At 71.6% G+C, this 56,963-nt stretch carries 50 protein-coding genes (1 of these 50 cut by a window edge); 14 read left to right on the top strand and 36 right to left on the bottom strand.

Annotated elements, in window-relative coordinates; all coding sequences use genetic code 11:
• The 5 genes in view from HAV40_RS21810 to HAV40_RS21790 are tightly spaced (at most 49 nt apart) and all read right to left on the bottom strand, a layout consistent with a single transcriptional unit that may run on beyond the window.
• A protein-coding gene (locus HAV40_RS21810) for a bifunctional RNase H/acid phosphatase (RefSeq protein ID WP_166384103.1) crosses the window boundary here: on the bottom strand, positions 1–112 show its 5' portion. It extends 1,157 nt beyond the left edge of the window; only the first 112 of its 1,269 coding nucleotides appear in the window; the start codon lies at positions 110–112; its stop codon lies off the left edge, out of view.
• Positions 109–849 carry a zinc ribbon domain-containing protein gene (locus HAV40_RS21805; protein WP_166384101.1) on the bottom strand — a complete coding sequence of 247 codons (741 nt, stop codon included), beginning with the start codon at positions 847–849 and terminating at the stop codon, positions 109–111. Before HAV40_RS21805 ends, HAV40_RS21810 begins: the two co-directional genes overlap by 4 nt.
• A gap of 46 nt (positions 850–895) precedes the next feature.
• Complete coding sequence (locus tag HAV40_RS21800) at positions 896–1,714, bottom strand: Nif3-like dinuclear metal center hexameric protein (protein WP_166384099.1); 819 nt, start codon at positions 1,712–1,714, stop codon at positions 896–898.
• Positions 1,715–1,763: 49 nt separating this feature from the next.
• Positions 1,764–2,354: a flavoprotein gene (locus tag HAV40_RS21795; protein ID WP_239086436.1), complete on the bottom strand. Its 591-nt coding sequence runs from the start codon at positions 2,352–2,354 to the stop codon at positions 1,764–1,766.
• Positions 2,351–3,577 (bottom strand): helix-turn-helix domain-containing protein, encoded by a 1,227-nt coding sequence (locus HAV40_RS21790; RefSeq protein WP_166384097.1) that lies wholly within the window; start codon positions 3,575–3,577, stop codon positions 2,351–2,353. Before HAV40_RS21790 ends, HAV40_RS21795 begins: the two co-directional genes overlap by 4 nt.
• Before the next feature lie 228 nt (positions 3,578–3,805).
• Between HAV40_RS21790 and HAV40_RS21785 the strand changes: the two genes are divergently transcribed.
• The gene (locus HAV40_RS21785) at positions 3,806–4,528 is read left to right on the top strand and encodes a bifunctional DNA primase/polymerase (RefSeq protein WP_166384095.1); all 723 of its coding nucleotides are present in this window, start codon (positions 3,806–3,808) and stop codon (positions 4,526–4,528) included.
• A 327-nt stretch (positions 4,529–4,855) separates the two neighbouring features.
• Here HAV40_RS21785 and HAV40_RS21780 read toward each other — a convergent pair whose 3' ends face one another.
• From HAV40_RS21780 to HAV40_RS21740, 9 genes are all read right to left on the bottom strand, one after another.
• Complete coding sequence (locus tag HAV40_RS21780; protein ID WP_166384093.1) at positions 4,856–5,806, bottom strand: type IV toxin-antitoxin system AbiEi family antitoxin domain-containing protein; 951 nt, start codon at positions 5,804–5,806, stop codon at positions 4,856–4,858.
• A gap of 383 nt (positions 5,807–6,189) precedes the next feature.
• Positions 6,190–7,284 (bottom strand): branched-chain amino acid aminotransferase, encoded by a 1,095-nt coding sequence (locus HAV40_RS21775; RefSeq protein ID WP_166384091.1) that lies wholly within the window; start codon positions 7,282–7,284, stop codon positions 6,190–6,192.
• A 132-nt stretch (positions 7,285–7,416) separates the two neighbouring features.
• Positions 7,417–8,439: a 3-isopropylmalate dehydrogenase gene (locus HAV40_RS21770; protein ID WP_166384089.1), complete on the bottom strand. Its 1,023-nt coding sequence runs from the start codon at positions 8,437–8,439 to the stop codon at positions 7,417–7,419.
• Between the two features lie 103 nt (positions 8,440–8,542).
• Positions 8,543–9,091 carry a GNAT family N-acetyltransferase gene (locus HAV40_RS21765; RefSeq protein ID WP_166384087.1) on the bottom strand — a complete coding sequence of 183 codons (549 nt, stop codon included), beginning with the start codon at positions 9,089–9,091 and terminating at the stop codon, positions 8,543–8,545.
• A 341-nt stretch (positions 9,092–9,432) separates the two neighbouring features.
• Positions 9,433–11,034, bottom strand: a complete 1,602-nt coding sequence (gene serA / locus HAV40_RS21760; protein ID WP_166384085.1) for a phosphoglycerate dehydrogenase — start codon at positions 11,032–11,034, stop codon at positions 9,433–9,435.
• Between the two features lie 320 nt (positions 11,035–11,354).
• Positions 11,355–12,365: a ketol-acid reductoisomerase gene (gene ilvC, locus HAV40_RS21755; protein ID WP_166384083.1), complete on the bottom strand. Its 1,011-nt coding sequence runs from the start codon at positions 12,363–12,365 to the stop codon at positions 11,355–11,357.
• A 217-nt stretch (positions 12,366–12,582) separates the two neighbouring features.
• On the bottom strand, positions 12,583–13,101 hold the full coding sequence (gene ilvN / locus HAV40_RS21750) for an acetolactate synthase small subunit (protein ID WP_120318427.1): 519 nt from the start codon (positions 13,099–13,101) through the stop codon (positions 12,583–12,585).
• Positions 13,101–14,921, bottom strand: a complete 1,821-nt coding sequence (locus tag HAV40_RS21745; RefSeq protein ID WP_166384081.1) for an acetolactate synthase large subunit — start codon at positions 14,919–14,921, stop codon at positions 13,101–13,103. The genes ilvN and HAV40_RS21745 overlap by 1 nt, the downstream gene beginning before the upstream one ends.
• A gap of 181 nt (positions 14,922–15,102) precedes the next feature.
• Positions 15,103–17,514 carry a putative bifunctional diguanylate cyclase/phosphodiesterase gene (locus tag HAV40_RS21740; RefSeq protein WP_166384079.1) on the bottom strand — a complete coding sequence of 804 codons (2,412 nt, stop codon included), beginning with the start codon at positions 17,512–17,514 and terminating at the stop codon, positions 15,103–15,105.
• 133 nt (positions 17,515–17,647) lie between these two features.
• Here HAV40_RS21740 and ilvD point away from each other — a divergent pair, with 133 nt between their 5' ends.
• The 4 genes from ilvD (at position 17,648) to HAV40_RS21720 (ending at position 22,596) form a co-directional block, all read left to right on the top strand.
• Complete coding sequence (gene ilvD, locus HAV40_RS21735; RefSeq protein ID WP_166384077.1) at positions 17,648–19,492, top strand: dihydroxy-acid dehydratase; 1,845 nt, start codon at positions 17,648–17,650, stop codon at positions 19,490–19,492.
• Between the two features lie 179 nt (positions 19,493–19,671).
• A complete protein-coding gene (locus tag HAV40_RS21730; protein WP_166384075.1) occupies positions 19,672–20,937 on the top strand; it encodes a serine hydroxymethyltransferase in 1,266 nt (421 codons plus the stop codon).
• An 83-nt stretch (positions 20,938–21,020) separates the two neighbouring features.
• Positions 21,021–22,037: a LacI family DNA-binding transcriptional regulator gene (locus HAV40_RS21725; RefSeq protein WP_166384073.1), complete on the top strand. Its 1,017-nt coding sequence runs from the start codon at positions 21,021–21,023 to the stop codon at positions 22,035–22,037.
• 16 nt (positions 22,038–22,053) lie between these two features.
• Positions 22,054–22,596 (top strand): hypothetical protein, encoded by a 543-nt coding sequence (locus tag HAV40_RS21720; RefSeq protein WP_166384071.1) that lies wholly within the window; start codon positions 22,054–22,056, stop codon positions 22,594–22,596.
• Positions 22,597–22,749: 153 nt separating this feature from the next.
• Here the strand turns inward: HAV40_RS21720 and HAV40_RS21715 are convergent, their stop codons facing one another.
• Both HAV40_RS21715 and HAV40_RS21710 read right to left on the bottom strand, forming a co-directional pair.
• Positions 22,750–23,430, bottom strand: a complete 681-nt coding sequence (locus tag HAV40_RS21715; RefSeq protein WP_239086442.1) for a MoaD/ThiS family protein — start codon at positions 23,428–23,430, stop codon at positions 22,750–22,752.
• Positions 23,430–24,515 (bottom strand): WD40/YVTN/BNR-like repeat-containing protein, encoded by a 1,086-nt coding sequence (locus tag HAV40_RS21710; protein WP_166384069.1) that lies wholly within the window; start codon positions 24,513–24,515, stop codon positions 23,430–23,432. The genes HAV40_RS21715 and HAV40_RS21710 overlap by 1 nt, the downstream gene beginning before the upstream one ends.
• Before the next feature lie 112 nt (positions 24,516–24,627).
• Here HAV40_RS21710 and HAV40_RS21705 point away from each other — a divergent pair, with 112 nt between their 5' ends.
• Positions 24,628–24,984 (top strand): PH domain-containing protein, encoded by a 357-nt coding sequence (locus tag HAV40_RS21705; RefSeq protein WP_166384067.1) that lies wholly within the window; start codon positions 24,628–24,630, stop codon positions 24,982–24,984.
• Positions 24,985–24,990: 6 nt separating this feature from the next.
• On the opposite strand, the gene HAV40_RS21700 is transcribed toward HAV40_RS21705, so the two are convergent.
• From HAV40_RS21700 to HAV40_RS21690, 3 genes are all read right to left on the bottom strand, one after another.
• Positions 24,991–25,917, bottom strand: a complete 927-nt coding sequence (locus tag HAV40_RS21700; protein ID WP_166384065.1) for a 2-hydroxyacid dehydrogenase — start codon at positions 25,915–25,917, stop codon at positions 24,991–24,993.
• An 83-nt stretch (positions 25,918–26,000) separates the two neighbouring features.
• Positions 26,001–27,350, bottom strand: coding sequence for a hypothetical protein (locus HAV40_RS21695; protein ID WP_166384063.1), 1,350 nt, complete (start codon positions 27,348–27,350; stop codon positions 26,001–26,003).
• Positions 27,347–27,853 carry a SigE family RNA polymerase sigma factor gene (locus tag HAV40_RS21690; RefSeq protein ID WP_166384061.1) on the bottom strand — a complete coding sequence of 169 codons (507 nt, stop codon included), beginning with the start codon at positions 27,851–27,853 and terminating at the stop codon, positions 27,347–27,349. Before HAV40_RS21690 ends, HAV40_RS21695 begins: the two co-directional genes overlap by 4 nt.
• A 103-nt stretch (positions 27,854–27,956) precedes the next feature.
• Here HAV40_RS21690 and HAV40_RS21685 point away from each other — a divergent pair, with 103 nt between their 5' ends.
• Entirely contained in the window at positions 27,957–29,090 is a 1,134-nt protein-coding gene (locus HAV40_RS21685) for a PQQ-dependent sugar dehydrogenase (RefSeq protein WP_166384059.1), read from the top strand.
• A 21-nt stretch (positions 29,091–29,111) separates the two neighbouring features.
• On the top strand, positions 29,112–30,695 hold the full coding sequence (locus HAV40_RS21680) for a metallophosphoesterase family protein (protein ID WP_409364976.1): 1,584 nt from the start codon (positions 29,112–29,114) through the stop codon (positions 30,693–30,695).
• 152 nt (positions 30,696–30,847) lie between these two features.
• On the opposite strand, the gene gatB is transcribed toward HAV40_RS21680, so the two are convergent.
• From gatB to HAV40_RS21645, 7 genes are all read right to left on the bottom strand, one after another.
• Positions 30,848–32,344 (bottom strand): Asp-tRNA(Asn)/Glu-tRNA(Gln) amidotransferase subunit GatB, encoded by a 1,497-nt coding sequence (gatB, locus tag HAV40_RS21675; RefSeq protein ID WP_166384057.1) that lies wholly within the window; start codon positions 32,342–32,344, stop codon positions 30,848–30,850.
• Between the two features lie 188 nt (positions 32,345–32,532).
• Positions 32,533–34,008 (bottom strand): Asp-tRNA(Asn)/Glu-tRNA(Gln) amidotransferase subunit GatA, encoded by a 1,476-nt coding sequence (gene gatA, locus HAV40_RS21670; protein ID WP_166384055.1) that lies wholly within the window; start codon positions 34,006–34,008, stop codon positions 32,533–32,535.
• A 5-nt stretch (positions 34,009–34,013) separates the two neighbouring features.
• Positions 34,014–34,313: an Asp-tRNA(Asn)/Glu-tRNA(Gln) amidotransferase subunit GatC gene (gatC, locus tag HAV40_RS21665; RefSeq protein ID WP_166384053.1), complete on the bottom strand. Its 300-nt coding sequence runs from the start codon at positions 34,311–34,313 to the stop codon at positions 34,014–34,016.
• A gap of 118 nt (positions 34,314–34,431) precedes the next feature.
• Positions 34,432–36,303 (bottom strand): putative bifunctional diguanylate cyclase/phosphodiesterase, encoded by a 1,872-nt coding sequence (locus HAV40_RS21660; protein ID WP_166384173.1) that lies wholly within the window; start codon positions 36,301–36,303, stop codon positions 34,432–34,434.
• A gap of 369 nt (positions 36,304–36,672) precedes the next feature.
• Positions 36,673–38,772 (bottom strand): NAD-dependent DNA ligase LigA, encoded by a 2,100-nt coding sequence (gene ligA, locus HAV40_RS21655; protein ID WP_203671511.1) that lies wholly within the window; start codon positions 38,770–38,772, stop codon positions 36,673–36,675.
• Positions 38,773–38,897: 125 nt separating this feature from the next.
• Positions 38,898–39,902, bottom strand: a complete 1,005-nt coding sequence (locus HAV40_RS21650; protein ID WP_166384049.1) for an ADP-ribosylglycohydrolase family protein — start codon at positions 39,900–39,902, stop codon at positions 38,898–38,900.
• A 114-nt stretch (positions 39,903–40,016) separates the two neighbouring features.
• On the bottom strand, positions 40,017–40,742 hold the full coding sequence (locus tag HAV40_RS21645) for an SDR family oxidoreductase (protein ID WP_308441042.1): 726 nt from the start codon (positions 40,740–40,742) through the stop codon (positions 40,017–40,019).
• Positions 40,743–40,825: 83 nt separating this feature from the next.
• Here HAV40_RS21645 and HAV40_RS21640 point away from each other — a divergent pair, with 83 nt between their 5' ends.
• The gene (locus tag HAV40_RS21640; protein ID WP_166384047.1) at positions 40,826–41,497 is read left to right on the top strand and encodes a winged helix-turn-helix transcriptional regulator; all 672 of its coding nucleotides are present in this window, start codon (positions 40,826–40,828) and stop codon (positions 41,495–41,497) included.
• Positions 41,498–41,504: 7 nt separating this feature from the next.
• Here HAV40_RS21640 and HAV40_RS21635 read toward each other — a convergent pair whose 3' ends face one another.
• The 5 genes from HAV40_RS21635 to HAV40_RS21615 all read right to left on the bottom strand — a co-directional run bounded on the left by HAV40_RS21635 (position 41,505) and on the right by HAV40_RS21615 (position 46,845).
• Positions 41,505–42,545, bottom strand: coding sequence for a uroporphyrinogen decarboxylase/cobalamine-independent methonine synthase family protein (locus HAV40_RS21635; RefSeq protein ID WP_166384045.1), 1,041 nt, complete (start codon positions 42,543–42,545; stop codon positions 41,505–41,507).
• 32 nt (positions 42,546–42,577) lie between these two features.
• The gene (gene mnmA / locus HAV40_RS21630; protein WP_203671513.1) at positions 42,578–43,657 is read right to left on the bottom strand and encodes a tRNA 2-thiouridine(34) synthase MnmA; all 1,080 of its coding nucleotides are present in this window, start codon (positions 43,655–43,657) and stop codon (positions 42,578–42,580) included.
• 169 nt (positions 43,658–43,826) lie between these two features.
• A complete protein-coding gene (locus tag HAV40_RS21625) occupies positions 43,827–44,990 on the bottom strand; it encodes a cysteine desulfurase family protein (RefSeq protein ID WP_166384043.1) in 1,164 nt (387 codons plus the stop codon).
• Positions 44,991–45,094: 104 nt separating this feature from the next.
• Complete coding sequence (locus HAV40_RS21620) at positions 45,095–46,051, bottom strand: electron transfer flavoprotein subunit alpha/FixB family protein (protein WP_166384041.1); 957 nt, start codon at positions 46,049–46,051, stop codon at positions 45,095–45,097.
• A gap of 14 nt (positions 46,052–46,065) precedes the next feature.
• Entirely contained in the window at positions 46,066–46,845 is a 780-nt protein-coding gene (locus HAV40_RS21615; protein ID WP_166384039.1) for an electron transfer flavoprotein subunit beta/FixA family protein, read from the bottom strand.
• A 249-nt stretch (positions 46,846–47,094) separates the two neighbouring features.
• On the opposite strand from HAV40_RS21615, the gene HAV40_RS21610 reads away from it, so the two are divergent.
• A complete protein-coding gene (locus HAV40_RS21610) occupies positions 47,095–47,271 on the top strand; it encodes a hypothetical protein (RefSeq protein ID WP_166384037.1) in 177 nt (58 codons plus the stop codon).
• 125 nt (positions 47,272–47,396) lie between these two features.
• Here the strand turns inward: HAV40_RS21610 and HAV40_RS21605 are convergent, their stop codons facing one another.
• Entirely contained in the window at positions 47,397–48,203 is an 807-nt protein-coding gene (locus HAV40_RS21605; RefSeq protein WP_166384035.1) for a GNAT family N-acetyltransferase, read from the bottom strand.
• A gap of 18 nt (positions 48,204–48,221) precedes the next feature.
• Between HAV40_RS21605 and HAV40_RS21600 the strand changes: the two genes are divergently transcribed.
• The 3 genes from HAV40_RS21600 to HAV40_RS21590 are packed head-to-tail and all read left to right on the top strand — an operon-like array spanning position 48,222 to position 49,384.
• Positions 48,222–48,614: a YidH family protein gene (locus HAV40_RS21600; protein ID WP_166384033.1), complete on the top strand. Its 393-nt coding sequence runs from the start codon at positions 48,222–48,224 to the stop codon at positions 48,612–48,614.
• A 42-nt stretch (positions 48,615–48,656) separates the two neighbouring features.
• On the top strand, positions 48,657–48,965 hold the full coding sequence (locus HAV40_RS21595) for a DUF202 domain-containing protein (RefSeq protein ID WP_166384031.1): 309 nt from the start codon (positions 48,657–48,659) through the stop codon (positions 48,963–48,965).
• Between the two features lie 17 nt (positions 48,966–48,982).
• Positions 48,983–49,384 carry a PLD nuclease N-terminal domain-containing protein gene (locus tag HAV40_RS21590; protein WP_166384029.1) on the top strand — a complete coding sequence of 134 codons (402 nt, stop codon included), beginning with the start codon at positions 48,983–48,985 and terminating at the stop codon, positions 49,382–49,384.
• Here the strand turns inward: HAV40_RS21590 and HAV40_RS21585 are convergent.
• The 4 genes from HAV40_RS21585 to HAV40_RS21570 all read right to left on the bottom strand — a co-directional run bounded on the left by HAV40_RS21585 (position 49,381) and on the right by HAV40_RS21570 (position 54,600).
• Entirely contained in the window at positions 49,381–50,766 is a 1,386-nt protein-coding gene (locus HAV40_RS21585; protein ID WP_166384027.1) for a GH1 family beta-glucosidase, read from the bottom strand. The two genes, HAV40_RS21590 and HAV40_RS21585, sit on opposite strands and share 4 nt — an antisense overlap.
• Positions 50,766–52,073: a D-arabinono-1,4-lactone oxidase gene (locus HAV40_RS21580; protein ID WP_239086448.1), complete on the bottom strand. Its 1,308-nt coding sequence runs from the start codon at positions 52,071–52,073 to the stop codon at positions 50,766–50,768. Before HAV40_RS21580 ends, HAV40_RS21585 begins: the two co-directional genes overlap by 1 nt.
• The gene (locus HAV40_RS21575; RefSeq protein WP_239086506.1) at positions 52,070–53,236 is read right to left on the bottom strand and encodes an alanine racemase; all 1,167 of its coding nucleotides are present in this window, start codon (positions 53,234–53,236) and stop codon (positions 52,070–52,072) included. The genes HAV40_RS21580 and HAV40_RS21575 overlap by 4 nt, the downstream gene beginning before the upstream one ends.
• A gap of 74 nt (positions 53,237–53,310) precedes the next feature.
• Positions 53,311–54,600, bottom strand: a complete 1,290-nt coding sequence (locus HAV40_RS21570; RefSeq protein ID WP_166384023.1) for an MFS transporter — start codon at positions 54,598–54,600, stop codon at positions 53,311–53,313.
• Between the two features lie 259 nt (positions 54,601–54,859).
• Here HAV40_RS21570 and HAV40_RS21565 point away from each other — a divergent pair, with 259 nt between their 5' ends.
• Positions 54,860–56,917: a hypothetical protein gene (locus tag HAV40_RS21565; protein ID WP_166384021.1), complete on the top strand. Its 2,058-nt coding sequence runs from the start codon at positions 54,860–54,862 to the stop codon at positions 56,915–56,917.
• Positions 56,918–56,963: the final 46 nt, after the last annotated feature.

Genomic DNA, 56,963 nt, shown 5'->3' with positions numbered 1-56,963 from the left:
CGGCGAGCACCTCACCGCTGGCCGGGTCGCGTACGACCGCGCCGTACCCGGCCGGGCCGGGGTTGCCGCGCGCCCCGCCGTCGGCCTCGATGATCACCTTTCCGATGGTCACAGGCCGGACTCCCCGGTGCGCACCATGATGCGGCGGCACTCCTCGCAGCGCACGACCTCGTCCACCGGGGCGGACTTGACCCGGTTGCGGTCCGCGCCGAACAGCTCCAGGCGGCAGCCGCCGCAGCGGCCGTACTGCACCAGGGCCGCGCCGAGCCCGCCCGACGACTCACGGATCTTGTCGTACAGCTGCACCAGCTCGGCGGGCAGGTCGGCGGCGAGCGGGCGGCGGGCGTTCTGCTTCCACTCCGCCTCCTTGGTGATCTCCGAGACGCTGTTGTCGCGGCGGTTCTCGGCGGCGATGCGCTTCTCCCGGGCGACGGAGATCTTCTCGTCGACGGCGTCCAGGGCGGCCTGCGACGTCTCGCGCTTCTCCATCAGCTCCAGCTCGGCGTCCTCCAGCTCGGACTGCCGCCGGGCGAGCGAGGCGATCTCGTGCTCCAGCGCGGTCAGCTCGCGCGCGGGCAGCCGGCCGTCGACGAGGCGCTGCTGGTCCTTGGCACTGCGCTGGCGTACGGTGTCGACCTCGCGCTCCAGCCGGGCGATGTCGCGGTCCAGGTCGTCGACGTCGACCTCGGCGCGGGCCCGCTCGTCCTCCAGCCGGCCGATCGCCTTGCCGAGCACGTCCAGCTCGGCGATCTCCGGCAGGTTCTTACGCCGGTGGGCCAGCTGCTGCAGCGTGGTGTCGATCGCCTGCAGGTCGAGCAACCGCTGTTGATCCTTCGGGTCGGCCTTCACGTCGGCACTCCTTCTCTCGCGGTTGTCCAGTTGTCAAAGGCCACGTTCAGGCGACCGGGTCAAGTGTCGCGCAGGCGTGGAATCCGAACGGATCGGTGGTGGTCTCGGAGACGATGGTCTCAAGTCCGGTCGCCGTACGCAGCCACGCGGCCAGGGGCGTCAGCCACGGCCGTTCGGTGGCGTAGTGGCCCGCGTCGACCAGCGCGGGGCCGCCCGTGGCCAGCACGTCGGCGACCCGGTGGTGTTTGAGGTCCCCGGTCAGGTAGACGTCGGCGCCCGCGGCGACCGCGTCGCGGATGAACTCGTCGCCCGAGCCGCCGCAGACCGCGACGGTGGAGACCGGCCGGGCCGGGTCGCCCGCGACGCGTACGCCCCAGTGGGCGACCGGCAGCGCGGCGGCCGCGAGGTGCGCGAACTCGCCCAGGGTGCACGGCGCGGGCAGGCGGCCGATCCGGCCGAAGCCGCGGCCCTCCTCGGTGGCCCGCAGCGGCCGGGTGCCGGTCAGGCCGAGCAGGTCGGCGAGCGCGTCGCTGACGCCGGGGTTCGCGACGTCGGCGTTGGTGTGCGCGACGTACAGCGCCACCCCGTTGCCGATCAGGTCGTGGATTATCCGGCCCTGGTAGGTCGTGGCAGCCACCGACGACACCCCGCTGAGCAGCAGCGGATGGTGCGCGATGATCATGTCCGCCCCGGTGTCGAGCGCCTCGGCGACCGTGGACGGCAGCACGTCCACCACCGCCAGCACCCGCGTCACCGGCTGCTCGGGCCGCCCGGTCACCAGGCCGACGCGGTCCCACGGCTCGGCCCACCGCGCCGGGAACTCGTTCTCCAGCAGCTCGGCGAAGGTCGCGACAGTCCAGGTCACCCGGACAGACTACTGCGCAGGGGGCGGCGGGCCGCGTGGCGCGGGCGGCTCACGCGGCGGGCGGGCAGAGCTTCTCGGCCGCGTCGAGGGCCAGCGCCCAGCCGAACTCGTGGCGGTTGGCGTCACCCTCCCCCGGTGCGGGCAGTTTGAGCACGTCGTCGCCGTACAGCACGGTGATGCCCCAGCCGCGCAGCCGCACGATGTTCTCCTGGAACGCCGGGTGCCGCGCCATCGCCGCGTTGGTGAACGGCATCGCCACGATCGGCAGGCCCTTGCCCTGGCTCTCCACGATCAACCCCAGCGCGAGCGTATCGGCGATGCCCGCACCCCACTTGTTCACCGTGTTCACCGTCGCCGGGGCCACGATCAGCACATCCGGCGACGGGAGCACGTCGGGGTCACCGGGGTTCTTGTAGGTGCTGCGCACGGGATGGCCGGTCAGCGTCGCGAGCGCCGGGACGTCGACGAACTTGCGCCCGTCCGGCGTGACCACCACGCACACGTCGTAGCCGCGCTCCTGGGCGAGCCCGACCAGCAGCCCGACGTCGCGGGTCACCGGCGAGCCGCAGGCGATGACGTACAGCACCGTCCGGACACCCGGTCCGGCCGTGCCCGTCACGCTGCCCGCCAGGCCGCTCACACGCCCACCCCCATCTGCTCGGCCAGCTCGGCCAGGGACGCCGTGGGCGTGCCGCGGGTGCGCCGCAGCACGTCGCTGAGCACCTCGTGCGCGATCGGCCGGCAGCGGATCTCGGCGGGCGCCAGCAGATCGCCCTCCAGCAGCATCTCGCCCGCCCGCTCGACGTCGCCCACCTGGGCGAAGCCACGGGCCATGTCGAGGTAGTGGTGGGCGCGGCGCTCGGGCAGCATCGCGTTGAACGCGGTCGGGTCCAGCCCGTCGTGGATGGAGATGGCCAGGCCGCCCTCACCGAGTTCGACCGCCGCGGCGGCCCGGTGCACGAGCACGTTGGTAGGGCCGAAGCTGGTCCAGTAGTGGTTCTTGTCGCCGCCCAGCCCCGCCGCGGCCTCCTGGGCCGCGGACAGCAGATCGCGCATCGTCGCGCTGTCGCCGATGCAGGAGGCGGCCATCGCACCCTGCAGCAGCAGGAAGCCGTACACCGAGAGCTGGTCGTCGGTGGTCGCGCCCGGCGTCGGGCAGAGCCGGTTGGCGATGTTGACGTTGACCTCCAGCGCGGCCCGGTGGCGGCCCAGAGCGCGCAGCGCGTTCGCCACGCGGGTGGTGGCCACGCCGGCGAGCAGCTGGTCACCGGCCCGCTGCGACACCGCGATCGAGCGGTCCGCGGCCAGCCAGCTCAGGTCCAGTTCACCGAGCTTGCGCAACACCGACGAGGCCAGCTGGTACACCTGGCCGAGCAGGTGCGCCGCCTCGCGGGAGTCGTCGGAGTGGGCGTACGCCGTGTCGGCGGCCTGGGCGTCGCGCAGCAGCTTGGGCAGCGCGCGGGCCAGCACGCCGTAGCGGCCGTGCTCCCATGTCTGCCACGCGTGCAGGGCGGCCTTGCGCATCTCCGTGATCGGCGGCGGTTCCGGGGTCGCGTAGAAGAACGCGCTGATCTGGTCGTAGCGCTCCAGCGCGGACCGGATCTCGGCGACCTCGATCTGGTCGATGCAGTTCATGCTGTCGGGGCGGCGCTCCGGGTCCTTGCCCAGCAGCAGCTGGACGTCGAGCTGGAGCACGTCGGCGATCTCGTAGACGACCGAGAACTTGTCGAGTCGGCGTACGCCGCGCTCCACCTTGTCCACCCAGCTCTTGGATTTGCCCAGGCGGTCGGCGAAGACCTGCTGCGACATCTTGCGGCGGTTGCGCCAGTACGACACCCGGCGGCCTATCGGCAGCTCTTCCATCCTCCAGCCCTCCCCTCATCGGGTCGGTCTGACCGAGTCGCACAGTCTGTGCGCCCACTTCCGGTCCGACACTCGTATCTTTAAATGCAAGTTGCAGTTGGACAATGCATTCAGACGATTGCTCTGGACTGTTGTCGATGTAACGACGGCTCGGCGTGTCGGTGACGGCTTTTGCGGATGTCGATCTCTAGGATCGACGCCCCTAACCCGGAAGTGGGGGTCGGACTCATGCGGTGGCCACAGGCGCCGTTCGGCAAAGGCCTGTTGCGGCGGCGGTTGCGCCTGGCGGCGCAGCGGTTCGCCGACCACGGCTGGGCGGTGACACCGGGCGGATACTTCAACGGCCGGCGCATGGCATGTGACCGCCTGAACTGCTTCGCCACCAGCAGCCACCCGCTGTACGAGGACTGGGAGAACCGGTCCAGCACCCGCTCAGCGCAGCTCGACGAATGGTGGAGCGAACGCCCGCACGCGCTGCTGCTGCCCACCGGCCACGCCTTCGACGTGCTGGAGGTGCCCGCCCTGCTCGGCTCGCGCGCCGTGTACGGGCCGCCCACCGGACCGGGCCGCGCAACGTCGGCGGGCCGCGTACGCGGACCCGTCGCGGTCACCGCCGCAGGCAGCTGGATGTTCCTGATGCGTTCCGGCGGCGCGCTCGCGCCGGAACTGGACCACCGCGTCGACATCGTGCAGCACTCGCGGGGCTCGTGGATCCCCGCCCCGCCGACGGTGCTGCCCGACGGCCCGATCAGGTGGAAAGTCTCGCCGCAGAGCATCGGCTGGCAGCTGCCCGATCCGGAGGAGTTCCAGCAGGCACTCGTGCAGGCGCTGGTCGCGCTCGATGCCGCGTTCCTCGACCTGCCGCTCAGCGCCCGCCGCCGCCTGGCCCCGCCGGCCCTGTCCCGGCCGGCCGCCCTCAAACCCACCCCGACCCTGCGCCGAGCCTTCTGAGCAGCAGCCCCGCCACCCCTCGAACCCGCCTGATGACGCGCATCGGGCAGCGACCGCCCGGCAGGGCGGTCGTTAGGTGAGGTATCGAGGAGGTCCGACATGGCACCTGACAACGTAGAGCGACACCTGGCGCACGTCGAGTCCCAATTTGGGGTCATACGATCGTCCGTAGCGCGCTGGGCCGGCACCCGACCCGCCGGCACCCGTCCGCACGGTTCCCGCCCATCGGGATCACGCCCCACCAGCACTCACCGTCCCACCCGCTAGACCCCTCCCGAGCGAGGAAGGGCACCTTCCCGTCGCCATCCGTCGAGCAAGGGCGCCTTCCTAACTCCGCACCACGCGCACGCTGGTGCGGAAGCCCTTTCGCAGGGTCGCGGCTTCAGCCACGATGCGGCGTACCTCGTCCGGCTGACCCGCCACGAACGAGGGCGTGAAGTGCAGCACCTGCACGCCGTGCCGCCCGAGCGCGTTGTGCCGTTCCAGGGAGCGGGCCCAGTCCTCCCGGCTCGGATGGGACTCCCGCGCATCCACCTCGATCGCCAGCGCCGCGCCCGGCACGTAGCCGCCGGGCGTGGGCAGCGGTGTGCCGTCGGTCAACGCGAGCCGCGGATTCCACAGCACCGGACCCAGCTCCGGCAGCCCGGCCAGCAGAGCCCGCGCCTGCGCGGCCGGGGCCGGACCCGCCCCGCCCGCGAGCTCGGCCAGCACCTTGCGGGCCACCGCCGTACGGCTGCGCCCGGCGCGGCTGATCTCGTCGTCGAGCCGCCTCGGCGGGACCCGGAAACGCTGCACAGCCTCGGCCATCACCGTGCGCACGGCACGCAGTTCGCGCAGCTCCCGGCACGTGTCGACGACCGCGCGGGCCGGGCTGACCACCCGGTAGAGGTCGGTGTGCCGGGCGCGCCGGTCGAGGGTCAGCGCTCGCTTCACGACGGCGAAGCCGTGGGAACGGCAGCGGGTCGCGTGCGGGACGACCAGGTTCACCTCCTGCGCCGGTGGCAGTGCACGGAAGCCGTACCAGGCGAGCGCGCTCGGGCCGGTGATCTGCGCGTCGGGGCCCGCGTACAGGGCGGCGGCGACGCGGCGCTGCTCGTCGGTCAGGGTGTCGCCGTGTACGCAGTAGACCCCGGCGAGGGCGCGCTGCCAGCGGCCGGTCTGGATGCGGCGGTAGATCAGCATGTCGGTGTGCCCGGCGGCCAGCACCTGCGCTCGGGTCAGCAACTGCTGTTGCCGCTGCGCCAGTGCGTCCAGGACGGCGGTGGAATCGGAAGCCATGCAGGGCAGATTCGCCGTGAGACGTACGCCGGACAACCACGTGACCTGCGCTGCCTGTGGACGGACCACCGCTTGTGGACAACCACCGCCCACCGAGTTGATCTGCTATGCACCACCGCCACCGCCCCGTCTGGCCGCCCGCCACCTGGCTGCCGCGCCGCGCGGGTCGGCACCGCCCGTGAAGATCGCCGTTTGCGGTCAAAACCTATGGTCCCACCACAGGTTTTGACCGCAAACGGCGATCTTGGACCTCCTGGCGTTAAGAAGGGCACCTTCCTCAACGCGGAGCGTTAAGAAGGTGCCCTTCCTTCGACCGGAAGCCGGTGGCCGGAGCCCGGTGCCGTTGCCGATGGCCGGTGGCTGGTACCGGTGGCCGGGGTTGGTTACAGGGTGGATGTCCAGCCGTAGGGGTCGGCGGAGCGGCCGTACTGGATGTCGACCAGGGACTGGCGCAGGCCGGCGGTGACCGGGCCGGTGCCGCCGTCGCCGAGCTTGAACTCGCCGTCGACGCCGCGCACGGTGCCGATCGGGGTGAGCACGGCGGCGGTGCCGCAGGCGAAGGTCTCCACGATCTCGCCGCTGCGCGCGCCGTCGCGCCACTCGTCGATGGTGACGGGGCGTTCCTCGACGGCGCGTCCCTGCTCGCGGGCGAGCTGGATGATCGAGTCGCGGGTGATGCCGGGCAGGATCGACCCGTTGAGCTCGGGCGTGAACATCGAGCCGTCGGCGCGCACGAAGAAGACGTTCATGCCGCCGAGTTCGTCGACGTACTTGCGCTCCACGGCGTCGAGGTAGACGACCTGGTCGCAGCCGTTCTCGGCGGCCTGGGCCTGGGCCAGCAGCGAGGCGGCGTAGTTGCCGCCGCACTTGGCCGCGCCGGTGCCGCCGGGCGCGGCCCGGGTGTAGTCGTCGGACACCCAGATGGTGACCGGCTTGAGGCCGCCCGAGAAGTACGGCCCGACCGGCGACGCGATCACGCAGTACAGGTATTCGCGGGCCGGCCGCACGCCGAGGAAGACCTCGCTGGCGTACTGGAACGGGCGCAGGTAGAGGCTGCCCTCGGCGCTGGTCGGGATCCACTCCTGGTCGATGCCGACGAGCTGGCGGATCGAGTCCAGGAACAGCTCCTCCGGCAGCGGGGCCATCGCCATGCGCTGGGCCGACGCCGCGAACCGGCGCGCGTTGGCGTCGGGGCGGAAGAAGCCGACCCGGCCGTCGGCGCGCCGGTAGGCCTTCATGCCCTCGAAGATCTCCTGCGCGTAGTGCAGTACGGCGGTCGCCGGGTCCATCGGGATGGGCGCCCGCGCTTCGACGCGCGCGTCGTACCAGCCCTTGCCCTCGGCGTACCGGATGGTCACCATGTGATCGGTGAAGATCCGTCCGAAGCCGGGGTTGGCCAGCAGCGCTTCGCGCTCCGTGGCCGATACCCGCTGCGAACTCTCACGGATCTCGAAGTCGATCGTGCCACCGCCGCTCATGCGCGCTGCCCTCCATCGTTGCGGGATCTGGGGGAAAACTTACCTCTAACGGTCGTTCAACCCCAGCCCGGTCGATGACCTGGGCAGTTTATGCGTATCCGCCCCGGTCACCGACGGACCGAGGCCCGGCGGTCATGCTACGAGTACGGATACCCGGTCGCCGACCTCGGCGGTGCGGATCGGCTCCCCGGTGCGCCCGGAGAGCTCGGTGGCCACCGCTTCTTCGATCTTGCGGGCCTCGTCGGGGTGGCCCAGGTGCTCCAGGCACAGCGCCACCGACAGGATGGCCGCCACGGGGTCGGCCTTGCCCTGGCCCGCGATGTCCGGCGCGGAGCCGTGCACCGGCTCGAACATCGACGGGTAGGCCCGCGTCGGATTGATGCAGCCGCTCGCGGCCAGGCCGATGCCACCGGTGACGGCGGCCGCGATGTCGGTCAGGATGTCGCCGAACAGGTTGTCGGTGACGATCACGTCGTAACGCTGCGGGTTCGTCACCATGAACATGGCCGCCGCGTCGACGTGCTGGTACTCCGTCGCGATGTCCGGGAACTCGGTGGCCACCTCGGCGAAGGTGCGCGCCCACAGGCCGCCCGCGTGGGTCAGCACGTTGGTCTTGTGCACCATGGTGACCTTGCGGCGGGTCCGGCTGCCGGCGCGGGCGAAGGCGTCGCGGATGACGCGCTCCACGCCGTGGCGGGTGTTCAGGCTCTCCTCGGTGGCGATCTCCGCCGGGGTGCCCCGGTGCAGGCCGCCGCCGGCGCCCGCGTACAGGCCCTCGGTGCCCTCGCGCACCACCACGAAGTCGATCTCACCCGGCTTCACTCCGGCCAGCGGGCCGGTGGTGCCGGGCCACAGCCGCGAGGGGCGCAGGTTGACGTACTGGTCGAAGTCGAAGCGCAGCTTCAGCAGCAGGCCCCGCTCCAGCACGCCCGGCGGCACGGAGGGGTCGCCGACCGCGCCGAGCAGGATCGCGTCGTGCTGGGCGAGCTCGTCGCGCACGGAGTCCGGGAACACCTCACCGGTCCGGTGGTAGCGCGCCGCGCCGAGGTCATACGGCGTCGTCTCCACGCCCGGCAGCACCGCGTCGAGGACCTTGAGTCCCTCCGCCACCACCTCGGCGCCGATCCCGTCACCCGCCACGACCGCGATGCGCATGCCAGCCCGCTCCCTACCGCTTCCGCTCATTGCACATGTCTACCGAACGTTAAGCCCCGCTCCCACCCAACGGTACACTCGTTCCAGTATGTGGAATCTCGGCTCAGGGGTTGCGATGGTCGCCGAGCAGGCGGCCGCTGCGGATCAGGGGGCGCTTGGAGACGCCGCGCACGGCCCGGCCGGGCTCCTCGTCAGGCTGGCTGCTGCGGACGAACAGGGTGACGGTGACCGCCGGGGCGAAGCCGTTGCGCGCCATCAGCGTCGCCGACGCGCTGTTGGACGACTCGACGTCGGTGACCACGCGGCTCGCCCCGCCTGCGAACAGCGCCTCGCAGCACGAGTCGACCAGCCGACCGGCGATGCCCCGGCCCTGGTACGCCGGATCCACCGCGATCCACTCCAGGTAGCCCCAGTCGTCGCGCAGCTCGAAGGTCTGCGAGCCGAGCACGAACCCGACGACCGCGGTGCCGTCCAGCGCCACCCAGCAGGCGCTGTCCCCGCTGTCCAGGTGCTCGGCCACGGCGGTCAGCGACCATGAGGTGTACGGCTTCACGGTCGTGTCGAAGACCCGGTAGCCCAGATCCAGAACCTGGCGCAGGTGCTCGAAACCGACCGGCGCGATGACGATCTCCGTCTGGGACGACTCACTCATGCCGGAATGCTGCCACGGACGGCGGCCCGGCGGCCGGATTACCCCCGCGTCCGGCCGCTCGGCGTCGTACCCGGCGGTGCGGCTGAACACCCGGCGAGGTGCGGCGCCGCCGAACGGCCGCCGCGCCGACCTTGCCCGGCGCTCCCCGCAGGCGCCGGAACAGCAATCGGCCCGGTGAGCTGCGACAACAGCTCACCGGGCCGATCGGTGCTCATCTGGCCGTCCGCCACCCGCCTCGGCAGGGGTCACCCGAAGACCCGTCCCGGGACGTAGGGCGAGCGTGTCCGCAATGGACACCCGTGCAGGCTACCCAGTTGCCAACACGCTACGCAAGCACCTGCTCACTCTTCGGTGAGATCAACCGCGCTGACCGACACCGCGCCGATGTTCTCCGCGGCCCGCTGCAGCAGGTCCGCCGCCACCGGCGAGTCGACGGTCAGCGTCATCAGCGCCTCGCCACCGGCCTCGCGCCGGGCCACCTGCATCGCCGCGATGTTCACGCCGACCGCGCCGAGCACGGTGCCGACCGCGCCGACCACACCGGGCCGGTCCGCGTAGCGGAAGAAGATCAGGTTGCCGTCGGCGTCCAGCTCCAGGTCGAAACCGTCCAGCTCGGTCAGCTTGAGCTGGTCGCGCAGGCCGTGGGTGACGACCGCACCGGCGACCGAGACGGTACGCCCGTCCGGCAGCGCGCCGCGTACCGTCACCAGGTTCTTGTGCTCGTTGGCCTCGGGGTTCGTGGTCAGGTCGATCTCGACACCGCGGTCCGCCGCGATCAGCGGGGCGTTGACGTAGGTGACCTGCTCCTCGACGATCGCACTGAACAGGCCCTTGCTGGCGGCCAGCTTCAGCACCGACACGTCGTGCTGGTTGACGATCTCGCCGCGCACCTCGACGGTGACACCCGCGGCGACGCCGCCGGCGATGGCCGTGAAGACCTTGCCCAGCTTCTCGGCCAGCGGCAGCAGCGGCCGCACCTCCTCGGCGACCAGGCCGCCGGCCTGCACGTTGACCGCGTCCGGCACGAACTCGCCCTGCAGCGCCAGCTTGACGCTCTTGGCGACGGCCAGACCGGCCTTGTCCTGCGCCTCGTGCGTCGACGCGCCCAGGTGCGGGGTGGCCACCACGTTGTCGAACGCGAACAGCGGCGAACTGGTGCACGGCTCCTTGAGGAAGACGTCGACACCGACACCGGCGACGCGGCCCTCAGCGAGGGCCTCGGCCAGCGCGTCCTCGTCGATCAGACCGCCGCGCGCGGCGTTGATGATCCGCACGTCGGGCTTGACCAGCTGGAGTTCCTTGGCTCCGATGAGGCCGACGGTCTCCGGGGTCTTCGGCAGGTGGATCGAGATGAAGTCGCTCTCGCGCAGCAGCTCCTCCAGGCCGACCAGGCGCACGCCGAGCTGGGCCGCGCGGGCGGGCTGCACGTACGGGTCGTACGCGATCAGGCGGGTGCCGAACGCGGCGATGCGCTGCGCGAACAGCACGCCGATGCGGCCCAGGCCGACCACGCCGACGGTCTTGCCCTGCAGTTCGACACCGGTGTACTTCGAGCGCTTCCACTCGCCGTTCTTCAGCGCCGACGACGCCGAGGCGGTGTTGCGGGCGACGGCCAGCAGCAGCGCGATGGCCTGCTCGGCGGCCGAGACGATGTTGGACGTCGGCGCGTTGACCACCATCACGCCCTTGGCGGTGGCGGCGGGCACCTCGACGTTGTCCAGGCCGATGCCCGCGCGGGCGACGACCTTCAGGCGCGGCGCGGCCGCGATGGCCTCGGCGTTGATCTGGGTGGCACTGCGCACGATCACGGCATCGGCATCGGCCAGCGCGGCAAGCAGTGCCGCCCGGTCCGTGCCGTCGACGTGACGTACGTCGAAGTCGTGCGCCAGCACGTCGAGCGCGGCGGGAGCGAGTTCTTCGGCAATGAGAACGACGGGAGTCACAGCTTGCCTCACGGAGAGAGTTGGATGACTTCAGCCCGGTTCGCCGCACTGCGTGTCGGGCCCTACCCCCGCGATGCTACGGGCTCTCGGGTGCTTCGCAGGTCCAAGCCACCGCGTGACGGTACTCACGTTCGTGCTGCTCAGTCCGTTTCCGGCCGTCTCTGGAACCGGTCAAGAACGCGCTGCGCGCCCCGGAAAGCGCTGACCGGGCGAAACGGCATGATCAAGAAAAACCGGGCCGTGCCCAGGGATCGCCTGGGCACGGCCCGGTAAGCCCGGCCGCAAGGTTGCGCGGCCGGACACCTTGGGAGAGGAAAGCTCTAGGCGGTCTCGGTGATCGGCCGGTCGACCCAGCTCATCATGGCCCGCAGCTTGGCGCCGGTCTCCTCGATCGGGTGCACCGCGCCCTGCTCCTGCAGCTTGGTGAAGTTGGGGCGGCCGTTGTCGTCCTCGGCGACCCACTCGCGGGCGAACTCACCGTTCTGGATCTCGCCGAGGATGCGCTTCATCTCCTCCTTGACCCGGGCGTCGACGACGCGCGGGCCACGGGTGACGTCGCCGTACTCGGCGGTGTCGGAGACGCTGTAACGCATCCGGGCGATGCCGCCCTCGTACATCAGGTCCACGATCAGCTTCAGCTCGTGCAGGCACTCGAAGTACGCCACCTCGGGCGCGTAGCCCGCCTCGGTCAGCACCTCGAAGCCGGTCTGGACCAGCGCGGACGCGCCGCCGCAGAGGACCGCCTGCTCGCCGAAGAGATCCGTCTCGGTCTCCTCCTTGAACGTGGTCTTGATGACGCCCGCCCGGCTGCCGCCGATCGCCTTCGCGTACGACAGGGCCAGGGCCTGCGCGCCGCCGGTCGGGTCCTGCTCGATGGCGATCAGGCAGGGCACGCCCTTGCCGTCGACGTACTGCCGGCGCACCAGGTGGCCGGGGCCCTTCGGGGCGACCATGGCGACGTCCACGTCCGCGGGCGGCGTGATCAGGCCGTAGCGGATGTTGAAGCCGTGGCCGAAGAACAGCGCCTTGCCCGCGGTCAGGTTCGGCGCGATGGACTCGGCGTAGATGAAGCGCTGCGCGGTGTCCGGCGCGAGGATCATGATGACGTCGGCCTCGGCCGCCGCCTCAGCCGGCGTGACGACGCGCAGGCCCTGCTCCTCGGCCTTGGCCCGGCTCTTCGAGCCCTCCTTGAGGCCGACGCGCACGTCGACACCCGAGTCGCGCAGCGACAGCGCGTGGGCGTGACCCTGGCTGCCGTACCCGATCACCGCGACCTTGCGGCCCTGGATGACCGACAGGTCGGCGTCGTCGTCGTAGAAGATCTCAACCATTTTTGGTTCCCTCTCAAGGTCACTCGCCAGGCCAGGGCATCTTCGCCCCCGGCTCCGGCGTGCGGTGCACGCGGCCACGCCGCGTCCCACCAGTTGATCGTCTTGGCCGCCCGCCCCTTCCCTCCTGCCGCAACTCTTAAAGAGTCGCGGCCTCGAAGGGCAACGCACACCGCGACTCTTTAAGAGTTGCGGCAAGGGGCGAGCGGGTGGCGGTTGGTCAGGCGGCCAGGCGCAGGGCCGGGTTGGCGGTGATGCTGCGGGAGCCGCGGCCGATGGCGACCAGGCCCGACTGCACCATCTCCTTGATGCCGTACGGCTCCAGGTCGCGCAGCAGCGCGTCGAGCTTCTCGGCGGTGCCGGTCGCCTCGATGGTGAGCGCGTCCGGGGCGACGTCGACGACCTTGGCCCGGAACAGTTCGACGGTCTCCAGCACCTGCGAGCGCACCGGGCGGTCGGCCCGGACCTTCACCAGCAGGAGTTCGCGCTGCACCGCGGTGCTGGCTTCCAGCTCCACGATCTTCAGCACGTTGACCAGCTTGTTGAGCTGCTTGGTGACCTGCTCCAGCGGCTGCTCGTCGGCGTTGACGACGACCGTGATGCGGGAGACCTCGGGGTGCTCGGTCTCCCCCACCGCCAGCGAGTCGATGTTGAACCCGCGCCGCGAGAACAGCCCCGCCACGCGCGCCAGCACACCGGGCTTGTTCTCGACCAGCACAGACAAAGTGTGCTTACTCATCAGAGATCATCCTCGTCGAAGGTCGGGCGGACGCCGCGGGCGAACTGGATCTCGTCGTTGCTGGTGCCGGCGGCGACCATCGGCCACACCATGGCGTCCTTGCCGACCACGAAGTCGATGACCACGGGCGCGTCGTTGATCGCCATGGCGGCCTCGATGGTCTTGTCGACGTCCTCGGCCGACTCGCAGCGCATGCCGATGCAGCCCAGCGCCTCCGCGAGCTTCACGAAGTCGGGGATGCGGTGCTTGTGCGTGCCCAGGTCGGTGTTGGAGTAACGCGAGTCGTAGAACAGGGTCTGCCACTGCCGGACCATGCCCAGGTTGCCGTTGTTGATGACGGCCACCTTGATCGGGATGCCCTCGAGGGCGCAGGTGGCCAGTTCCTGATTGGTCATCTGGAAGCAGCCGTCGCCGTCGATCGCCCACACCACCGCGTCGGGCCGGGCCACCTTCGCGCCCATCGCGGCCGGGACCGCGTAGCCCATGGTGCCCAGACCGCCGGAGTTCAGCCAGGTGGCGGGCTTCTCGTACGAGATGAACTGGCTGGCCCACATCTGGTGCTGGCCGACGCCCGCCACGTAGACGGCGTCCGGTCCGGCGATCTCGCCCAGCCGCTTGATCACGTACTGCGGGGCGAGGGTGCCGTCCTCCGGCTCCTCCCAGCCCAGCGGGTAGCGGGTGCGCAGGTCGTTGAGCTGCGCCCACCACTCGTCGCGCGCCGGGTGGGTCTCGGCCCGCAGCGCTGTGATCAGCTCCTCCAGCACGTGCTTGACGTCGCCCACGATCGGCACGTCCGCGTGGCGGTTCTTGCCGATCTCGGCCGGGTCGATGTCGGCGTGGATGACCTGGGCGTCCGGGGCGAAGCTGTCCAGCTTGCCGGTCACCCGGTCGTCGAAGCGCGCGCCGAGGGTGATCAGCAGGTCGCTGCGCTGGAGGGCGTACACCGCCGACACCGAGCCGTGCATGCCGGGCATGCCGACGTGCTGGGCGTGCGAGTCGGGGAACGCGCCCCGCGCCATCAGCGTGGTGACCACCGGGATGCCGGTCAGCTCGGCCAGTTCGCGCAGCGCCTCGGTGGCCTGCGCCTTGAGCACGCCGCCGCCGACGTACAGCACCGGGCGCCTGGCCGCCATGATCAGGCGGGCCGCCTCGCGGATCTGCTTGCCGTGCGGGTGCAGGGTCGGCCGGTAGCCCGGCAGGTCCAGCACCGGCGGCCAGCTGAACGTGGTCTGCGCCTGCAGCACGTCCTTGGGGATGTCGACCAGGACCGGGCCGGGCCGGCCGGTGGCGGCCAGGTGGAACGCCTCGGCCAGCACCCGGGGCAGTTCGTCGGGCGACTGGACCAGGAAGTTGTGCTTGGTGATCGGCAGGGTGATGCCCTGGATGTCGGCCTCCTGGAAGGCGTCCGTGCCGATGGACGGGCGGGCCACCTGACCGGTGATCGCCACCAGCGGCACCGAGTCCATGTAGGCGTCGGCGATCGGGGTGACCAGGTTCGTCGCGCCGGGGCCCGAGGTCGCCATGCACACGCCGACCTTGCCGGTGGCCTGGGCGTACCCGGTGGCGGCGTGCCCGCCGCCCTGCTCGTGGCGGACCAGGATGTGGCGCAGTTTCGAGTCGAACAGGGGGTCGTACGCGGGGAGGATGGCGCCGCCGGGAATGCCGAAGACCACCTCTACCCCGAGCGCCTCCAGGGACTTGACGAGGCTCTGGGCGCCGGTCGCCGCCACGGGGGCGGACTGGGCGCCGGGGGCGGCGGGGGGCGCTGATCGTTGCGCCGCGGCCCGCTGGGCCAGGGACTCCGGGCTGGGTCTAGTCATTTTCCGATCACCTTTGGCATCTGGAAGGTCTCAGGGCGTCCGGCCAACAAAAAAGCCCTCGTGCAAAGTTCGCACGGGGGCCAGCGCACTCTCGCTCAGTGGAGAGTGCGCTCAGGTAAGTACTCGGGCGGACGGCCGAGAGGTCGACATGGGCCCAGCTTGACTCATCTCAGCCGCTGAGTCAACTGCTCCCGGATGTTGGGACTGCCGTGTCGTGGCGGCCCGGATTCAGCCCATGAAGGGGCTGCCCGATCGGCAATGACTTGGCTGGTGAGGCACTGTTTCCGGGGGCGCTCTGCGCGCTCGGGAGCATCTTGGTCGGCGTCGCGCCGTTGGCCGCCGTCGGCGCACTCGGCTGCGGCCGGGCCGGTGCCGCGGGCAGGGCCTTGGGCGCCCCGTTGCCCGAGGACGCCAGCCGCGCTTCCAGGTGCTCGGCGGGCACTCCCATGCCGAACAGCTGGCCCTGCCCGTACGGGCAGCCGGTCGCCTCGACCAGGCGGCGGTGATGCGGCTCACTGATGCCCTCGGCGATCACCTGCAGGCCGAGCCGCTGCCCCAGACGCACCGCGACGTCCACCATCGGCGCGCCCGGCCCGTGGTCGGACGGCGCGTCGATGACCAGATCGCGGTCGATCTTGAGGATGTCCACCGGCATCTGGCGCAGCTGTCCCAGCGAGGAGTAGCCAGCGCCGAAGTCGTCCAGGGCGATGCGCAGGCCCAGTGCCCGCAGCGCGGCCAGGGTGCGCCGGAACTCGTCCAGGTCGGTCGCCACGGCGTGCTCGGTCACCTCCAGCACCAGCCGCGACGGCGGCACCCGGTGCTTGCGCAGCACCTCCTTGACACTGGTGACGTACTTGGTGGAGTGCAGCTCCCGCGGGGAGATGTTCACCGACACCCAGACGTCGTAACCCTCCTGCACCCAGCGCGAGAGCTGGCGGCAGGCCTGGTCCAGCACCCACGCGCCGATCATCTCGATCTGGCCGGTCTCCTCGGCGATCGGGATGAACTCCAGCGGCCCGACCTGGCCCAGCTCGGGATGCTTCCAGCGGATCAGGGCCTCCGCGCCGACCGGGCGGGTCGACGGCAGGGCCACCACCGGCTGGTACGCCAGGGTCAGCTCCTGGCGCTCGATGGCACCGCGCAGCTCGTGCTCGATCGCGGTGCGGCGGCGCAGCTGCTTGTCGTACACCTCGTCGTAGAGCTCGACCCGGTTCTTGCCGCGCTGCTTGGCGGCCCGCAGGGCGAGGTCGGCGTTGCGCAGCAGGGTCGGGATGTCGTCGGCGGCGCTGCACCCGGCCAGGCCGATGCTGGCCGACAGGAAGATGTCGGCCGCACCGTGCTGGTAGGGCCGGGACAGCACGGCCAGCAGCCGGGTGGCGACCTTCGCGGCCTCGCCGGGCTTGCTCCACATGAGCACCGCGAACTCGTCGCCGCCCAGCCGCGCCGCGAGGTCACCGGGCCGCAGGTTGAGCCGCAACCGCTGGCCGACCTCGATCAGCACCGCGTCGCCCGCGTCGTGCCCGCGCATGTCGTTGACGTTCTTGAAGCCGTCCAGGTCGAGGGTGAGCAGCACGCAGGGCGGGCCGCCCGCCGCGTCGAGGTACATGGTGCGCAGCAGCCCGCGGCGGTTGGCCAGGCCGGTCAGCGGATCGGTGTGGGCCAGCTCGCGGAAGTGCGACTCGCTGTCGGCCAGCCGGTTGTTGGCCCGGCGCACGTCCACCACGGCCAGGTACTGCCGGCCGACCATGAAGAAGCCGTTCAGGATGCCGACCACGGCGGTGACCGGCTCGATCCCCATGCCGCGGGCGTAACCGAGCACCGCCACCAGGGAGATCGTCACCACCGGAGCGAGCCCGGCGGCCAGGCCCGAACTCGGCGAAGCCGACTCGGAGTCGCTGGTGCGCGGCGGGGGCGGCGGGCCGATGAACCACAGCGCCGCACCGAGCGGCACGGCGACCGCTCCGGCCAGCACCACCAGTGGCACCCCGTAACACGCGCCCCCGGCGATCGCGGTCATGCCGAGGGTCAGCAGGCCCGCGCCGATGCAGTGCCGCAGCAGTGGACCCTGCCGCAACTGGGCACGCACCACCAGCACCGCGCTCAAGCCCAGCACCACCGAGCACAGCACCGTGGCCACCAGGACCGGCACGCATGCGCCCGGAATCGGGTGGTGTCCCGGTTTGTCCGGAGCGAGCAGGAACGTCCAGGCCACGATGAACAGTCCCGAGGCCACCATCAGCGACTCGAGCATCAGCCGCAGCCGGGCGTTGTCGCCGACCACCTGATCGGTGATCTCCAGCAGCGCGGCCACCAGCAGCAGGGCCGCGATCGACGCGGGCAGGCCGAGCAGGCCGCCTAGCACCATGCGGCTGCTCATCCGGTCCACCCAGCCGTCCGGCCAGCCAGCCGTGTGCACCCAGGCGATCGGGGCGGCGAGGGCGTACACCATCAGCGCACCGGCGGTGAGCCGGTTCGCGCGGACGACCAGGCCGTGCTGGTCGACCAGCCGATTCGTCGCCAGTGCCCAGACCACAGGCACAGCGGTCAACACGCTCGCCAGTACGGCTATCGCGAGCCCCGGGGGGAGGTCCACGTCACCACTCTGCCGCAGCTATGAGCACAAAGCGAGACACCTTGTGCGACATTCCCGCATCACCACCGTCCCGTGTAGTGGACACGGCAACGCTGAGCTGGGCGCGTGCTCGGACGAGTGACACACTTACGACATGCCCGAGCTGCGTTCCCGCACCTCCACTCACGGTCGCACCATGGCCGGCGCCCGCGCGCTGTGGCGTGCCACCGGTATGACCGACAGCGATTTCGGCAAGCCGATCATCGCCGTCGCCAACAGCTACACCCAGTTCGTGCCGGGGCACGTACACCTCAAGGACCTCGGCGGCCTGGTCTCCGAGGCGATCGCCGAGGCCGGCGGTGTCGGCCGCGAGTTCAACACGATCGCCGTCGACGACGGCATCGCCATGGGCCACGGCGGCATGCTCTACTCGCTGCCCAGCCGCGAGCTGATCGCCGACGCGGTCGAGTACATGGTGAACGCGCACTGCGCCGACGCGCTGGTCTGCATCTCCAATTGCGACAAGATCACCCCCGGCATGCTGCTGGCCGCGCTGCGCCTGAACATCCCCACCGTGTTCGTCTCCGGGGGCCCGATGGAGGCCGGCAAGACGGTCGCCGTCGAGGGTGTCGTGCACACCAAGCTCGACCTGATCGACGCCATGATCGCCGCGTCCAACGACGCGGTCAGCGACGAGCAGCTCGGCGAGATCGAGCGCTCCGCCTGCCCGACCTGCGGCTCCTGCTCCGGCATGTTCACCGCCAACTCGATGAACTGCCTCACCGAGGCGATCGGCCTCGCGCTGCCGGGCAACGGCTCCACGCTGGCCACCCACGCCGCCCGCAAGGCCCTGTTCGAGCAGGCCGGCTCGCTGATCGTGGACCTGTGCAGGCGCTACTACGACGGTGACGACGCCTCCGTGCTCCCCCGGGCGATCGCCAGCCGCGAGGCGTTCGAGAACGCGGTCGCGCTCGACGTCGCCATGGGCGGCTCGACCAACACGATCCTGCACCTGCTGGCCGCGGCCCGCGAGGCCGAGATGGACTTCAGCGTGGGCGACATCGACGCGATCTCGCGGCGGGTGCCCTGCCTGGCCAAGGTCGCGCCCAACAGCCAGCAGTACCACATGGAGGACGTGCACCGGGCCGGTGGCATCCCCGCCCTGCTCGGCGAGCTGAACCGGGCCGGGCTGCTGCACACCGGTGTGCACGCGGTGCACTCGCCGGACCTGGCGGGCTGGCTGTCCGATTGGGACATCCGCAGCGGCGCGACCCTGCCCGTGGCCGAGAAGCTCTTCCACGCCGCACCCGGCGGGGTGCGCACCACGCAGCCGTTCAGCACCGAGAACGTGTGGTCCACGCTGGACACCGACGCGGCCAACGGCTGCATCCGGGACCTGGCCCACGCATACTCCGCCGACGGCGGCCTGGCCATCCTGTTCGGCAACCTGGCCCCGGACGGCGCGGTCGTGAAGACCGCGGGCGTCTCCGAGGAGAACCTGCGCTTCACCGGCCCGGCGAAGGTGTTCGAGTCGCAGGACGACGCGGTCACCGCCATCCTCGGCGGCGAGATCGTGGCCGGTGACGTGGTCGTCATCCGCTACGAGGGCCCGCGCGGCGGCCCCGGCATGCAGGAGATGCTCTACCCGACCTCGTTCCTCAAGGGCCGGGGCCTGGGCAAGGCCTGCGCGCTGATCACCGACGGGCGCTTCTCCGGCGGCACCAGCGGCCTGTCCATCGGGCACGTGTCGCCCGAGGCGGCCGGTGGCGGCCTGATCGCGCTGGTCGAGAACGGCGACACCATCGCCATCGACATCCCGGCCCGATCGATGGTCCTGGAGGTCCCGGAGCAGGTGCTGGCCGAGAGGCGTATCGTTCAGGACAAGCGGGAAAAACCGTACAGCCCCGTGGACCGGCAGCGCCCCGTGAGCGCAGCCCTGCGGGCGTACGCGTCGATGGCCACCAGTGCCAGCGACGGCGCGTACCGCCGCGTCCCGTAACCGCTCGATCTCCCCCGCGCAGGCTCGCCCCCGCGGGAGAACTCCCTCACGCTGGTTGGCCATGAACCTCAGTTCATGGCCAACCAGCGTGTCCGGCCCCTTTTCCGCAGGAAGGGGCCGGGGGGCGGTGATCATGGGCGGCATAGGATCGGGTGGCACCGAGCACTAGGAGTGACACCATGCACGAGCCCAAACTGCCGCACCTGACGGCCGCCGATCCGACGCTGGCCGCGCTCGTGGAGGGCGAGGCGAAGCGGCAGCACGACAAGCTGCGGATGATCGCCTCCGAGAACTACGTGTCCACCGCGGTGCTGGAAGCCTGCGGGACGGTGCTCAACAACAAGTACTCCGAGGGGTATCCGGGCAAGCGCTACTACGAGGGTCAGCAGTTCTGCGACCAGATCGAGACGCTGGCCATCGAGCGGGCCAAGGCGCTGTTCGGCACCGAGCACGCCAACGTGCAGACCTACTCCGGCTCCCCGGCCAACCTCGCCGTGTACCTGGCGTTCATGCAGCCGGGCGACACGTTCCTGTCGCTGGAGCTGGCCCAGGGCGGGCACCTCACGCACGGCTCGCCGGTGTCGGCGACCGGCAAGTGGTTCCGGCCCGAGCACTACACCGTCGGGCGGGACACCGGCCGGATCGACATGGACCTGGTCCGGGACACGGCGCTGGCCGTACGCCCGAAAATGATCTTCTGCGGCGGCACCGCGATCCCGCGCACCATCGACTTCCCGGCCTTCGCGGCGATCGCCCGCGAGGTCGGCGCGATCCTGGTCGCCGACATCGCGCACATCGCGGGCCTGATCGCGGGCGGCGCGCACCCGTCGCCGGTCGGCCACGCCGACGTGATCACCACGACCACCCACAAGACCCTGCGCGGCCCGCGCGGCGCCATGATCATGGCGAGCGCCGAGCACGCCACCGCCATCGACAAGGCCGTCTTCCCCGGCCTGCAGGGCGGCCCGCACAACCACACCACCGCGGGCATCGCCGTCGCGCTGCACGAGGCGGCCCAACCGACCTTCACCGCGTACGCCCACCAGATCGTCGCGAACGCCAAGGCGCTCGCGACCGCGCTCAACGAGCGGGGCTTCGACCTGGTCTCCGGCGGCACCGACAACCACCTGCTGCTCATCGACCTGACCGGCAAGGGCGTCGAGGGCAAGCCCGCGGCCAAGGTGCTCGACGCGGCGGGCATCGAGCTGAACTTCAACACGGTGCCCTACGACCCCCGCAAGCCGTGGAGCCCGTCCGGCATCCGCCTCGGCACCGCCGCGCTCACCACGCGCGGCCTCACCGAGCAGCACATGCCGCAGGTCGCGGCATGGATGGACGACGCCGTCACCGCCGCGGTCAAGGACGACACTGCCACCGTCGAGCGCATCGCCTGTCAGGTGCGCGACCTGCTCCAGGGCTTCCCCATGCCGGGGTACACCGACTGAGCCACTGTGATCGGCGCTCCTTTCGTGCTGAACTGTTCAGCACGAGGGGGGCGTCGATCATTCACAAGGCACCTGGAGCACATATGAAGCGGGTAACCATCGCCGACATCGCCCGCGCCGCGGGGGTGTCCAAAGGTGCCGTGTCGTACGCGCTCAACGGCCGCCCCGGCGTCTCCGAGGAGACCCGGCGGCGCATCCTCGCCGTCGCCGAGCAGTTCGGCTGGCACCCCAGCAGCGCCGCCCGCGCCCTGTCCGACGGCCGCACCGGCGTGCTCGGCCTGATCGTCGACCGCCCCGCCCGCACGCTGGGCATCGAGTCCTTCTTCATGCAGCTCATCTCCGGCATCGAGGCGACCCTGTCGGCCCGCGACGTCAGCCTGCTGATGCAGGTCACCGAGGACCGCGAGCGCGAGATGGCGACGTACCGCCGCTGGTGGGCGCAGCGCCGCGTCGACGGCGTGATCATCGTCGACCTGCGCCGCGACGACCCGCGCATCCCCCTGCTCGAAGAGCTGAACATGCCCTGCGTCGTCATCGGCGGCCCGCACGGCCTGGGCACCCTGCCCGGCGTATGGAGCGACGAGGTCGCCGTGACCACGTCCGTCGTCGAATACCTGGCCGCGCTCGGGCACCGCCGGGTCGCCCGCGTCGCCGGGCTCGCCGACCTGTGGCACACCTCGCTGCGTGGGCAGGCCGTCGCCGACTCCGCCGACCGGGTCGGTCTCACCGACGTGACCACCGTCTACACCGACTACACCGGCGAGGAGGGCGCCCGCGCCACCCGCGCGCTGCTGTCGCGCCGCCCGTCCCCGACCGCGATCGTCTACGACAACGACACGATGGCGGTGGCGGGCCTGGGCGTCGCGCACGAGATGGGCATCTCCGTGCCGCACCAGCTGTCCATCGTGGCCTGGGACGACTCACCGCTGTGCCAGCTGCTGCACCCGCAGCTGTCCGCGGTCAGCCGCGACATCGCCGCGTACGGCGCGCACGCCGCCGACCAGCTCCTCAAGATCCTCGACGGGGCCGAGGTCCGCGGCTTCCAGGACACGACACCGCAGCTCGTGCCCCGGGGAAGCACCGCTCCCCCTGCGGGCTGAGGCCTAGACTCGCCCCATGACCCTGTCCGCGGCGTACGCCCGCGAACTGCTGGCGGCGCTGCCGGCCCAGGTCGCCGACCCGCTGACCGCCGCCGAGTTCGCGGGACTGGAGCAGCGTTTCGGGTTCGTCTTCAACCCCGACCACCGGGCCCTGCTCGCGGCCGGGCTCCCGGTCGGCGGCCGCTGGCCCGACTGGCGCGACGGCGACCCCGACCGGCTACGCGACCGGCTCGCGGCACCGGTCGACGGGGTGCTGTTCGACGTGCAGGAGAACGGCTTCTGGCTGCCCGCCTGGGGCGACCGCCCGTCCCGCACCGCCTTCGCGCTGTCGGTCGCCCGCCGCATGCTCGACCAGACCCCGCAGCTGGTCCCCGTCTACGGCCACCGCTACACCCCCGCCCTGCCCGAGACCGACCTGCCCGTCTTCTCCGTCATGCAGACCGACGTCATCGTGTACGGCGATACCCTGCCCAGCTACCTCCACCACGAGTTCGACCTCCCCGGCGGCGACACCCGCACCGCCCCCAAACCAGTCCCCTTCTGGACCGCCCTCACCTGACCTACCCCTAACCCCTACCCCGCTCCGCGGCAACGCCTCCCCCCACATAGACGCTGGCCTATTACATCGAGTTCGATCTACAAATAATCGATGTAATAGGCCAGCGTCTATGGGAGAACGGGGCCGAGCGCGCGGCGGGACCGGCGCACCGGGTCAGAGGAGGGCGTACACCGTGGTCGCGTGGGCTACCAGGGTGCCCTTAGCGGTCATCGTGACGTCGGCGAAGGCCATCGTCCGCCCCAGTTTGGTCAACCGGGCCGTGACCAGCACGTCGCTGCCCAGCACCGGCCGCTGGAACGTCGTCGACAGCTGCACCGTGGTCATCGGCACGAAGCCGCCCCGCGCCGCGCTGACCGCGATCACCGTCGCCGTGTCCGCCGCCGCCATCAGCGCCTGCCCGCTCATCGCGCCACCCTCCCGGGCCAGCCGATCCGACCACGGCAGCCGCAGCGTGGCCCAGTCGGACCCCGTCTCCTGCACGCTCAGCCCCAGCTCCCGTACCCACGGCGCGAAGTTCTCGGCGAGGACCCGGTCCCCGTCGAACACCTCCTGCGCCACGCTGCCGCCCGCGACGCTGGGCAGCACCTGCACCTCGCCGCCCCCGGCCACCGGCGTGTCCTGACCTGACAGCATCCTGCAGTCCTCCCCGTCCACGTAGACGTTCACAAAGCGGCGCAGCTCGCCCCGCTCGTCCCTGATGCGCCGGCCCAGCCGGGGCCAGCGCTGGTCGATCTCGTCGAGGACCGCGCGCAGCGTGCCCCCGGCGGCCACGTCGAGGCGGGACTCCCCGCCGGCCTCGGTCCGCAGCGCGCCCGGCACCAGCACCGTCACCATCAGAGCCGCACCGCCCGTACGCACAGCACGTCGGGCAGGTGCGCCGCGACCAGCGCCCAGCTGCCGCCCTCGTCGGGGCTGGCGAACACCTCGCCGGTGCGGCTGCCGAAGTAGACGCCGACCGGGTCGCCGCCGTCGGCGCACATCGCGTCGCGCAGGACCGAGGGGTAGAACGGGGCGGTGGGCAGCCCGTACGCCTGCGCGGTCCAGGTCTTTCCGGCGTCGGTGGTGCGGAAGACCCTGCACCTGTTCTCCACCGGGAAGCGCAGCGCGTCGGCGGTGATCGGGAAGCTCCACGCGGTGCCGCCGCGGCGAGGGTGCGCCACCATCGCGAAGCCGAAGTCGCTGGGCAGGCCGTCCGCGATCGAGGTCCAGGTCCGGCCGTCGTCGTCGGAGCGGTACACCCCGTGGTGGTTCTGCAGGTAGAGGCGTTCGGGGTCGGCGCCGTCGCGGGCCACCTTGTGTACGCACTGGCCGAACTCCGGGAACGGGTCGGGCAGGAACGACACGTGGATGCCGCTGTTGGCCGGGTGCCAGCTCGCACCGCCGTCGGTGGTCCGGTAGACGCCGCCGGTGGACATCGCCACCAGCACACGCTGCGGGTCGGTGGGGTGCGGCAGGATCGTGTGGATGGCCTGGCCGCCGAAGCCCTCGCCCCACGCGGTGCGGTGCGGGTGCTCCCACAGGCTGCGGACCAGCTCGTACGTCAGGCCGCCGTTGGTGGAGCGGAACAGCGCGGAGGGCTGCGTGCCCGCCCAGACCACGTCGGGTTCGGCGGCCGGGCCCGGTTGCAGCGCCCAGACGCGGGTCAGCGCCGTGTCGGTATCGCGCGGAAAGGCCAGCGGGGCGTGGTCCGGCTCGCGCCAGCAGGCACCCAGGTCGTCGCTGGTCGCCACGCTCGGCCCGAAGTGCGAGCTGTCGACGGCGGCCAGCAGGCGGGGCGTGGCGCGGCGGGTGTCGACGCCGACGGCGTACACCCCGGTCATCGGGAACTGCGGCACCGACAGCTGCCAGGCGTCCCCGACGCGGTCCCGGCGGGCGAGAAACAGCCCCTTCGCCGTGCCTATGAGCAGCAGAACGGTCATCGTCGACCTCGCTTCGTCTCTGTTCCACCCCGTCGGCCCCACGGTGTTCCGGCCCTGGCGGCGGGGCTGCCCGTGACGTCCGACACAACACACTACGTGGAACAATCGTGGTGTGACCCGCTTCCGCCTCCCCGCCTCCATCAGCGTCGCCGCCCTGATCACCCTGCTCGGCAGCGTGCCGCTGGCCGCGCAGGGCGGGTTCTGGTGGTTGGTGCCCGTCGTGCCCGCCGCGGTCATGATCTGGGCCTGGCGGTCGGGCACCGACGTCAACGAGCGCGGGCTGCGCGTGCGCGCACTGCTGGGCAGCCGGATCGTGCTCTGGTCACAGGTCGCCGAGCTGCGCCCGGACGGCCCGAAGCAGGTCGTCGCCGTGCTCACCGACGGCAGCGCGCTCACCCTGGCCGCGGTGCGCCCCGCGGACCTGCCCGCGCTGGTCACGGCGGCGGGTCAGTCGCCGGCCACCGCCTGACGGGCGTCAGTAGCCGTCGCGGACCTGGTTGTCGAGGGTCTGGCCGGCGAGATACCGGCGCAACTGCAGACCCACCAGGCGGTACGCGCGGGGCAGCAGCCCGCGCACCGAACCCGCCACGTGCGGGGTGATCAGGACGTTCGGCAGGTCCCACAGCGGGTGCCCGGCGGGCAGCGGCTCGGGGTCGGTGACGTCCAGCGCCGCGCTGATCCGCCCCGACGAGAGCTCCTTGGCCAGCGCCGCGGTGTCGGCGACCGGCCCCCGGGCGGCGTTGACCAGCAGCGCCCCGTCGGCCATCGCGGACAGGAACGACGCGTCCACCAGCCCCCGCGTCTGCGGCGTCAGCGGCACCAGCAGCACCACCACGTCGGCCTGCGGCAGCAGCCGGGGCAGCTCGTCGACGCCGTGCACACCGTCGCGGGCGGTGCGGGCGACGTAGGTCAGCTCCACCTCGAACGGGGCCAGCCGGGCCGCGACCGCCGCGCCGATGGAGCCCGCGCCGACGATCAGCACCCGCTTGCCGCCCAGCTCGTCGGTGGGCGTGACCTCAGCGTATGCCCAGCGGTGCGCGGCCTGCGCCCGCGCGAAGTGGTCGAACCGGCGCAGCGAGGCCAGGATCGCCGTGACCACCCACTCGGCGGTGTGCGCGTCGTGCACGCCGCGGGCGTCGCACAGCGTCACGCCCTCGGGCAGCCTGCCGACCCAGGCGTCGGCCCCGGCGGTGATCAGCTGCACGACCTTGAGGCCGGTCATCCGGCCCGCCATGCCGACCACGTCGCCGCTGGTGCTCAGGAACGGCGGCACCCAGAACTCGACCTCGGCCGGGTCGCCCGGCAGCGGCGCGTCCGGCCGTGGCAGCACCGCCACCTCGACACCCGTCGGCAACGGGCCCATCAGCTCACGACCCGCCTCATGGGCGATCCACATCCGCACGCCCCCACGCTATCGCCCGGCGGTGCCCGTGAAGAAGGGCACCTTCCTCAACGCGAAGCGATGGGAAGGCGCCCTTCTTTCGCTCAGGACCAGTCGTCGAGGAAGGGGGCGGGCAGGCGTTCGGTGGGGAGGGGATGGCTGCCCAGGCCTACGGCGTTGCCTGACTTGTCGTAGGCGCGCAGGGTGAAGGTGCCGTCGGGCCGTTGCGTGGTCGTGCCGACGCCGTCGGTGAGCGTGACCGTGTCGAGCAGCCGGTCGCCCGCGCCGAGCACACGCACCTTCACCGCATCACGCGGGGCGATCACGAGCACCGGGGTGCGCTGCTGGGGGTCGGGGGTGGCCGTGGTCGCGGGGTCCAGCGGCAGCGCGATGACCCGGTCGGGTGCGCCCAGGTCGGTGGACGTCGTCATCGACATCCCGCTGCCGTCGGCCGCCCAGCAGCTCAGCTGCCACCATCCGTCCCGCCGGAAGGAGACGACCACGCCGTACACCGGCAGGCCGGTGCGCGGGGGCTGCCCCATGTACAGCAGCCGCGGCGATCCCTCGGTGTCGCCGTCGACGGACGTTCGCAGATGCTGGGCCGCCATCGCGGGCTCGACGGTGCCGCGCGCGCCGCCCAGCCCGGCCGCGATCTCGGCGTCGGTGAGGCGGCGTCCCGCCGTGATGACGCCCTCGCCGGGCGCCCGGCCCCGGAAGCGGACCTTGCCGTCACAGGTGACCTGCTGCCAGGTCCAGGACTTCTCGATCAGCGCGAAGTCGCCGGTGGGCTCGTCGGCCCAGCCGACCTCGCCGGCCCGGGTGTCCGTGCTGGCGATGACACACCCGGACGGGGCCAGCAGGACCGTGGTCCGGCCCACCCCGATGCTCGTGAACGGCCGTAGTTCGAAGCGCCGCACGGCCGGCTCGCCCGGCGTGTAGATCTTCTCGTCGCCCGCGTTCAGGTCCGCGGGGCTCGCGCCCCGAGCGGCCGTCGCCAGCACGCCCTGCTGGAACTCGCCGTCGGAGCGGACCGCGGCCACCAGCCGGGTCTCCCCCACGTCACCGGCGTACAGGATCCTCACCTGGCCGCCGGGCACCGCGCCGATGTCGTGGCGCTGCAGCAGGCCGGTCAGCTCGTCGAGGAACGCCCGGTCCCCGGCGAGACCGCCCCGCACCGGGGTGTCGATCAGCCGCCGGACCCAGGGAGTCAGCGGCGTGCCGGAGTCCGACGATGCCTGGGACGGGCCGGACGGCATCGGTGTGGCCGCGTTCTGGATGCCGATCGGGCCGAGCAGCGCCGCGACGGCGACCGCCACCGCACCGGTGCTCCACCCGGCCACGGCGGTGCGCCGCGACCTGCGGTGCCGCCGCATCAGCCGCCCGTACGGGTCCTCGGCGGGCCGCACCGGCTCCGCCAGCCGGGCCAGCCCCTCGATCAGTTCACGCTCGCTCATGCCGTCACCTCCGCGACGCCCGCCGCGGGCCGGGTCTCCGGTCGCAGCACCTCCCTCAACCGGGCCAGCCCACGGCTGGCCTGGGACTTCACCGAACCCGCCGAGCAGCCCAGCGCGGCCGCCGTGTCCGCCTCGGACATGTCCTCCCAGTACCGCAGCACCAGCACGGCGCGCATGCGCACCGGCAGCGTCGCCAGTGCCGCCATCAGCTCGTCCCGTTCCGCGTGCGCGGCGCTCCCGTCTGCCCGCCCCCGTTCCGGCAGTACGCCGGTGAGCAGCTCGCGGGAGCCGATCCGCCGCCACACGCTGGTGCGCTGGTTGACCAGAGCCCGGCGCAGGTACGGCATCGGCTCGTCCACCCGGTCCCAGCGCCGGTACGCCTTGAGCAGCGCGGACTGCACCAGGTCCTCGGCCGCGTGGGTCGAACCCGTGAGCAGGTAGGCGGTACGTAACAGGTCGCCGTAGCGCAACTGCACGAACTCGCGGAACCCGTCCTCCGCCATGCGGCTCCTCCTTCCGTCGTCCTTCCCGACGCGGCGGGGCGGGCGGGGGTTGAGAGAAACGAGGCAGTAGTTGAGCACAGCGCAGCGGGTTAGGCTCGATCGCATGTCTTCGCGCCGGGCACGGAACGGGATCATCGCGGCGTTGACCGCGCTCGCCTTCACGGCCGGGTGCAGCGAGCAGCCCGACACGATCGCCTCGCAGGCCCCGACGCTGCCCACGGCCCCGTCGTCGCCGGCCGGGGCGGCGACCTTCAGCCCGCGTACGGCCACGGCGAAGACCCTGGCCACCGGCCTGCGCGCGCCCTGGGGCGTGGCTTTCCTACCCGACGGCGGCGCGTTGGTGACCGAGCGCGACTCCCGGCGGATCGTGCAGGTCGGCCCCGGCTCGTCCGGCGGCGGACTCACCGTCGCCGAGGTCGGCATGATCAGCGAAGCGGACTCCGGGGGCGAGGGCGGCCTGCTCGGCATCGCGGTGTCGCCGCAGTACGCGCAGGACAAGACCGTGTTCCTGTACTACACCGCGGGCGACGACAACCGGATCGCGCGCTGGAAGCTCGGCGGGCGGCCGGAGCCGATCGTCACCGGCATCCCGATCTCGGGCATCCACAACGGCGGGCGGCTGGCCTTCGGGCCCGACGGCTTCCTGTACGCGACCACCGGCGACGCCGCGACCCGGGGCAACTCGCAGGACCTGAAGAGCCTGGGCGGGAAGATCCTGCGCATGACGCCGGACGGCAAACCCGCACCGGGCAACCCGTACGGCACGCTGGTCTGGTCCTACGGGCACCGCAACGTGCAGGGCATCGCCTGGGACGCGGGCGGCCACCTGTGGGCGACCGAGTTCGGCCAGAACACCTGGGACGAGATCAACAGGATCGAGCCGGGCAAGAACTACGGCTGGCCCGAGGTCGAGGGCGCGGCGGGCGAGGGCAAGTACACCGACCCCGTGGTCGCCTGGCCCACCGACGAGTCCTCGTGCTCGGGCGCGGCGATGGCCGGTGACGTGCTCGTCGCGGCCTGCCTGCGCGGCGAGCGCCTGTGGCTGGTCCCGGTGCGCGCCGACGGCACCCTGCGGGCCGCGCCCGCCGCTGCACTGGTCGGCGAGTACGGCCGCCTGCGCGACGCGCACACCGCCCCCGACGGCTCGGTATGGGTGCTGACCAGCAACCACGACGGCCGGGGTGAACCCGTCGCAGCCGATGATCGAATTCTTGCTGTCACGCTCGCTCCCGCGTGACAGCCGGGGCATGATGGGGCGATGACTCGGTTGCCGAGGTGGGCACGGCCGCTGGGACGCTACGCGGGGGGCACGACGGACGACGGCACGCGCCCGCGCGGGCGTGCCACGGTGGCGGCCGTGTTCGGCCGGGTGCCGTGGCGACGGCTCGGCGCGGCGTTCGGGATGCTGGCCGTGTCCCTGACCGGGCTGGCGATCGGGCTCTACCTGGCCGCGGCGACCAGCGTCGACGTGGGCCCGTTCCGCGCGACGATGGCGCTGACCCCGTCCTGGTACGGCGACACCGAGGTGGTGCTGCCGCCGCTGGGCTCGCTGCAGCTCGACAGCCACGACGGCCCGGCCCGGCTGATGGTGCGCCTCGACGCGCTCGACCGCACCCGCACCGAGGCCCTGATCACCGACCCGGCGGGCATCACCACGGCCAGCCGCACCGCCGTCGACGACGTCCGCGCCGGGGTCAGTCGGCTCGTGCTACGCGCCACCGCCGTCGCGATCCTCGGCGCGATGCTGCTGGCCGCGCTGGTGTACCGGCGGATGCGCCAGGTCGCCTGGGCGGGCGGCCTGGCACTGACGATCATGGTGGGCGCGTTCGGCACGGCGTTCGGCACGTTCAACCCGGGTGCCCTGCGTGAACCACGGTACGAGGGCCTGCTGGCCAACGCGCCGTCGGTGCTCGGCAACGCGCAGCGCATCGCCGACCGCTACGACGAGTACGCCGCCCAGCTGCAGAAGCTGGTGAGCAACGTCGGCAGCCTCTACGCCACGGTGCAGAACCTGCCGGTGTACTCCCCCGAGGACAACACCCTGCGCGTGCTGCACGTCTCCGACCTGCACCTGAACCCGGCGGCGTGGGGCGTGCTGCGGACCGTGGTGGACAACTTCCACATCGACGTCGTCGTCGACACCGGCGACATCACCGACTGGGGCAGCGAACCCGAGAAGGCGTTCGTGGCCTCGATCTCGCTGCTGAAGGTGCCGTACGTGTTCGTGCGCGGCAACCACGACTCGGCCGTCACCCAGGCCGCGGTCGCCGCCCAGCCCAACGCGATCGTGCTGGACAACCGGGTGGTGAAGGTCGCCGGGCTGAGCATCGCCGGGATCGGCGACCCGCGCTTCACCCCCGACAAGGGCGCCGAACCGGCCGGGTCAGGCGAGTCCAAGCAGACCGTGGAACGGGTCATCGACGTCGGCGACCAGCTCGCCGACACCATCGCCAAGCAGCGCGAACGGACGGTCGACCTGGCACTGGTGCACGACCCGCTGTCGGCGGGGCCGCTGGCCGGATACACCCCGGTCGTGCTCGCCGGGCACCGGCACCACCGCGAGGTCGGCAAGCTCGGCGACGACAAGACCATGCTCATGGTCCAGGGCTCCACCGGCGGAGCCGGGCTGCGCGGCCTCGAGGGCGAGACCCCGACCCCGCTGACGATGTCGGTGCTCTACTTCGACGACGACCGGGCCCTGATGGCGTACGACGACATCACCGTCGGCGGCACCGGCCTGGCCGAGGTAGCCCTCTCCCGCCACGTCGTCGACGACACCCCACCGGGCCAGTCCGCCGCCCCAGGCTCCTCCCCCCGCCCCACACCCTCCCGCACCCGCTGACACGCCCCGGCTGGCGCGCCACGCCCCGCGTTTGATAGACGCTGGCCTATTACATCGAATATTTGTAGATCAAACTCGATGTAATAGGCCAGCGTCTATGCAAAGCGGGGTGGTCGGAGCCCAGCGAGGCAGAGCTCCGACCGAGCGGCGGGTCAGCTCGCCAGGCGGGCGAGGACCAGCTCGCGGACCGTCTTGGCGTCGGCCTGGCCCTTGGTGGTCTTCATGACCGCGCCGATGAGCACGCCCGCGGCGGCCTGGTTGCCACCACGGATCTTCTCGGCGACCTCCGGGTTGGCGGCGATGGCCTCGTCGATGGCGGCGGTCAGCGCACCGGTGTCGGAGACGACCTCCAGCCCGCGGGCGGCCATGATCTGCTCCGGGTCGCCCTCACCGGCCAGCACGCCCTCCAGCACCTGGCGGGCCAGCTTGTCGGTCAGCTTGCCCGACGCGACCAGCACCTGCAGCTTCGCCACCTGCTCGGGCGTCGCGCCGACGGCCTCCAGCTCGACGCCGTCGGCGTTGGCGCGCCGGGACAGCTCGCCGAGCCACCACTTACGGGCCGCCTCCGGCGACGCGCCCGCCGCCACGGTGCGCTCGATCAGCTCGACCGCGCCCGCGTTGAGGATGGACTGCATGTCCAGGTCGGACAGGTTCCACTCGGTCTTGAGCCGGGCGCGGTGCTGGCGCGGCAGCTCCGGCAGCGCGGCCTTGAGCTGCTCCACCCACACCGGCTCGGGCGCCAGCGGCACCAGGTCGGGCTCGGGGAAGTAGCGGTAGTCGGTCGCGGTCTCCTTGGAACGCCCGGACGTGGTGTCGCCGGTGTCCTCGTGGAAGTGCCGGGTCTCCTGGGTGATGGTGCCGCCGCCGTCGAGCACCATCGCCTGGCGCAGCATCTCCGTACGCACCGAGCGCTCGACGCTGCGCAGCGAGTTGACGTTCTTGGTCTCGGTGCGGGTGCCCCACTCGGCGCCGGGCAGGTTCAGCGAGGTGTTCACGTCGCAGCGCATCGAGCCCTGCTCCATGCGTACGTCGGAGACGCCCAGGGTGCGGATGACGTCACGCAGTTCGGCGACGTACGCCTTGGCGATCTCGGGGGCGCGCGCACCGAGGCCGGGCACCGGCTTGGTGACGATCTCGACGAGCGGGATGCCGGCCCGGTTGTAGTCGACCAGCGACTCGGTCGCGCCGTGGATGCGCCCGGTCGCGCCGCCGACGTGCAGCGTCTTGCCGGTGTCCTCCTCCAGGTGCACCCGCTCGATGCCGATGCGCACCAGCTCGCCGTCGACCTCGACGTCGAGGTAACCGTCGACGCACAGCGGCTCGTCGTACTGGCTGATCTGGTAGTTCTTCGGCATGTCGGGGTAGAAGTAGTTCTTGCGCGCGAACCGGCACCAGGTGGCGATGGAGCAGTTCAGCGCGAGCCCGATGCGGATGGTCGCCTCGATCGCGGCGCGGTTGGCCACCGGGAGGCTGCCGGGCAGGCCCAGGCAGACGGGGCACACCTGGGTGTTCGGCTCGGCGCCGAAGTCGGTCGGGCAGCCGCAGAACATCTTGGTGACGGTGCCCAGCTCGACGTGGGTCTCCAGGCCGATGACCGGCTCGTAGCGGGAGACGACGTCGTCGTAGGTGGGCAGCACGTTGGTGCTCATCTGCTCGCTCCAGGCTGGGCGTGGGCGTGCGAGACGCCGCCGGACAAAACAACCACCAGCCTAGTAGCCCGCCCGGCCCCGCTCACACCGGGTTATCCGCGCCTGGCCGCGCCGACCGGCGGCAGGGTCGATCGATGAAAGCGGCGCCCCCTCCCGCCGGGGAGGGGACGCCGCTGTCACGGCATGGATCAGAGCGCGGGCGGGGCGAAGGTGCCGACCGTCGACTCGACCGCGGCGGCGATCCGGTACATCCGGTCGTCGGCCATGGTCGGGGCCATCACCTGCAGACCCACCGGCAGCCCGTCGGACAGTCCGGCGGGCACCGAGATGCCGGGGCCGCCGTACAGGTTCGTCGGGATCGTGTACAGGTCCGCCAGGTACATCTGGTACGGGTCGGCGGTGCGCGCGCCCAGCTCGAACGCGGTGAACGGGGTGGTCGGCGAGACCAGCACGTCGACCTTCTCGAACGCGGCCGTGAAGTCGCGCGTGATCAGCGTGCGCACCTTCTGCGCCTGGCCGTAGTAGGCGTCGTAGTAGCCCGACGACAGCGCGAACGTGCCGAGGATGATGCGCCGCTTGACCTCCTCGCCGAAGCCCGCCTCGCGGGTCAGCGACATGACCTCCTCCAGCGAGTTGCGGCCGTCGTCGCCGACGCGCAGGCCGAAGCGCACCGAGTCGAACCGGGCCAGGTTCGACGAGCACTCGCTCGGGGCGATCAGGTAGTACGCGGGCAGCGCGTACTGGAAGTGCGGGCAGGACACCTCGACGACCTCGGCGCCCAGCTTGGTCAGCGCCTCGACGGTGTCCCGGAAGACGGCCATGACGCCGGGCTCGGCGCCCTCGCCGGAGAACTCCTTGACCAGGCCGACGCGTACGCCGGTGAGGTCGCCGGACGCGCCCTGGCGGGCGGCGGCGACGACGTCGGGCACGGGCAGCGGGATGGAGGTGGAGTCGCGCGGGTCGTGTCCGGCGATGACCTGGTGCAGCAGCGCGGCGTCGAGCACGGTACGCGCGCAGGGGCCGGGCGTGTCCAGCGACGACGAGAACGCGATCAGGCCGTAGCGGGAGGTGCCGCCGTAGGTCGGCTTCGCGCCGACGGTGCCGGTGACCGCGCCGGGCTGCCGGATCGAGCCGCCGGTGTCGGTGCCGATGGCGAGCGGGGCCTCGTACGCGGCCAGCGACGCCGCCGAGCCGCCGCCGGAGCCGCCCGGGATGCGGGTCAGGTCCCACGGGTTGAACGTGGGGCCGTAGGCCGAGTACTCGGTGGAGGAGCCCATCGCGAACTCGTCCATGTTCGTCTTGCCGAGCATGACCATGCCCGCGTCGCGGATGCGGGTCATCACGGTCGCGTCGTACGGCGGCCGCCAGCCTTCGAGGATCTTCGAGGCGGCGGTGGACGGGATGCCCTTGGTCGCGATGACGTCCTTGATCGCGATCGGCACCCCGGCCAGCGGCCCGAGCTTGTCGCCCGCGGCCCGCTGGGCGTCGACGGCCCGTGCCGCCTGCACCGCGCCCTCGTCGTCGACGTGCAGGAACGCGTGCACCCGGCCGTCGACCTCGGCGATGCGGTCCAGGTGGGCGCGGGTGACCTCCTCGGCGGAGACCTCCCCGGCGGCGATCTTCTCGCCGAGCGCGGCGGCGGACAGCTTGATCAGGTCACTCATGGGGGTCACTCCTCATCCGCGAGGATCTGCGGCACGCGGAAACGGTCCTCGGCGGTGTCCGGCGCGCCCGACAGCGCCTCCGCACGGGTCAGGCCGGGCACGACCACGTCCTCGCGCAGCACGTTGACCAGCGGCACCGAGTGCGACGTCGGCGGGATGTCATCCGCGGCGACCTCACCGACCCGCGCCACCGACTGCAGGATCACGTCCAGCTGGCCGGCGAGGCGGTCCAGCTCCTGATCGGTGACGGCGAGCCGCGACAGGCGCGCGAGATGCGCGACCTCTTCGCGGGAGATGGCGGCCATGACTGCCCCCTAGACGTAGCGGCGAACTCGGACAGCGCGAAGGGTGGCACACGCTCCGCGCCCGTAGCGAGTCTATTTGTCACCGCGGGTGCGGTTCGCAGCGCCCCTGGCCCCGGCCTCAGACGCTGCGCGCGGGCAGGGTGGTGCGGGAGAGCCAGTCGGCGAGTTCGTCGGGGGGTAGGGGGCGGGCGTAGAACCAGCCCTGGGCGACCTCGCAACCGGCGGACTGGAGCAGGCGCCAGGCTCGTTCGTCCTCGACGCCCTCGGCGACCACGCGCAGGCCGAGCGCTCCGGCCAGTTCGATGATCGATCGTACGATGACCAGGTCGTCCGGGTCGTCGGCCATCGCCATCACGAAGGAACGGTCGATCTTCACCTCGGACAGCGGCAGCCGCCGCAGGTGCTGCAGGGACGAGTACCCGGTGCCGAAGTCGTCCAGCGCGACGCCGACGCCGAGCAGTTGCAGCCGGGTCAGCGTGGCCAGCACCCGGTGCGGGTCCGCCATCAGCGCGCTCTCGGTGATCTCCAGCTGCAACCGGCACGGCTCCACGTCGTACCGCTGCAGCAGGTCCTGGATCTGCTCGACGATCGCGCCCGTGTGCAGGTCGCGCACGCTGACGTTGACCGCCATGCGCACCTGCAGCCCGGCCGCGGACCACTTGGCGAGCTGGATCACCGCCTCCTCGACCACCCACCGGGTCAGCAGCCGCATCACCGAGCTGGGCTCGGCCACCCGGATCAGCTCGTCGGGGCTGACCGGGCCGCGTGTCGGGTGCTGCCAGCGCAGCAGCGCCTCCACGCCGACCACCTCGCCGGTCGCGATCTCCACCTGGGGCTGGTAGAACAGCCGCAGTCCGCCCCGGTCGGGTTGGCTGAGCATGGTGCGCAGGTCGGCGAGCAGGCTCAACCGCTGCGGGGAGTTCTGGTCGGCGTCGGGGTTGTAGACGGCGACGGCGTCCCCGTCGTGCTTGGCCGTGTACATCGCGACGTCGGCGTGGCGCAGCAGGGTGGCGAAGTTGGTGCCGTGGTCGGGGTAGAGGGCGATGCCGATGGACCCGCCGACGTCGAGGGGCAGCCCGTCGAGCACGACCGGGGCGGACAGCGCCTGCTCGATCTGCTCGGCGAGCTCGCGGGCCTGGTCGGGGCTGTCCAGGCGCTTGGCCACGACGGCGAACTCGTCGCCGCCGAGCCGCGCGACCAGGTCACCGGAGCGCACGAGCCGGTCGAGCCGGTCGCCGACCGCGATCAGCAGCCGGTCCCCCACCTCGTGGCCCAGCGAGTCGTTGACGTGCTTGAACCGGTCCAGGTCGAGCAGCAGCAGGCCGAAGCGGCTGCGCGGGTCGCCCTGCACCGCGCGCTGGGCGTGCCCGGCGACGGCGGCGGCCACCTCGCCGATCAGCGCCTTGCGGTTGGCCAGGCCGGTGAGGGTGTCGATGTTGGCCAGGTGGCGCTGCTCGGCGGTGATGATGGACAGCCGCCGCACCGCCAGCAGCGGCAGGATCAGCACCAGCACCAGCTCCGGGGCGACCTCGGTCTGCGCGGCGATGACCGGACCGAGCATCAGCAGCGCGCCGGTGCTCAGCGCCTCGTTGGCCAGCGGGCCCATGATGATCGGCAGCAGCGAGCCGCCGTCGCGCAGCCAGATCGCGGTTGCGGTGGTCAGGTACTTCACCACGAACCAGGTGGCCGCCGACAGTGCCAGCGCCAGCAGGCCGGGCGGGGCGTCCCCGCTGATCAGCCGCAGCACCGCATAGGCGAAACCGAAGGCCAGGGTGTACTGGCCGAAATTGAACACGGCCCGCCACAGCGCGTGCCGCAGCCGCAGCGAGGCCACCGCCACGGCCAGCGCCTGCACCACCACCGCGGCCGCCAGACCGGAGTCGATCATTATGGCGAAGGTGAAGCAGATCGACGGGTAGATCGCCGACGTGTTCCACCGGCCCGGCAGCGTCACCGGCAGGGCGTCGCCCGCGACGGCCAGCCCGGCCATCAGCCAGAAGCCGAGGGTGACGTTTTCGAGCACGTTCGGCAGCTGCGCCATGTCACGCACAGTGATCGCGACGGCCGCCACGGTGACGGCGATGACGTACACACCGAAATTCCGCCGCCGCTCCGCGGGCACGCGATTGCGAAGTGCCTGCAGTGCTTGGGGTGTGGCCGCCATGGACACCTTCCCGAGGCCGATGGACGCGTGAGGCGCCGCCCGCCGCATCGCGGCTGGTCACTTCACTCTAAGCCCGAAAACGCCCCAGACCGCTCTGCGCGTTGGCGTGTGACGAAGATGTGATTGTTTGACCCTTTCCTCCGTCACTCCACGTAAGACCCATACGACCTTGCGTATATCTCTATCCGCCGAACCCTACTCAGTTTCGCGATTCGCGTCCGCGTACGCCTTGGCGGCCTCCGGACCCTGCTCCAGCAGCACCGCGAAGCCCGGCTCATCGAGGATCGGCACGCCCAGCGAGCGGGCCTTGTCCAGCTTGGACCCGGCGTTCTCGCCGACCACCACGAAGCTGGTCTTCTTCGACACCGAGCCCGCCACCTTCGCCCCGAGCGCGGTCAGCGCCTCACCGGCCTCGTCGCGGCTGTGGCCCTCCAGCGTGCCGGTGACCACCACGGTCAGCCCGTCCAGCGGCTTCGGCCCGGTGTCGGCGACCGGCTCCTGCTCCATGCGCACCCCGGCGGCGCGCCACTTCTCGACCACCTCGCGGTGCCAGTCCTCGGCGAACCACTCCCGGACCGCCTCGGCGATGGTGCCGCCGACGTCCTCGACCACCGACATCTGCTCCAGCGACGCGGACGCGATCGCCGGGCCTTCCACCGCCTCCAGGGCGTTGAAGTGGTCCGCCAGCGCACGGGCCGCCGTCGGGCCGACGTGGCGGATGGACAGCGAGGTCACCACCCGCCACAGCTGCTGCTGCTTGGCCTTCTCCAGGTTGGCCAGCAGCTTGCCCGCGTTGGTGGACAGCGTGCCGTCCTTCTTGAGGAAGAACGGCGACTGGCTCAGCAGCTTCTCGTCCAGCGTGAACAGGTCACCCTCGTTGGTGACGACGCCGCCCTCGACGAGTGCGATGGCGGCCTTCTCCCCCATGCCCTCGACGTCCAGACCGTCCCGGCCGCCGATGTAGATGATGCGCTCGATCACCTGCTTGCGGCAGTAGCGCGCGTTCGGGCAGCGCAGGTCGACGTCGGCCTCCTTCGAGGGGGCCAGCTTGGTGCCGCAGGACGGGCACGTCGCCGGCATCTGCCAGACGACCTCGCTGCCGTCGCGCAGGGCCTCGACCGGGCCCAGCACCTCGGGGATGACGTCGCCGGCACGGCGGATCACCACGGTGTCGCCGACCCGCACGCCCTTGCGGACGACCTCCTGCTGGTTGTGCAGGGTCGCGCTGGTCACGGTCACACCGCCGACGAACACCGGCTCCAGCACGGCGTACGGCGTCACGCGGCCGGTGCGGCCCACGTTCACCTCGATGCCGAGCAGTTTGGTGTTGACCTCCTCCGGCGGGTACTTGAACGCGATCGCCCAGCGCGGCGCGCGGCTGGTCGCACCGAGCTTGACCTGCTCGGCGACGTCGTCGACCTTGACCACCACACCGTCGATGTCGTGTTCGAGGTCGTGCCGGTGCTCGGCGTAGTTGGTGATGTAGGCCTTCACCTCGTCGAGCGAGTCGACCACCCGCCACCGCTCACTGGTCGGCAACCCCCAGCTCTTGAGCTGCGCGTACGCGTCGGACTGGCTGGTCGGCTCGAAGCCGGTGCGGGCGCCGATGCCGTGCACGATCAGGTGCAGGGCGCGCTTGGCGGTGATCGACGGGTCCTTCTGGCGCAGCGAGCCGGAGGCGGCGTTGCGCGGGTTGACGTAGGTGCGCTCCCCCGCCGCGAGCTGTGCCGCGTTGAGGTCGGCGAACGCCTGCGCCGGGAAGTAGATCTCCCCGCGCACCTCGACCAGGTCCGGCGGGTTGTCCCCGGCCAGCTTGTGCGGGATGCCCGCGATGCGGCGCACGTTGGCGGTGACGTCCTCGCCGGTGCGCCCGTCGCCGCGGGTCGCGCCGCGGGTCAGCCGGCCCTTCTCGTACGTGAGGTTGACCGCGAGGCCGTCGATCTTCAGCTCGCACAGGTAGCGCACCGGCGCGCCCGCGTCCTTCTCGACCCGCACCGCCCAGGCGGCGAGCTGGTCGTCGTTGAACGCGTTGTCGAGGCTGAGCATGCGCTCGGCGTGGTCGACGCTGGCGAAGCCGAGCCAGTCCCCGGCCCCCACCCGCTGCGTCGGCGAGTCCTGCGAGACCAGTTCGGGCTGCGCCAGCTCCAGCGCCTCCAGCTCGTGCATCAGCTCGTCGTAGGCCGCGTCCGACAGCGTCGGCGCGTCGTCGACGTAGTAGCGGTGCTGCGCGTCATTGATCTTGGCCACGAGCTCGGCGTACCGCGTCCGGACCTTGTCGGTTACCTCACTGGTCACCCGTGCACGGTATCCGCAACCACCGACACCCCGGACCGCGCCCTGCGGACCACCCAAGATCTGTTTTCGCGGACGCCCGGTGCTGCTGGGGCGACGTCCAGCGTCCTCGAAAACGGATCATGACGTCAGTCCCAGGCCGCCCCGAGCGCGGTCAGCCGGTCGGCGTACTCGATGCGCCCGGCCCAGTCGGCCGGCCAGATCGCCATGCCCGCCGCCGCGCCGTGGAACGCGCCCGCCAGGCAGGCGATCGAGTCCGAGTCGCCGCCGGTGGCAGCGGCCCGGCCGAGGGCGGCCACCGGGTCGTCGGGGTGCCGCAGCGCCGCCAGCAGCGCGGTCGCCAGCGCCTCCTCGGCGATCCAGCCCTCGCCGGTCTCCCGGCACACGTCACCACCGGTATCGGGCCTGGCCAGCGCGGCGAGCAGCACGTCGAGCGCGTCCGCGCACTCGTCCCAGCCGCGCGCGACGAACTCCTCCGGGGTCACCATGCCCGGTCGCTGCCACAGGTCGCCGAGCCAGTCCTCGCGGTAGACGGTCCGCTGGCCGGCGCAGCGGTCCCGCAGCGCGCCGGGCACGTCGGCCAGGTCGAGGCCGTCGCGCAGCAGCCGCACCGCGAGCGCGGTCAGCTCGGCCGCCGCGAGCCCGGTCGGGTGCCCGTGGGTCAGCCCGGCCTGCAGCTGCGCCACCCCGGCCAGCGTGTCCAGGTCGTACCCGGCGACCAGGCCGACCGGGGTCACCCGCATGTTCGCCCCGCAGCCCTTCGACCCGGCGACCGTCGCCTCCTGCCAGCGCATGCCCTGCGACAGGTTCGCGCACGCGTTCAGGCAGGTCATGCCGGGGGCGCGGTTGTTGTCGGGGCTCCGCGCCCAGGCCAGGAAACGCTCGCGCAGCAGCGGTTCGAGCACCGCCGGAGTCGGCGCGGCGGCGTCGCGCAGCGCCCAGGCGACCGCGAGCGCCATCTGCGTGTCGTCCGTGACCAGCGCGGGTTCGGGCAGCTCCCGTGGCCCGCCCGGCCCGTGCTCCGCCGTGATCTGGGCATACGTCCGGAACTCGGTCGGCTTGCCCAGCGCGTCACCGTACGCCAACCCGAAAAGCGACCCGCTCGCCGTGCTCATCACCGTCACCCGAGGCATCCTGCCATCCCGGTGCGACCCGCCCGGTAGGTGTTTCGCGGCGGCGGGTGCTCGTTCCAGGGCGCTGGAGAGTCCCGAAACGAGCACGCTCCGGCGGAGAACAAGCCGACGGCGTCAGGCGACGGCCGGGTACAGGCTGCGCAGGTCGCCGGAGAGACCGGCCTTGACCTGGCGGCTGAGGTCGTCGGCGAGCACCTCGGGCAGCCCCTCCTCCACACCGTCGAGAACCTGCGCCACCACGTCCGCGGGCGGGACCTTCGGGCCGTCGACGTGGGCGGCCATGTCGGTGTCGATGTAGCCGATGTGCACCCCGGTCACCAGCGTGCCCTGCCCGTGCAGCTCCTGACGCAGCGCGTTGGTCGCCGCCCAGGCGGCGGCCTTCGACGCCGAGTAGCCCGCGGTGGTGGGCAGCGAGAACCAGGACAGCACCGACAGCACGTTGACGATCGCGCCACCGCCGTTGGCGGCCAGGACGGGCGCGAACTCGCGGGCGACCCGCACCGTGCCGAAGTAGTTGGTGTCCATCTCCCGGCGCAGGGCCTCGTCGCCGTCCAGCACGCTCGCCCCGGTCGCGATGCCGGCGTTGTTGACCAGCAGCTGCACGTCAGCGGCCTGCTTCGCGGCAGCGGCCACCGAGGTGGGGTCGGTGATGTCGAGCTGGAGTGGGACCACGCGCGGGTCGTTGATGGACGCGGCGTCACGCGCGGCGGCGTACACCTTCGACGCGCCGCGGGCCAGCAGCGCCTCGGTGAACGCCTTGCCGAGGCCGCGGTTGGCACCGGTCACGAGAGCCACAGAACCGTTGATCTTCATGTTCGCCTCCTGGTGGGATTGCTTCACCAGCGACACTATACGAAACATATAGCGCTCGGCTTGAGATACGAATCATATAGCCGCCGCCATGCGAAAGGTATCCTCAAACCATGTCCAAGCGGATGTACGGCCAGGTGTGCCCGATCGCGCGCTCGCTCGACGTGCTCGGTGAGAGGTGGACCCTTCTCATCGTGCGCGAGCTGCTGCTCGGTCCGCGGCGGTTCAAGGAACTCCTGACGCTGCTGCCCGCGATGGGGACCAACCGCCTCGCCGAGCGCCTCCAGCTGCTGGAGCGCAGCGGGGTCGTACACCGGCGCGCCCTGCCCGGCGCCTCGGACGTGCGCGCCTACGCGCTGACCGCGTACGGCGAGCGGCTGCGGCCGCTGCTCATCCAGCTCGCCGCCTGGGGCTCGGAGCTGCCGCTCGACGACGAGATCGACCCGGGCACGGTCCGGGCCGAGCTGATCGCGCTCCACCTCGCCGAGCAGTGCCCGCCGGACGCCGCCCACGGACCGCACGAGACCTACCAGTTCCAGGTCGGCGACGAGGTCTTCCACGTGAGCACCGACGACGCGGGGGTACACGCCCGCTCCGGCCCCGCACCGGCGCCCGCCGCCCTGGTGGCGACCTGCGACCTGGCCACCTTCGACGCGCTGACCCGCGGCACGGTCACCCCCGCCGAGGCCGTCTCATCCGGCGCGCTCACCACCACCGGCAACACCGGCGCGCTCACCCGCGCTTTCGAGATCCTGCGCCACCGCACCCCGGCTACCACCGCCTGAGCTGCGGCTACTGATCCACCAGACGCTTGCCCGCTTCGCGGCATGCCGTCAGTACGGCGCGGGCGTAGGCGGGTGACGCTCCGGCCAGGCCGCACGAGGGCGTCAACACCACCCGCTCCGCCAGCAGTTCACCGGCGAAGCCGAGGTCGCGCCACAGCCGCTTGACCCGGTCCGCGAGCGCCGCCGGGTCGGGCTGGCGGCCGTTGGCCGGGGGCGTGGTGCGGGCGACGCCCGCGAACAGGCCCAGCCCGGCGTCGATCAGCTCACCGATCGTGTCGATCTGCTCCGCACCGTTGCCGACCAGGTCCAGGTCCAGCGCGAGCGCGGCCGCCCCGGCCTCCCGGAGCAGGGTCAGCGGGGCGTCCGGCGCGCAGCAGTGCACGATCACCGGCACCCCGACCGCGTCGATCACCGAGGTGATCGTGTCGCGGGCCGTCGACGGGGCCACCGAGCGGTACGTGTGCAGCGTGCTGGCGGTGCGCACCCGCCCGGCCAGCACCGCCGGCAGCGAGGGCTCGTCCAGCTGGAGCAGCACCCGGGCACCCGGCACCCGCCGGCGCACCTCGGCGACGTGGGTCTTCAGCCCTTCGGCGAGCGAGTCGGCCAGGTCACGGGTCGCGCCGTGGTCGGAGACGAGCGCCTCGCCCAGGGCCAGCTCGATGTTGGCGGCCAGCGTCCACGGCCCGGCCGACTGCACCTTCAGCGTCCCGGTGAAGCCCTCAGCCTGCTCGGTGAGCTGGTCCAGGTCGCGCTCACGCAGGTCGTACGCCCGCCGGAGCTCACGGCCCGGACTGGCGGCGACCCGCCACCTGCCCGCGTAGAGCTCCACCGGCAGCTCGACCAGCAGCCCGGCGCTGCGGCCGATCATGTCCGCGCCCGGCCCCCGGCCGGGCAGTTCCGGCAGATACGGCAGGTCCGGCAGCTCGCCGAGGGTGAACTTGACCGCCTCGGCGATGTCGGTGCCCGGCAGCGAGCCGATGCCCGTCGCCGACCCGGCGGGCCACAACGGCTGGATGGGAGTGTTCGCGTTCTCGTCCGACGTGCTCATGTATGAGGCTTCGTTCTACTGGTGGGACGAGGTCATGATGCGGCGGTGATGGTGGCGCTGCCCAGCACGATGTCACCGGCCGGGTCCGGCCGGTAGGCGACCACGGCCTGGCCTGCGGCGATGCCCCGCTCGGGGCGGCGCAGACGCGCGCTCAGCGCCGCGCCGTCCAGCTCGACGACGGCCGGTGCGGGGCGGCCGTGGGCGCGCAGCTGCACCTCGCACTCGATCGGGCCGACCGGGCGCTCGCCCGCGATCCAGACCGTGCGCTCGCCGTCGACCTGCGAGACCTCCAGCGCCTCGGCGGGGCCGACGGTGACCGTGTTGGTGACCGGGGTGATCGACAGCACGTAGCGCGGGCGGCCGTCCGGCGCGGGACGGCCCAGGGCCAGACCCTTGCGCTGGCCCACCGTGTACGCGAACGCGCCGTCGTGCCGCCCCAGCACCTCGCCGGTGCCCGCGTCGACGATGTCGCCCGGGTCGCTGCCCAGGTGCTTGCGCAGGAAGCCCTGGGTGTCGCCGTCGGCGATGAAGCAGATGTCGTGCGAGTCGGGCTTGTCGGCGACGGCCAGGCCACGGGCGTGCGCCTCGGCGCGCACCTGCTCCTTGGTCGCGTCGCCCAGCGGGAACATCGAGTGCCGCAGCTGCTCGGCGTTCAGCACCGCCAGCACGTACGACTGGTCCTTGGCCAGGTCGACGCTGCGGCGCAGCAGCCCGTCGGCGCCCAGGCGGGCGTGGTGGCCGGTGACCACCGCGTCGAAGCCCAGCGCCAGCGCCCGGTCCAGCACCGCCGCGAACTTGATCTTCTCGTTGCAGCGCAGGCACGGATTCGGGGTGCGGCCCGCCGCGTACTCCGCGACGAAGTCCTCGACCACGTCCTCGTGGAAGCGCTCGGCTATGTCCCACACGTAGAACGGGATGCCGAGCACGTCGGCCGCCCGGCGCGCGTCGTGCGCGTCCTCCTTGGTGCAGCACCCCCGCGCCCCGGTCCGGTGCGTGGCCGCGTTCTTGGACAGCGCCAGGTGCACCCCGGTGACATCGTGCCCGGCCGCCACGGCACGGGCAGCCGCCACCGCCGAGTCCACTCCACCAGACATAGCCGCCAGCACTCGCACGCCCGACAGCCTACCCGCAGCCGCGCCCGACCCTTGCCTCCCCGCCTACCGCGCGGCTTCACCGCCAAGATCGCTACTTCTGGTCAAAACCTGTGGTCTGACCGCAGATCCTGACCACAAACAGCGATCTTGCCGCGGAAAACAGTGATCGTGCCGCGGGAGCCGCGCGTCAGCGTGACATGCCGGCGCGGCGGGCGCGGTCCACGGCGGGGGGCAGGGCGGTGATGAGGGCGTCTAGGTCGGCTCGGGTGCTGGTGTGGCCGAGGGTGAAACGCAGGGAGGAGCGGGCCGCGAGGGAGTCGGTGCCCATCTGGAGGAGGACGTGGGAGGGCTGGGCCACCCCGGCGGAGCAGGCCGAACCCGTGGACACGGCGATGTCCTGGGCGTCGAGCAGCAGCAGGAGAGCGTCGCCCTCGCAGCCGGGGAAGCCGAAGTGCGCGTTGCCGGGCAGGCGGGCGCCGGGCTGGTCGACCGGCGCGCCGTTGAGGACCGCGTCGGGGACGACCGCCAGCACCCGCTCGATCAGCTCGTCACGCAGCGCGGACAGCCGCTGCGCGTGCTGCTCCTGGTGCTTGACGGCGTGCTCGACGGCCACCGCGAAGGAGACGATGCCGGGCACGTCCAGCGTGCCGGAGCGCACGTCGCGCTCCTGGCCGCCGCCGTGCAGCAGCGGCGTGCAGGGCACGTCGCGACCCAGCACCAGCGCGCCGACGCCCAGCGGGCCACCGAGCTTGTGCCCGGTGACGGTCAGCGCGGCGACGCCGCTGGCCGCGTAGTCGACCGGGACCTGCCCCACGGCCTGCACGGCGTCGGTGTGCAACGGCACCCCGCTCGCGGCGGCCAGCGCGGCCAGCTCCGCGATCGGCTGTACGGTGCCGACCTCGTTGTTGGCCCACATCACGGTGACCAGCGCGACGGTGTCGTCCAGCGCTTCGGCCAGTGTCTCCGGGCGCACCCGGCCCTCGTGGTCGACGGGCAGCGAGACGACCTCGGCGCCCTCGTGCTCGCCCAGCCAGTGCACCGCGTCCAGCACCGCGTGGTGTTCGACGGCCCCGGCCAGCACCTTCGTGCGACCCTCGGGACGGCGGGCCCAGAACATGCCCTTGACGGCGAGGTTGTCGCTCTCGGTGCCGCCACCGGTGAAGATCACTTCGGACGGACGCGCGCCCAGCACCGCGGCGATGCGCTCGCGCGACTCCTCCACCCGACGGCGGGCAGCACGGCCCGCGCCGTGCAACGACGAGGCGTTGCCGACCTCACGGGCGGTCGCGACATAGGCGTCGAGCGCCTCGGGCAGCATCGGCGTGGTCGCCGCATGATCAAGGTAGGCCATCTCGCCGCCAAGCCTAGCCGTAAGGGGACCCACCCGCGCCCCGGCGTACGCGAGTGAAGGGCCCGGCAGGAGGTTCCCGCCGGGCCCTTCATGATGGCGTACGCCTAACGACGCTTGCGGATCTCCTCCGCGGCCTGCGGCACGACCTGGAACAGGTCGCCCACGACACCGAAGTCGGCCAGCTCGAAGATCGGCGCCTCGGTGTCCTTGTTCACCGCGACGATCGTCTTCGAGGTCTGCATGCCGGCCCGGTGCTGGATCGCACCCGAGATGCCCAGCGCGACGTAGAGCTGCGGGGACACCGTCTTGCCGGTCTGCCCGACCTGGAAAGCGTGCGGGTAGAAGCCGGAGTCGGTCGCCGCGCGCGACGCGCCGACGGCCGCGCCGAGCAGGTCGGCCAGCTCCTCGACGACCTTGAAGTTCTCCGCCGAGCCGACGCCGCGGCCGCCGGACACCACGATCGACGCCTCGGTCAGCTCCGGGCGCGCGCCCTTGGCCTCGGCGACGCGCTTGGTGACCACGGCCAGCTTGTCGGTGTCGGACAGCGCCACCTCGACCTGCTCCACCGACGGCGAGGCCGCGGCGGGGCTGGGCGTGAGCGAGTTCGGCCGTACGGTGACCAGCGGCAGGCCCTTGGTGACCTTGGACTTCACGATGGTGGAACCCGCGAAGGCGACCTGGGTGGCGGTGCCGTCAGCGGCCAGCTCGACCACGTCGTGCAGCACGCCGTTGTCCAGCTTGACCGCGAGCCGACCCGCGATCTCCTTGCCCTCCTGGGTGGAGCCGATCAGCACGGCCGCCGGGGAGACGGCCTTGACCAGTTGCGCGAGCGCGGTCGCCTTGGGCGCGACGAGGTGCTCGTCGATCTCGGCGCTCTCGGCCGCGTAGACCTTCGTCGCGCCGTACTCGCCGAGCTTGTCGACCAGTGCGGCGGCCGTGCCGGGCGCGCCCAGCACCACCGCGGCGGGCTCGCCGAGCGAGCGCGCCAGGGTCAGCATCTCCAGCGTGACCTTCTTGACCGTGCCGCCGGAGGACTCGACGACTACCAGAACCTCAGCCATTGTCGGCAAGCCTCTCAGACGAACTTCTCGGACGACAGGTACTCGACCAGCGCGGTGCCGCCGTCACCGGAGTCGGCGACCTTCTGGCCGGCGCTGCGCGGCGGGCGCTTGCTGTGCGACAGCACGGTGGTGGTCGCGCCGGTCCAGCCCACCTGGTCGGCCGGGACCTGCAGGTCGGCCAGCGACTTGGTCGCGACCGGCTTCTTCTTGGCGGCCATGATGCCCTTGAAGGACGGGTACCGCGGCTCGTTGATGGTGTCCCAGACGCTCACGATCGCGGGGGTGGCGGCCGTGACGACCTCGTACCCCTCCTCGGTCTGGCGCTCGACGGTCAGCTGCGAGCCCTCGACGGTCAGCTTGCGCGCGCCGGTCAGCGCCGCGTAGCCCAGCCGCTCGGCCAGCATGTGCGGCATGACCTGGCCGCGCGCGTCGGTCGACTCGGCGCCTGCGATGACCAGGTCGGGGGCAAGCTCGCCGATCGCGGCGGCGAGCACCTTGCTGGTGCCCAGCGCGTCGGTGCCGGCGAGGGCGTCGTCGAGGACGTGCACGGCCGCGTCGGGGCCCATGGACAGCGCCTTGCGGATCGACTCGGTGGCCCGGTCCGGTCCCATGGTCAGCACGGTCACCTCACCGCCGTGCGCCTCCTGCAGCCGCAGCGCCTCCTCGATGGCGTACTCGTCCATCTCGTTGATGACGTTGTTGGCCGAGGCACGGTCGACGGTGTTGTCGTCCGCGCGCAGATTGCGCTCGGCGCCGGAGTCCGGCACCTGCTTGACAAGTACGACGATCTTCATCGCGCTCTGACGACCCTCCTGAGTTGAACGGACGTTCATGCCCTCGCCGCGAGCCTGTCTCCTGACACGTCACGGGTCAAGCAAGACCGGCTGTGGACGTTGCCACTTTTGCCAGCCAGTCGCAGGTTACTGACGAGTAATTTATTGCCCCTGCTCGCCTACCCGCCAGAATGGCGGCCAATAGTGACAGACGTCACCCGGTCGTGCTGCTTGTCGGCGTAAAGTCGCGCGTAGCAGGAGGTGTCTGACATGAACACGCAAACCGCACCCCTGCCGGGCCGCTCCACGACTGAACCGGGCATCCCGCCCGAGGCGGAACACCACCGGCAACCCGAGCCCGACGAACACCTGTGCACCTGCGGCCGCCTACGCGACGACTGCGTCCGCGACACGATCCGCGACCTCTGGCACCCGGCCCGCACTTGATCCGGCGATTCGGCCGCCGATTTTGATAGACGCTGGCCTATTACATCGATTATTCGGAGATCAAACTCGATGTAATAGGCCAGCGTCTATGGAAAACCCACGCGGCGCGCAACGGCGCACCATCGTCACGCCGTGGCAGGTCGCCAGATGTACGGCGTGGTGGTCGTCACCGCGACCATGCCCAGCCGCTCCAGGATCGGCCGGCTGTCCGACGACGCGTCGACCTGCAAGTACGTGAACCCGCGCTCGACCGCCCGAACCGCCCGGTACGCCACCAGCGCCTTGTAGATCCCCCTACCCCGCCACTGCTCCAGCGTCGACCCGCCCCACAGCCCGGCGAAGTCGGTCCCCTTCTCGTACCGGATCCACCCCGCGCTGACCACCTCGTCACCGGCCTCGGCGACCACGATCGTCAACCCGTGCGGGTCCGCCTCCAGCTCCTTGGCCAGGCCGTACACCAGGTGGCTGCGGTCGTCGTGCCAGACCGCCTCCTCCATGGCCGCGATCCGCTCCAGGTCGGCCCGCGCGGTCACCTCGCGCAGGGTGACCCCGTCCGGCAGCACCGGCGGCTGGGCCAGCGGCGCGGCCAACCCGATGATCACCGTCTCCAGCTCGTCGGGCGCGAAACCGGCCGCCTCAAGCCGCTCGGGCAGGTCGGCGGGCAGGTCGTGGCCGCGCAGCTTCCACTCGACCTCCTCGCCGCGGGCGGCGAAGTAGTCGCGCTGGCGGGCGATGAGCGCGTCGAGGTCGGGGCCGCTGAGCGGGGACACGTCGCGATAGGTGACGAATCCGCCGCGGTCGAGCCCGCTCATCCGGACCACCGGGCCGTCCCACTCGACGACCATGCCCGCGGGCAGGGGGTCGGGGATCTCGGTGCGCAGTTGCTCGTCGTACGCCCGCAGCAGGGCGTCGGCATCAAGTTGAGAAGTCATCGCCCCGATACTAGGAAGGTGCTGGCTAGAGTACGCAACTGGTTTGATCCTCGCGAAGTTCACGAAACCGGGCAGACTCCCGACTATCGCTTCTCGCTGGCCAACGAGCGCACCTTCCTCGCCTGGATCCGCACCGGCCTCGCCATGATCGGCGGTGGCCTGGTGGTGGCCCAGTTCCTGCCGCCGATGGCCGTGCCGCACATGACGAAGATCCTCGGCGTCGCCCTGATCCTGCTCGGCGCGGGCTGCGCGCTGCGCGCCGTCGACCACTGGATCCGCTGCGAGATCGCGATGCGCAACGGCCGGCCCCTGCCACCGTCACGCTTCCCCGCGGTGCTCGCGCTCGTCGTCACGGTGGGCTCGCTGGCCCTCCTGTTCGAGGTCTTCATCGACTGGTACCGCGCCCGGTGAACACCGCACACCGCGGCGCGCGAGGGCCCGCGGGGGCGGGTCGTGGGTAGCCCGGTCGAACACGGGGCGCAGGCCGAGCGGACCCGGTTGGCCTGGCGGCGCACGGTGCTGTCCGGCACGGTCTGCGCGCTGCTGCTGTTCCGGCTCGCGTTCGAACGCGGACTGGACGAGGCCGGGGCGCTGGGACTGGCGCTGTCCCTGCTGTGCTGGCTGGTGCTGCTGCTGGTCGCGCAGCGGCGGATCCGGGCGATGGACCGGCAGGACCCGGTGGCGGTCGCCCGCACGCTGGCCGTGGTGACGATCACCGGTGTCCTGATGGGCCTGTTGGGGGTACTCCTGATCCTCTGGTGAGGTCTACGCTCTAGGCCGTGGGACGCCTGTGGTTGTTCATCTTCCTGGCTCAGACGGTGCTGACGGTCGCCGCGCTGATCAGCTGCCTGTCCGCCGAGGAGCACCGCCTCAACGCGCTGCCGCGCTGGGGCTGGGTGCTGATCATTCTGTTCTTCCCGCCCATCGGCGCCATCGCCTGGTTCGTCGTCGGCCGTGAGGCGACCCCGAGCCCGAAGGTGTGGCGGCAGGGCAGCGGCTTCCCCGAGGCCCAGCGGCCCGGCCGCGCGCTGGCCCCCGACGACGACCCGGAGTTCCTGCGCCGGATCGCCAAGGAGCAGCAGCAGACCGCCGCCGATGACCGCGAGTTGCTGAGCAAGTGGGAGATGGACCTGCGCCGCCGCGAAGAGGAGCTGCGCAAGCAGGACAAGGCCGACGACTAGCCGCGTTCGCGCAGCCGCCCGGCGAGCCAGTGGAACGACTCCTTGGGCGTACGGGACTGGGTCGGGTAGTCGACGTGCACCAGCCCGAACCGCTGGCTGTATCCGGCGGCCCACTCGAAGTTGTCGAGCAGGCTCCACACGAAGTAACCGCGCAGGTCGAGCCCCTCGGCCCGCTTGCGCAGCGCCACCGCGAGATGTTCGCGCAGGTAGTCGACGCGCTGCGGGTCGGGCACCGAGCCGTCCGGGGCGACCTCGTCCGGGAAGCTCGCGCCGCCCTCGGTGATGTACACCGGGGGCAGCCGGTCACCGTAGCGTTCGGACAGTTCGTCGAGGGTGTCGGCGAGCCCGGCCGGGCTGACCGGCCAGCCGAAACCGGTCCGCGGCACGCCCTCGATCTCGGCGAAGGCGAACGGCAGCTCACCCACGCGCGCGAAGTCGCCCTCGGGCGTGTGGTCGGTGACCGCATCCGGGTCGGCCATGCCGACCTTGCTCGGGTAGTAGTAGTTGACGCCGTAGAAGTCCAGCGGTGAGCTGATCACGGCCAGATCCTCCGCGGGCACCGCGCCGAACGCGGCGAACAGCTCGGTGAACGGCTCCGGGGCCTGCGGATACCGCCCGAGCAGCACCGGGTCCTCGAAGAACCGGTTGGCGATCAGGTCGTACAGGGCAGCGGCGAGCTGGTCCTCGGGGCGGTCCGAGGCGGGCACCACGGGCGTGTGCACGTTGGTGATGCCGATCTGCCCCGCGACCCCGGCGGCGCGCAGCGCCCGCACGGCCAGGCCGTGGCCGAGCAGCTGGTGGTGGGCGGCGGGCAGCGCGTCGAACAGCAGCGCGTGGCCGGGCGCGTGCGCGCCGGTGGCGTATCCGGCCAGCGTCACCGAGTGCGGTTCGTTGATCGTGATCCACTTGCCGACCCGGTCACCGAGGCGCGCCCCCAGCAGGGCGGCGTACTCGCCGAAGCGCTCGGCGGTGTCGCGTGACAGCCAGCCGCCCGCGTCCTCCAGGGCCTGCGGGGTGTCCCAGTGGAACAGGGTGGCCACCGGCTCGATGCCACGGGCCAGCATCGCGTCGACGAGCCGGTCGTAGAACGCGAGGCCGTCCGGGTTGGCCGGTCCGGTGCCGTCGGCTTGGATGCGCGGCCACGCGATGGAGAACCGGTACGCGTCCGCGCCGAGGTCGCGTACCAGATCAAGGTCTTGCTCGTAACGGTGGTAGTGGTCGCAGGCGACCGCACCGGTGTCGCCGCCGAGCACCCGGCCGGGCTGCCCGCAGAACGTGTCCCACACCGACACCCCGCGCCCGCCCTCGGCGACCGCACCCTCGATCTGGTAAGCCGCCGTGGCGACGCCGAGCGTGAAGTCCCTGGGAATGAACGGATCCATCACGCGCCCAGCACCCGGTCCAGGTAGTCGTTGGCGAAGACGCGCTCGGGGTCGAGCCGGTCGCGCACCGCGAGGAAGTCGCCGAACCGGGGGTACGTCGGGGCGAGCGTGCTCGCGTCCTGGTAGTGCATCTTGCCCCAGTGCGGGCGGCCGCCGTGCGCGCGGAAGATCTGCTCGGCGAGCCGGAAGTAGGTGTGCGGGTCCTCCTTGAAGAAACGGTGGATCGCCACGTAGCCGGTCTCGCGCCCGTGCGCGGTGGACAGCCAGAGGTCGTCCGGCGCGGCGGCCCGCACCTCGACCGGGAACGAGATGCGCCAGCCGTTCTGCGTGATCAGGCGGTCCAGCGCGCGCAGCACGTCGGGCACCTCCTCACGCGGCAGGGCGTACTCCATCTCCCGGAAGCGCACTTCACGCTTGGTGGTGAACACCGACGTGGACACGTCGGTGAACTCGCGGTTGTTGGTGAGCCGCTGGGCCAGCCGGTTGATCGGCGGCGTCAGCGCGGGCACCGCCTTGCCGAGGTGGCACACCCCGTTGAACAGGGTGTTCGACATGAAGTCGTCGTCCAGCCAGCGCTGGAAGCCGCCCAGCGGCTTGCGCGGGGCGTCCATCGGCAACCGGGTGTTGCTCTTGGTCAGCGCGGTCTTCGTGTGCGGGAACCAGTAGAACTCGAAGTGGTCCACGGCCGTCGCCCGCTGCTCCCACTGGGCCAGCACCTCGGCCAGCGGCTCCGGCTTCTCGATCGCCTGGAGCTGGAACGCGGGCACGCACTGCACGGTGATGTCGAGCAGCACCCCGAGCGCGCCCAGGCCCACCCTGGCCGCGTCGAGCAGCTCCGGGTTGGCGTCGGAGGAGACCTCCAGGATGCCGCCGTCGGCGGTGGCCAGGGTCAGCGCGACGATCTGCGTGGCCAGGCCGCCGAACGCGTGCCCGGTGCCGTGCGTGCCGGTCGAGGTCGCCCCGGCGATGGTCTGCGCGTCGATGTCACCCATGTTCTGCAGCGCCAGCCCGTACGGCTTCAGCAGCTCCGGCAGCCGGTAAAGGTGGGTGCCCGCCGCGAGCTTCACCCGGTGGCGCTGGGAGTCGACGGCCAGCACGCCCTGGAGGTTACGCAGGTCGAGCTGCACACCGGGGGCGACGGCGATGCCGGTGAAGCTGTGGCCCGCGCCGATCGGCTTGACCCGCAGCCCGTCGGCGCGCGCGGCGGCGATCGCCTGCACGACCTCGTCGGGGCTGCCGGGATACGCGACCCGCGCCGGGGTCACGCTCTCGATCCGGCTCCAGTTGCGCCACACGGTGCTGCTCACAGGAATGCCTTTCCTTCACCACGGTACGTGGGCAGGGTCCCCACGACCGTGTCTGCGTCGATCAGGTGAAGCTCGTTGACGTGCTCGGACAGCTCGCCCGCCTTGGTGTGCCGCAGCCAGACCCGGTCACCGAGGCGCAGCCGGGTCGCGGGTTCGCCCGTCACCGGGGTCTGCACCTCCCCGGCCATCTCCCGGGGCACCATCTTCAGCCCTTGCGGCCAGACGATCTGCGGAAGCCGGTCCACCCCCGGCGGCCCGGACGCGATCCAGCCGCCGCCGAGCAGGGTGACCCGGTCCGGGGCGGGACGGCGTACCACCGGCAGCGCGAACGCGGCCGCGGGAGCCGGGGTGAAGTGGGCGTAGTTGTCGAACAGGTGCGGGCCGAACAGCCCCGAACCGGCCGCGACCTCGGTCACCGAAGCGTCCGCGCCGGTGACCTCGATGCTGCCTGTGCCACCGCCGTTGACGAACTCCAGCGGGGCCAGCGCGTTCACGGCCGCGACGGCCGCCGCGCGGCGCTCGACCAGCTCGGCCATCGAGGACCGCTGCAACGCGCGCACCAGCGCGCCGCGCAGCGGGCTGCCCTTCGGGGCGTTGCCGAGCCCGGCGACCTGTGCTTCGTACCCCATCATGCCGACCAGCCGGAAGCCGCGCCGGGCGACGACCGCCTCAGCCAGCGCGCGGGCCTGCTCGGCCCGGTGCACCGGCGAGCGCCACACCCCGATGTGCCCGAGCAGCCGCGACTTGAACGACGAGTCCAGCTCGATGGCGACCCGGATGTCGGCCCGCGCGCCCGGCGCGACGACGGCATCCACGAGGTCCAGGTGGTCCACCGAGTCGATCATGATGGTGACCCGGGCGGCCGGCTCGGGCGAGGCGGCCAGCCGGGCGATGGCGTCGCGGTCGGCGCTCGGGTAACCGACGACCACGTCGTCGATCGTCTCGGCCAGCCACAGCGCCTCGGCCAGGGTGTACGCCAGCACACCGTGGTAACCCGGCAGCGCCAGCACCGCGTCGAGCACCCCGCGGCAGCGCACGGACTTGCTGGCGACGCGGATCGGCACACCGTTCGCGCGGCGGGCCAGGTCGTGCGCGTTGTACGACAGCGCGGCCAGGTTCACCACGCCGAACACCGGATCCAGCGCCGCGGTCGCCGCGTTCATGGCCGACCAGTACGTGTCGGCGTCCTCCCACGGCCGGGCCGTGGACGGGGCCGACACAGCCAGCGCCAGAGTCATCAGCGCACTCCCTTCACCGGCAGCACGGCGAGTGCGCCGAGCACCGAGATAACACCGGACGCCACGTACAGCGGCCCGAAGCCGCCCAACTGCGCGACGACGAACGCGCCGAGCAGCGGGGCCATGGCCTGCGGCACCGCCGTGGCGATGTTCATGATGCCGAGGTCCTTGCCGCGCGCCGCCGGGTCCGGCAGCACCTGGGTGGCCAGCGCCTGGTCCACCGACAGGAAGCAGCCGTAGCCCAGGCCGAGCAGGCCCGCGCCGACGGTGGCCACGGTCAGGTTCGGGAAGAACGCCAGCAGTACGGCGGCGACGCCCTGCAACCCCGACGAGACGAGAACGAAGACCTTGCGCCGTCCGATGCGGTCCGACAGCCGGCCTAGGAACAGCGCGGCCAGCACCACGAAGAACATGTAGATCAGCGTCAGGACGAGCAGGGCGTCCTCGGCCTTTTCCACCTTGACGTGGTACATCAGGAAGAACAGCAGCAGGGTGGTGCCCAGCGCGTTGCCGACGTTGACCAGGATGCGGCTGAGCAGCGTCCAGCCGAAGTCGGGGTAGCGGCGCGGGCTGATCCAGAACCCGGCGGCCAGGTCGCGGAACGTGAACGGCGGGCGGGCCGCGCGCGGCAGCACCTGGTCCGGCGCGCCGAGCACGAACGGCAGCACCAGCAGTACCAGCAGCGCGGCCATCAGCGAGTAGCCGATGATCTGGCTGAGCGCCAGCTCGGTGACCAGCACGATGCCGAGGATGGTGCCGATCGCCTGCGGGGCGGAGATCCAGCCGGAGACGTACCCGCGCTGGCCCACCGGGACCTGGTCGGAGATCGTGGCGGTGAGCGCCGCGGTGAGCACGCAGAAGCCGACCAGGGTCAGCGTCCACCAGACGCCGATGCCGACGATGCCCTCCTGCAGGCCGAGCACCACCAGCGAGACGGCGAACAGCAGCGCGCCGAACACGATCCAGGGACGGCGGCGGCCGAACCGCGACACCGTACGGTCCGAGAGGGCTCCGGTCAGCGGGTACGCGATCAGCGCGAACGCGCCCGCGATGCCGGACACGACACCGAAGGCCACCACGTTGTCGACCCAGTCGGCGGCCTTGAGCTGCGCCTCGACCTGGATCGGCAGCATCAGCTGCACGGGGGTCAGCTGCGCCATCCAGATGCCCAGCCAGGCCAGCGCGAACAGGCTGATCCAGCGGCCGGTGACCGGCCGTTCCGGCTCGGCGAAGACGGCGGGCGGAGGCGTTGCGGGGTCAGCCGTGGTGAGCGTGGCCGGTTCGGTCATGGGGGGTCCCTCGGGCCAGGTGTGATTCCCGTCGCGGCGGAGTTTAGAGAACTTCTCATGTTTCCACCAGGCTCACCACCCGGACAGATGAAGATCCTCGCGACCTGCCCGCGAGAGGCAACATGATCGTCCGATTTGCCCGGCACGGGGGCGAATCATGGACGCGCTTCCGCCCACTCGCCTGGCAAAACGGATGACCTTGGGGCACGTCGGCGCGGGGTCTGGCCAGAACGTGAAAGGTTCTCTAGGCTCCGCCGCCATGAAGGCATACACACGTCTGCTCGGCACCGTCGCCGTGGCGGCGATCGCCATACTCGGTCCGGCCACCGCGGCCTCGGCGCACGAGGAACGCGCCACCCGCGAGCTGGACGGCACCGGCAGCGTCCCGGTCTACCGCACCGACGGGCCCACGCTGCTGGTCTGCAAGACCGACCCGGACGACTTCGCCAAGCGCATCGCCGCCTTCCCCGCCGACCTCAAGGCCGCCAACGAGCAGCTGTGGACGCGCTGCCAGGCCGACGGCTTCCGCCACATCCAGCAGGCCGTGGACGCCGCCCACCTGCCCGGCACCAACATCAAGATCCTTCCGGGCGTATACCTGGAGGAGCCGAGCATCGCCCCCGCCAGTCCCACCTGCGCGGCCATGGAGAACGGCGCGGTACGCGGCCGGATCTACGGCTACCCCGTACTCACCTGGGACCAGCAGCTCGCCTGCCCGCACCTGGCCAACCTGGTTGCCATCCTCGGCAAGAAGAACCTCCAGCTCGAAGGCACCGGCGCGAAGCCTGAGGACGTGCTCGTCGACGCGCAGTACAAGAAGCTCAACGCGATCCGGGCCGACAACGCCGACGGCGTGTACCTGCGCAACATGTCCGCGCAACGGGCCCAGTTCAACGCCTTCTACATCATGGAGACCGACGGCTTCGTGGTCGACCGGACCATGGGCCGCTGGAACGACGAGTACGCCTTCCTGACCTTCGCCGTCGACCACGGGCTCTACACCGACTGCGAGGGCTACGGCAACGGCGACTCGGCCTTCTACCCCGGCGCCGCCTCGAACATCAACAAGGACCGGGGCCACGACGTGCCGCGCTACGCGGTGGAGATCCAGCGCTGCTACGGCCACCACAACACGCTCGGCTACTCCGGCACCGCCGGCGACTCGGTCTGGGTGCACGACAGCGTCTTCACCGAGAACACCGCCGGCATCGCCACCGACAGCGCCTTCCCCGACCACCCGGGCATGCCGCAGAACCACTCGAAGTTCGAGAACAACGTCATCGCGAACAACAACACCGACTACTACCGGCACATCGTCGACGGCACCTGCAAGAAGCCGTTCGCCGAACGCGGATACGAGCAGGGTGTGGTGTGTCCGGCGGTCGGGCTGCCAGTCGGCGCGGGCGTGGTCAACCCGGGCGGCAACTACAACATCTGGCGCGGCAACCACATCTACGGCAACCAGTACTCGGGTTTCGTGACCAGCTTCGTGCCGGGGTTCGTGCGCAACGACACCGGGTTCGCGCAGCAGTTCGACACCTCGCACCACAACCGCTACCTCGACAACGTGATGGGGGTCAGCGAGAAGGGCGAGACGAAGCCGAACGGGCTGAACTTCTGGTGGGACGGGCAGGGCGTCGGCAGCTGCTGGACGGACATGTCCGACACGAACCTCCGTACCGTGCCCGGCTGCGGCGACGACGACCTGCCCGCGATCGGTGCGCACCGCTACTTCGGCGAGCCCGCCGCAACGCTGAAGATGTACGCCTGCGCCGGCTACGACGGCGGCCGCCAGCACCTGCCGTCGGACTGCGACTGGTACGGCGAGTACGCCGCCGCGGGCCTGGAGCGCATCGAGGTGAAGTGGGCGTTCGGCGGTGCCGTCCTGCTGGGGCTGCTGGCGATCGGCCTGTACTACCGCCGCCTGCGCGCCTCGAAGCGCGCCCTGCTCGGCCTGCTGCTCGCGATCGGCGGCCTGACCGTCGGCGTGTTCGGCACCATCGAGATGGGCAGCGTCCTGCACCCGATCGGGCTCGCCCTGTACGGCGCCGGCTTCGCCCTGCTCGGCCTGGCCCTGCGCGGCACGGCCGCCCGCAAGCTGGGGATGACCACGCTGATCGTGGCCGTGTTCGCACTGCTCGGCGCGATCGACCACGGGCTGATCATGATCCCGTGGCTGCCGGTCTCCCCCGCGCTGCTGCGGGTGCTGACCGAGGTCGTCTGGATCCCGTGGGCCCTCGGCGCGGTCCTCGTCGCCGTACGCGCCCGCGAGGCCACACCGGTCCCCGACCCGCTCCCGGAACCCGCGACCGCCTGACCGGCCCTCGGCGGCGGGCGACCACGTCCGCCGCCGCTGGGCCTGC

Source organism: Catellatospora methionotrophica (assembly GCF_011297335.1).
Taxonomy (GTDB): domain Bacteria; phylum Actinomycetota; class Actinomycetes; order Mycobacteriales; family Micromonosporaceae; genus Catellatospora; species Catellatospora methionotrophica.
Note: the sequence above shows the minus strand (reverse complement) of the source record. Positions and strands in the feature narration are given on the sequence as shown.

Excerpts from the sequence above, each read along its gene's own strand:
- HAV40_RS21790 (WP_166384097.1), bottom strand. The coding sequence starts at position 3,577 with ATGGAAGAGCTGCCGATAGGCCGCCGGGTGTCGTACTGGCGCAACCGC.
- HAV40_RS21785 (WP_166384095.1), top strand. The coding sequence starts at position 3,806 with ATGCGGTGGCCACAGGCGCCGTTCGGCAAAGGCCTGTTGCGGCGGCGG.
- HAV40_RS21780 (WP_166384093.1), bottom strand. The coding sequence starts at position 5,806 with ATGGCTTCCGATTCCACCGCCGTCCTGGACGCACTGGCGCAGCGGCAA.
- HAV40_RS21775 (WP_166384091.1), bottom strand. The coding sequence starts at position 7,284 with ATGAGCGGCGGTGGCACGATCGACTTCGAGATCCGTGAGAGTTCGCAG.
- HAV40_RS21770 (WP_166384089.1), bottom strand. The coding sequence starts at position 8,439 with ATGCGCATCGCGGTCGTGGCGGGTGACGGGATCGGCGCCGAGGTGGTG.
- HAV40_RS21765 (WP_166384087.1), bottom strand. The coding sequence starts at position 9,091 with ATGAGTGAGTCGTCCCAGACGGAGATCGTCATCGCGCCGGTCGGTTTC.
- ilvC (WP_166384083.1), bottom strand. The coding sequence starts at position 12,365 with ATGGTTGAGATCTTCTACGACGACGACGCCGACCTGTCGGTCATCCAG.
- ilvN (WP_120318427.1), bottom strand. The coding sequence starts at position 13,101 with ATGAGTAAGCACACTTTGTCTGTGCTGGTCGAGAACAAGCCCGGTGTG.
- HAV40_RS21745 (WP_166384081.1), bottom strand. The coding sequence starts at position 14,921 with ATGACTAGACCCAGCCCGGAGTCCCTGGCCCAGCGGGCCGCGGCGCAA.
- ilvD (WP_166384077.1), top strand. The coding sequence starts at position 17,648 with ATGCCCGAGCTGCGTTCCCGCACCTCCACTCACGGTCGCACCATGGCC.
- HAV40_RS21730 (WP_166384075.1), top strand. The coding sequence starts at position 19,672 with ATGCACGAGCCCAAACTGCCGCACCTGACGGCCGCCGATCCGACGCTG.
- HAV40_RS21725 (WP_166384073.1), top strand. The coding sequence starts at position 21,021 with ATGAAGCGGGTAACCATCGCCGACATCGCCCGCGCCGCGGGGGTGTCC.
- HAV40_RS21720 (WP_166384071.1), top strand. The coding sequence starts at position 22,054 with ATGACCCTGTCCGCGGCGTACGCCCGCGAACTGCTGGCGGCGCTGCCG.
- HAV40_RS21715 (WP_239086442.1), bottom strand. The coding sequence starts at position 23,430 with ATGGTGACGGTGCTGGTGCCGGGCGCGCTGCGGACCGAGGCCGGCGGG.
- HAV40_RS21710 (WP_166384069.1), bottom strand. The coding sequence starts at position 24,515 with ATGACCGTTCTGCTGCTCATAGGCACGGCGAAGGGGCTGTTTCTCGCC.
- HAV40_RS21695 (WP_166384063.1), bottom strand. The coding sequence starts at position 27,350 with ATGAGCGAGCGTGAACTGATCGAGGGGCTGGCCCGGCTGGCGGAGCCG.
- HAV40_RS21690 (WP_166384061.1), bottom strand. The coding sequence starts at position 27,853 with ATGGCGGAGGACGGGTTCCGCGAGTTCGTGCAGTTGCGCTACGGCGAC.
- HAV40_RS21685 (WP_166384059.1), top strand. The coding sequence starts at position 27,957 with ATGTCTTCGCGCCGGGCACGGAACGGGATCATCGCGGCGTTGACCGCG.
- HAV40_RS21680 (WP_409364976.1), top strand. The coding sequence starts at position 29,112 with ATGACTCGGTTGCCGAGGTGGGCACGGCCGCTGGGACGCTACGCGGGG.
- gatB (WP_166384057.1), bottom strand. The coding sequence starts at position 32,344 with ATGAGCACCAACGTGCTGCCCACCTACGACGACGTCGTCTCCCGCTAC.
- gatA (WP_166384055.1), bottom strand. The coding sequence starts at position 34,008 with ATGAGTGACCTGATCAAGCTGTCCGCCGCCGCGCTCGGCGAGAAGATC.
- gatC (WP_166384053.1), bottom strand. The coding sequence starts at position 34,313 with ATGGCCGCCATCTCCCGCGAAGAGGTCGCGCATCTCGCGCGCCTGTCG.
- HAV40_RS21660 (WP_166384173.1), bottom strand. The coding sequence starts at position 36,303 with ATGGCCGGGCTGGCCGTCGCGGGCGACGCCCTGCCGGTGACGCTGCCG.
- HAV40_RS21650 (WP_166384049.1), bottom strand. The coding sequence starts at position 39,902 with ATGCCTCGGGTGACGGTGATGAGCACGGCGAGCGGGTCGCTTTTCGGG.
- HAV40_RS21640 (WP_166384047.1), top strand. The coding sequence starts at position 40,826 with ATGTCCAAGCGGATGTACGGCCAGGTGTGCCCGATCGCGCGCTCGCTC.
- HAV40_RS21635 (WP_166384045.1), bottom strand. The coding sequence starts at position 42,545 with ATGAGCACGTCGGACGAGAACGCGAACACTCCCATCCAGCCGTTGTGG.
- HAV40_RS21625 (WP_166384043.1), bottom strand. The coding sequence starts at position 44,990 with ATGGCCTACCTTGATCATGCGGCGACCACGCCGATGCTGCCCGAGGCG.
- HAV40_RS21620 (WP_166384041.1), bottom strand. The coding sequence starts at position 46,051 with ATGGCTGAGGTTCTGGTAGTCGTCGAGTCCTCCGGCGGCACGGTCAAG.
- HAV40_RS21615 (WP_166384039.1), bottom strand. The coding sequence starts at position 46,845 with ATGAAGATCGTCGTACTTGTCAAGCAGGTGCCGGACTCCGGCGCCGAG.
- HAV40_RS21610 (WP_166384037.1), top strand. The coding sequence starts at position 47,095 with ATGAACACGCAAACCGCACCCCTGCCGGGCCGCTCCACGACTGAACCG.
- HAV40_RS21605 (WP_166384035.1), bottom strand. The coding sequence starts at position 48,203 with ATGACTTCTCAACTTGATGCCGACGCCCTGCTGCGGGCGTACGACGAG.
- HAV40_RS21585 (WP_166384027.1), bottom strand. The coding sequence starts at position 50,766 with ATGGATCCGTTCATTCCCAGGGACTTCACGCTCGGCGTCGCCACGGCG.
- HAV40_RS21575 (WP_239086506.1), bottom strand. The coding sequence starts at position 53,236 with ATGAACGCGGCGACCGCGGCGCTGGATCCGGTGTTCGGCGTGGTGAAC.
- HAV40_RS21570 (WP_166384023.1), bottom strand. The coding sequence starts at position 54,600 with ATGACCGAACCGGCCACGCTCACCACGGCTGACCCCGCAACGCCTCCG.
- HAV40_RS21565 (WP_166384021.1), top strand. The coding sequence starts at position 54,860 with ATGAAGGCATACACACGTCTGCTCGGCACCGTCGCCGTGGCGGCGATC.